This window comes from uncultured Clostridium sp., from assembly GCF_910588715.1.
Taxonomy (GTDB): Bacteria; Bacillota; Clostridia; order Clostridiales; family Clostridiaceae; genus Clostridium.
In genome coordinates, this window is record NZ_CAJURG010000001.1 from 173,015 (window position 1) to 216,162 (window position 43,148).

54 protein-coding genes (1 of these 54 cut by a window edge) are annotated in these 43,148 nt (G+C 25.5%); 53 read left to right on the forward strand and 1 reads right to left on the reverse strand.

Features of this window, described 5'->3' with window-relative positions:
• From spoVE to QZ321_RS00885, 13 genes are all read left to right on the forward strand, one after another.
• Nucleotides 1-242, forward strand: the 3' portion of a protein-coding gene (gene spoVE / locus QZ321_RS00825; RefSeq protein ID WP_291744212.1) for a stage V sporulation protein E. 883 nt of this gene lie to the left of the window's left edge; 242 of the gene's 1,125 nt are visible here — the last part of the coding sequence; its start codon lies beyond the left edge, outside the window; it ends in the stop codon at nt 240-242.
• Between the two features lie 148 nt (nt 243-390).
• A complete protein-coding gene (locus QZ321_RS00830) occupies nt 391-1,203 on the forward strand; it encodes an FtsQ-type POTRA domain-containing protein (protein ID WP_294195962.1) in 813 nt (270 codons plus the stop codon).
• 10 nt (nt 1,204-1,213) lie between these two features.
• Nucleotides 1,214-1,933, forward strand: a complete 720-nt coding sequence (locus QZ321_RS00835; RefSeq protein ID WP_291741157.1) for a DUF881 domain-containing protein — start codon at nt 1,214-1,216, stop codon at nt 1,931-1,933.
• A gap of 11 nt (nt 1,934-1,944) precedes the next feature.
• Entirely contained in the window at nt 1,945-2,295 is a 351-nt protein-coding gene (locus QZ321_RS00840) for a small basic family protein (RefSeq protein WP_291741159.1), read from the forward strand.
• A complete protein-coding gene (locus QZ321_RS00845) occupies nt 2,296-3,042 on the forward strand; it encodes a DUF881 domain-containing protein (protein WP_291748897.1) in 747 nt (248 codons plus the stop codon).
• Between the two features lie 127 nt (nt 3,043-3,169).
• The gene (locus QZ321_RS00850) at nt 3,170-3,826 is read left to right on the forward strand and encodes a YggS family pyridoxal phosphate-dependent enzyme (RefSeq protein WP_291749002.1); all 657 of its coding nucleotides are present in this window, start codon (nt 3,170-3,172) and stop codon (nt 3,824-3,826) included.
• A 14-nt stretch (nt 3,827-3,840) separates the two neighbouring features.
• Nucleotides 3,841-4,287, forward strand: a complete 447-nt coding sequence (gene sepF / locus QZ321_RS00855; RefSeq protein WP_291741162.1) for a cell division protein SepF — start codon at nt 3,841-3,843, stop codon at nt 4,285-4,287.
• 3 nt (nt 4,288-4,290) lie between these two features.
• Nucleotides 4,291-4,551, forward strand: a complete 261-nt coding sequence (locus tag QZ321_RS00860; RefSeq protein ID WP_291741164.1) for a YggT family protein — start codon at nt 4,291-4,293, stop codon at nt 4,549-4,551.
• A gap of 2 nt (nt 4,552-4,553) precedes the next feature.
• Nucleotides 4,554-5,321: a YlmH/Sll1252 family protein gene (locus tag QZ321_RS00865; protein ID WP_291748901.1), complete on the forward strand. Its 768-nt coding sequence runs from the start codon at nt 4,554-4,556 to the stop codon at nt 5,319-5,321.
• Nucleotides 5,322-5,335: 14 nt separating this feature from the next.
• A complete protein-coding gene (locus tag QZ321_RS00870) occupies nt 5,336-5,938 on the forward strand; it encodes a DivIVA domain-containing protein (protein WP_291748903.1) in 603 nt (200 codons plus the stop codon).
• Nucleotides 5,939-6,078: 140 nt separating this feature from the next.
• Entirely contained in the window at nt 6,079-6,993 is a 915-nt protein-coding gene (locus tag QZ321_RS00875; protein ID WP_291748906.1) for an RluA family pseudouridine synthase, read from the forward strand.
• Between the two features lie 13 nt (nt 6,994-7,006).
• Nucleotides 7,007-7,543, forward strand: a complete 537-nt coding sequence (gene pyrR / locus QZ321_RS00880; protein ID WP_291748908.1) for a bifunctional pyr operon transcriptional regulator/uracil phosphoribosyltransferase PyrR — start codon at nt 7,007-7,009, stop codon at nt 7,541-7,543.
• Between the two features lie 16 nt (nt 7,544-7,559).
• Nucleotides 7,560-8,717 carry a class I SAM-dependent RNA methyltransferase gene (locus QZ321_RS00885; protein WP_291748910.1) on the forward strand — a complete coding sequence of 386 codons (1,158 nt, stop codon included), beginning with the start codon at nt 7,560-7,562 and terminating at the stop codon, nt 8,715-8,717.
• A 67-nt stretch (nt 8,718-8,784) separates the two neighbouring features.
• Here QZ321_RS00885 and QZ321_RS00890 read toward each other — a convergent pair whose 3' ends face one another.
• Nucleotides 8,785-10,524, reverse strand: a complete 1,740-nt coding sequence (locus QZ321_RS00890) for an NFACT RNA binding domain-containing protein (RefSeq protein ID WP_291748913.1) — start codon at nt 10,522-10,524, stop codon at nt 8,785-8,787.
• A gap of 89 nt (nt 10,525-10,613) precedes the next feature.
• Between QZ321_RS00890 and dapF the strand changes: the two genes are divergently transcribed.
• The 40 genes from dapF to QZ321_RS01090 all read left to right on the forward strand — a co-directional run bounded on the left by dapF (nt 10,614) and on the right by QZ321_RS01090 (nt 42,750).
• Nucleotides 10,614-11,435, forward strand: a complete 822-nt coding sequence (gene dapF, locus QZ321_RS00895; RefSeq protein WP_291748918.1) for a diaminopimelate epimerase — start codon at nt 10,614-10,616, stop codon at nt 11,433-11,435.
• A gap of 15 nt (nt 11,436-11,450) precedes the next feature.
• Nucleotides 11,451-12,446: a hypothetical protein gene (locus tag QZ321_RS00900; protein ID WP_291748922.1), complete on the forward strand. Its 996-nt coding sequence runs from the start codon at nt 11,451-11,453 to the stop codon at nt 12,444-12,446.
• Nucleotides 12,447-12,634: 188 nt separating this feature from the next.
• Nucleotides 12,635-14,023, forward strand: a complete 1,389-nt coding sequence (locus tag QZ321_RS00905; protein WP_291748924.1) for an ATPase, T2SS/T4P/T4SS family — start codon at nt 12,635-12,637, stop codon at nt 14,021-14,023.
• Nucleotides 13,992-15,026, forward strand: a complete 1,035-nt coding sequence (locus tag QZ321_RS00910; protein ID WP_291748927.1) for a type II secretion system F family protein — start codon at nt 13,992-13,994, stop codon at nt 15,024-15,026. The genes QZ321_RS00905 and QZ321_RS00910 overlap by 32 nt, the downstream gene beginning before the upstream one ends.
• A gap of 10 nt (nt 15,027-15,036) precedes the next feature.
• On the forward strand, nt 15,037-15,477 hold the full coding sequence (locus QZ321_RS00915) for a prepilin-type N-terminal cleavage/methylation domain-containing protein (RefSeq protein ID WP_291748930.1): 441 nt from the start codon (nt 15,037-15,039) through the stop codon (nt 15,475-15,477).
• Between the two features lie 5 nt (nt 15,478-15,482).
• Entirely contained in the window at nt 15,483-15,911 is a 429-nt protein-coding gene (locus QZ321_RS00920) for a hypothetical protein (protein ID WP_291741181.1), read from the forward strand.
• Nucleotides 15,904-16,395, forward strand: a complete 492-nt coding sequence (locus QZ321_RS00925) for a type II secretion system protein (RefSeq protein ID WP_291748932.1) — start codon at nt 15,904-15,906, stop codon at nt 16,393-16,395. Before QZ321_RS00920 ends, QZ321_RS00925 begins: the two co-directional genes overlap by 8 nt.
• Nucleotides 16,392-16,835 (forward strand): hypothetical protein, encoded by a 444-nt coding sequence (locus QZ321_RS00930; protein WP_291748935.1) that lies wholly within the window; start codon nt 16,392-16,394, stop codon nt 16,833-16,835. The genes QZ321_RS00925 and QZ321_RS00930 overlap by 4 nt, the downstream gene beginning before the upstream one ends.
• 12 nt (nt 16,836-16,847) lie before the next feature.
• Nucleotides 16,848-17,480 (forward strand): hypothetical protein, encoded by a 633-nt coding sequence (locus QZ321_RS00935; RefSeq protein ID WP_291748938.1) that lies wholly within the window; start codon nt 16,848-16,850, stop codon nt 17,478-17,480.
• Nucleotides 17,458-17,850 carry a hypothetical protein gene (locus QZ321_RS00940; protein ID WP_291748941.1) on the forward strand — a complete coding sequence of 131 codons (393 nt, stop codon included), beginning with the start codon at nt 17,458-17,460 and terminating at the stop codon, nt 17,848-17,850. The genes QZ321_RS00935 and QZ321_RS00940 overlap by 23 nt, the downstream gene beginning before the upstream one ends.
• Nucleotides 17,843-18,226, forward strand: a complete 384-nt coding sequence (locus QZ321_RS00945) for a hypothetical protein (protein WP_291748946.1) — start codon at nt 17,843-17,845, stop codon at nt 18,224-18,226. Before QZ321_RS00940 ends, QZ321_RS00945 begins: the two co-directional genes overlap by 8 nt.
• A 165-nt stretch (nt 18,227-18,391) precedes the next feature.
• Entirely contained in the window at nt 18,392-18,949 is a 558-nt protein-coding gene (efp, locus tag QZ321_RS00950) for an elongation factor P (protein WP_291748949.1), read from the forward strand.
• A 103-nt stretch (nt 18,950-19,052) separates the two neighbouring features.
• Nucleotides 19,053-19,418, forward strand: a complete 366-nt coding sequence (locus QZ321_RS00955; RefSeq protein WP_291748952.1) for a CD1247 N-terminal domain-containing protein — start codon at nt 19,053-19,055, stop codon at nt 19,416-19,418.
• A gap of 249 nt (nt 19,419-19,667) precedes the next feature.
• Nucleotides 19,668-20,591 (forward strand): stage III sporulation protein AA, encoded by a 924-nt coding sequence (spoIIIAA, locus tag QZ321_RS00960; RefSeq protein ID WP_291748955.1) that lies wholly within the window; start codon nt 19,668-19,670, stop codon nt 20,589-20,591.
• The gene (gene spoIIIAB / locus QZ321_RS00965; RefSeq protein WP_291748956.1) at nt 20,576-21,094 is read left to right on the forward strand and encodes a stage III sporulation protein SpoIIIAB; all 519 of its coding nucleotides are present in this window, start codon (nt 20,576-20,578) and stop codon (nt 21,092-21,094) included. The genes spoIIIAA and spoIIIAB overlap by 16 nt, the downstream gene beginning before the upstream one ends.
• Before the next feature lie 16 nt (nt 21,095-21,110).
• Entirely contained in the window at nt 21,111-21,308 is a 198-nt protein-coding gene (gene spoIIIAC, locus QZ321_RS00970; RefSeq protein WP_291748959.1) for a stage III sporulation protein AC, read from the forward strand.
• 9 nt (nt 21,309-21,317) lie between these two features.
• Nucleotides 21,318-21,701, forward strand: a complete 384-nt coding sequence (gene spoIIIAD / locus QZ321_RS00975; RefSeq protein ID WP_291748962.1) for a stage III sporulation protein AD — start codon at nt 21,318-21,320, stop codon at nt 21,699-21,701.
• A gap of 8 nt (nt 21,702-21,709) precedes the next feature.
• Nucleotides 21,710-22,903, forward strand: a complete 1,194-nt coding sequence (spoIIIAE, locus tag QZ321_RS00980; RefSeq protein ID WP_291748965.1) for a stage III sporulation protein AE — start codon at nt 21,710-21,712, stop codon at nt 22,901-22,903.
• A gap of 7 nt (nt 22,904-22,910) precedes the next feature.
• Nucleotides 22,911-23,495 (forward strand): stage III sporulation protein AF, encoded by a 585-nt coding sequence (gene spoIIIAF / locus QZ321_RS00985; RefSeq protein ID WP_291748968.1) that lies wholly within the window; start codon nt 22,911-22,913, stop codon nt 23,493-23,495.
• A 26-nt stretch (nt 23,496-23,521) separates the two neighbouring features.
• A complete protein-coding gene (spoIIIAG, locus tag QZ321_RS00990) occupies nt 23,522-24,145 on the forward strand; it encodes a stage III sporulation protein AG (RefSeq protein WP_291748972.1) in 624 nt (207 codons plus the stop codon).
• A 39-nt stretch (nt 24,146-24,184) separates the two neighbouring features.
• Complete coding sequence (locus QZ321_RS00995) at nt 24,185-24,715, forward strand: SpoIIIAH-like family protein (protein ID WP_291744205.1); 531 nt, start codon at nt 24,185-24,187, stop codon at nt 24,713-24,715.
• A gap of 83 nt (nt 24,716-24,798) precedes the next feature.
• Nucleotides 24,799-25,188, forward strand: coding sequence for an Asp23/Gls24 family envelope stress response protein (locus QZ321_RS01000; RefSeq protein WP_291744203.1), 390 nt, complete (start codon nt 24,799-24,801; stop codon nt 25,186-25,188).
• Between the two features lie 239 nt (nt 25,189-25,427).
• Nucleotides 25,428-25,832, forward strand: coding sequence for a transcription antitermination factor NusB (nusB, locus tag QZ321_RS01005; protein WP_291744201.1), 405 nt, complete (start codon nt 25,428-25,430; stop codon nt 25,830-25,832).
• A 48-nt stretch (nt 25,833-25,880) separates the two neighbouring features.
• Nucleotides 25,881-26,729 (forward strand): tetrahydrofolate dehydrogenase/cyclohydrolase catalytic domain-containing protein, encoded by an 849-nt coding sequence (locus tag QZ321_RS01010; RefSeq protein ID WP_291748976.1) that lies wholly within the window; start codon nt 25,881-25,883, stop codon nt 26,727-26,729.
• Nucleotides 26,719-27,954, forward strand: a complete 1,236-nt coding sequence (gene xseA, locus QZ321_RS01015) for an exodeoxyribonuclease VII large subunit (RefSeq protein ID WP_291748979.1) — start codon at nt 26,719-26,721, stop codon at nt 27,952-27,954. Before QZ321_RS01010 ends, xseA begins: the two co-directional genes overlap by 11 nt.
• Complete coding sequence (xseB, locus tag QZ321_RS01020) at nt 27,932-28,147, forward strand: exodeoxyribonuclease VII small subunit (protein ID WP_291748983.1); 216 nt, start codon at nt 27,932-27,934, stop codon at nt 28,145-28,147. The genes xseA and xseB overlap by 23 nt, the downstream gene beginning before the upstream one ends.
• Nucleotides 28,137-29,006 (forward strand): polyprenyl synthetase family protein, encoded by an 870-nt coding sequence (locus QZ321_RS01025; RefSeq protein ID WP_291748986.1) that lies wholly within the window; start codon nt 28,137-28,139, stop codon nt 29,004-29,006. Before xseB ends, QZ321_RS01025 begins: the two co-directional genes overlap by 11 nt.
• 17 nt (nt 29,007-29,023) lie before the next feature.
• A complete protein-coding gene (gene dxs / locus QZ321_RS01030; protein WP_291748991.1) occupies nt 29,024-30,883 on the forward strand; it encodes a 1-deoxy-D-xylulose-5-phosphate synthase in 1,860 nt (619 codons plus the stop codon).
• 11 nt (nt 30,884-30,894) lie between these two features.
• Nucleotides 30,895-31,704 (forward strand): TlyA family RNA methyltransferase, encoded by an 810-nt coding sequence (locus QZ321_RS01035; protein ID WP_291748993.1) that lies wholly within the window; start codon nt 30,895-30,897, stop codon nt 31,702-31,704.
• A 42-nt stretch (nt 31,705-31,746) separates the two neighbouring features.
• Complete coding sequence (locus QZ321_RS01040) at nt 31,747-32,577, forward strand: NAD(+)/NADH kinase (RefSeq protein WP_291748996.1); 831 nt, start codon at nt 31,747-31,749, stop codon at nt 32,575-32,577.
• Nucleotides 32,578-32,660: 83 nt separating this feature from the next.
• Nucleotides 32,661-33,110 carry an arginine repressor gene (locus QZ321_RS01045; RefSeq protein WP_291741906.1) on the forward strand — a complete coding sequence of 150 codons (450 nt, stop codon included), beginning with the start codon at nt 32,661-32,663 and terminating at the stop codon, nt 33,108-33,110.
• 22 nt (nt 33,111-33,132) lie between these two features.
• Nucleotides 33,133-34,830: a DNA repair protein RecN gene (gene recN / locus QZ321_RS01050; RefSeq protein ID WP_291748997.1), complete on the forward strand. Its 1,698-nt coding sequence runs from the start codon at nt 33,133-33,135 to the stop codon at nt 34,828-34,830.
• 178 nt (nt 34,831-35,008) lie between these two features.
• On the forward strand, nt 35,009-36,199 hold the full coding sequence (gene spoIVB, locus QZ321_RS01055; protein WP_291749000.1) for a SpoIVB peptidase: 1,191 nt from the start codon (nt 35,009-35,011) through the stop codon (nt 36,197-36,199).
• Nucleotides 36,200-36,512: 313 nt separating this feature from the next.
• Complete coding sequence (spo0A, locus tag QZ321_RS01060) at nt 36,513-37,328, forward strand: sporulation transcription factor Spo0A (protein ID WP_291741896.1); 816 nt, start codon at nt 36,513-36,515, stop codon at nt 37,326-37,328.
• A gap of 211 nt (nt 37,329-37,539) precedes the next feature.
• Nucleotides 37,540-38,238, forward strand: a complete 699-nt coding sequence (locus QZ321_RS01065) for a hypothetical protein (RefSeq protein WP_294195983.1) — start codon at nt 37,540-37,542, stop codon at nt 38,236-38,238.
• A 48-nt stretch (nt 38,239-38,286) separates the two neighbouring features.
• Nucleotides 38,287-38,763: a hypothetical protein gene (locus QZ321_RS01070; RefSeq protein ID WP_294195985.1), complete on the forward strand. Its 477-nt coding sequence runs from the start codon at nt 38,287-38,289 to the stop codon at nt 38,761-38,763.
• A 104-nt stretch (nt 38,764-38,867) separates the two neighbouring features.
• Complete coding sequence (locus QZ321_RS01075; protein WP_291743739.1) at nt 38,868-39,464, forward strand: hypothetical protein; 597 nt, start codon at nt 38,868-38,870, stop codon at nt 39,462-39,464.
• A 457-nt stretch (nt 39,465-39,921) separates the two neighbouring features.
• Entirely contained in the window at nt 39,922-40,140 is a 219-nt protein-coding gene (locus tag QZ321_RS01080; protein ID WP_291750395.1) for a hypothetical protein, read from the forward strand.
• A gap of 278 nt (nt 40,141-40,418) precedes the next feature.
• The gene (locus tag QZ321_RS01085) at nt 40,419-40,856 is read left to right on the forward strand and encodes a hypothetical protein (RefSeq protein WP_291750392.1); all 438 of its coding nucleotides are present in this window, start codon (nt 40,419-40,421) and stop codon (nt 40,854-40,856) included.
• A 340-nt stretch (nt 40,857-41,196) separates the two neighbouring features.
• Nucleotides 41,197-42,750 carry a transposase gene (locus QZ321_RS01090; protein WP_291750390.1) on the forward strand — a complete coding sequence of 518 codons (1,554 nt, stop codon included), beginning with the start codon at nt 41,197-41,199 and terminating at the stop codon, nt 42,748-42,750.
• The last annotated feature ends 398 nt before the right edge of the window (nt 42,751-43,148 follow it).

Here is a 43,148-nt window from a genome sequence, read left to right on the forward strand (position 1 = left end):
GGAGAGGTGTTAGAGTTGCAATGAATGCTAAAGATACCTACGGTAAGCTTTTAGCTATGGGAATTACATCTATAATAGCAGTTCAAGCTATTATTAATATAGCTGTTGTAACTGGTTCTATGCCAGTAACTGGAGTGCCTATGCCGTTTATAAGTTATGGTGGTACCTCTCTTGTAATAAATCTAACAGCCATGGGAATATTATTAAATATATCAAGACAAGTTGAAAAGAAAGTAATTTAAAATTAATTAAGAGTTTCTTGTTATAAAGAAGCTCTTAATTTTTTTATGTAAAATAGAAAAAGAATAATATAAAATAATTATAAAAAATTATAGATTTTATGGTAAAATTAGAATAAATAATTGAAACTAAAAAGGGATAAGGTAACTGATGAAAGAGGTAAAAAATTTTATAAAGGCTAAAAAAAGAAAAAAAATAATAAAAAAGGTTATGTTAATTGCCAGTGTTGTTTCTGTTGCGGGGTTTATTTTTATAACAAAGGCTCCAATATTTAATATTAAATCAATTGTTTTAAGGGGGAATGTTACAATTGCAAATGAAACTATTTTAAGTGGAATTAGAGATAAAATAGGACTAAACATATTTACAATAAATCAAAAGGATATAAAAGAGAAGGTTTTAGAAAATAGATATGTAAGTACTGTAGAAATTAAAAGGAAAGGGATAAATACATTAGAGGTAAATATTACAGAAGAAGCACCAGTATATTATATTGATAATGGAGTTGAATTATTAATTATAAATAATGACTTGGAAGTTCTAGAAGAAGCGGAGAGTATAGAAGGAAGAAATTTAGTTGAAGTTAGAGGAATTGATTTTTCAGCTAAGGATGATGAAAATAGAGCTGATGAATTTAATTCTTACAAAAGTATTTTATCTAAATTTTATCCTTTTATTTCAAAGAATAGAGAAGCAGTGTATTTATCAAGTTTAGATTTAAGTAATATAATAAATATAATTGGCTATATTGGAGATGTAGAAATATTTTTTGGTGATGATAATGATTTACATAATAAAATGGAAAATGTATACAGAATAATGTTAGCTGATAATATAGACATAAAAAAGGGATATATAAATGTTAGTTTTAAGGGGGCCCCTGTGGTGAAAATTGAAGAAGTAAAAGAAGATACGAGCGAAAATAATCCTAAGCTAAATGATAATATAGAACCAATGGAATAGGAGGGCAACTATGAAAAAATTAGTATCTCAATTACTTGTAGCTTTAGTATGTTTGCTTCTAGGATTTTTATTAACACATCAATTCAAGAAGTTGAGTATGGTCAATGGTAGCAATATAGATTATGATAATGCTAATATATTATCAGAAATAGAAAATTTAAAAAAAGAAAAGGAAGATCTTCAAAAAAATAATGAAATATTATCTGAAGAGATTAAAAAGCTTGAAGATGCAGCAGCAAAGGAAGGAGAAATTGAAGGAGAAATAAAAAAGCAACTTGATAATACAAGAATGCAAATTGGACTTTTAGATGTTAAAGGTCCTGGAATTTCAATAACTTTAACACTTAAAAATTCTGTTTTTGGTACAAATGGAACTCAGTTAATAAACACTATAAGTGAGGAGGAAATTGTAAATTTAATAAATTCTTTATGGTATGCTGGTGCAGAAGCAATTTCAATAAATGAAATGCGAATTACTCCTCAAACAGGAATAAAAATGGCAGGAAGCTCCATTTCAATTGGATCAGCAGGAAGAATAGATCCTAATAGTACAATTGTTATAAAAGCGATAGGGGATAAAAATAAATTAAATATTGCAGTTAATTTCCCAGGGGTACTAGATTATGGTGCTTTAAAAAGCTATATTAGTGATGTTAAACAAATGGATGATATAACAATAGCAAAAACAACACAATCATTAAGATATGAGTATATAAAACCAGTTCAATAAAGGAGGAAATTATGATAGCATTTATTGGTTTATTATTAGGAGTTTTTTTAGGATTAGTATTTGATATAAATATACCGGAAAAATTTTCTCCATATATGTCTGTAGCAATATTAGCATGTTTAGATTCTGTATTTGGTGCATTTAGAGCAACGCTTAATAAAAATTTTAAGGCAGATATATTTATATCAGGTTTTTTTGGAAATTCACTTCTTGCAGCTGGGCTTGCTTATTTAGGAGATAAATTAGGAATTCCTATATATATTGCAGCGGTAATTGTATTTGGAGGAAGAATATTTGATAACTTCGGTTCTATAAGAAGAATATTATTAAAAAAATATAGAGATATTCAAAGGGGTGATTAAGTGAAAAGCTATAGAAATAGGTTTTTTATTTTAATTGCTACCATATTACTTGGATTTTTAATTGTAATTAATATAAGTAAAAATGACGTTAAAGGTTTTTTTAATTTAAGTTCTATGGAATATAAAGATGCTATAGATGAAAGAAATAGGCTTTATGATGAAATATCAATATTAAATGATGATAACTATGAATTATTAAAAAGAATTGAAAGTTTAGATATTAATGATAAAAATACTAAGGAAAATAATGAAAAAGTTATTGAAAATATGAGAAATCAGTTATCTACTTATTTAGATATTGCTGGGAAAAAGGAAGTGAAGGGGCCGGGAATAGTTTTAACTATTTATGATGGTGAGTACGATATAAACAAAGATGATCAATTAGAAGTAGATAGAAGAACCTTACATTCAATAGATGCAGCTATGGTTTTAAATGATTTAAGAGTTGCAGGTGCCGAAGGAATAGCTATTAATAATTATAGAATTTTAAATACCACAGGACTTGTATGTGCATGGGCATTTATAAGATTTGAGGAGAATGGTAATGAAATGGAAGGTAGTCCTTTTAAATTTTACGCAATAGGAGATCCTGAACAATTAGAAACTTCGTTATTTACAGAAGGAAGCTATATAAATAAACTAATAATTAGAAAATTAAATATAACTATAGAAAAATTTGATGAATTAATATTGCCAAAATCAAAAAAATTAATAGAATCAAAATTTATGAATAGAAAAGATAATTAAATTAAAAAAAGTATTAAAAATTTTCAAGAAAAATGTTATAATTAAAAGGAAGTTTAGAAGGGAATTTTATACTTTTGAAGAATAATAATGTTTATAGATAAGTAACTCTTTCAAAGGAGGGATTAATATTAGTATTTCAGAAAAAACAATAGAAATTTTAAATGAAATACCTAATGATATTACTTTAGTAGCGGTATCTAAGACAAAGCCAGTAGAAATGATAATTGAATCATACAATGTTGGACAAAAAGACTTTGGAGAGAACAAGGTTCAAGAACTAATCTTTAAAAGAGAAATGTTACCAAAAGATATAAGATGGCATTTTATAGGTAAGCTTCAAACTAATAAAGTTAAATATTTGGTAAATAATGTGTATTTAATACATTCGTTATCTAGTGTAAAATTATTAGAGAAAATAGAAAGTGAATTTGGCAAAAATAATTCTTCTGCTAATGTACTTATTCAAATAAATATAGGCAGGGAAGAAAGTAAAAGTGGCATTTATGAAGAAGAGTTAAATGATATAATTTTTGCTATAGAAAAATGTAATCATGTAAAGGCTAAAGGAATTATGGTTATAATACCTAAAGGTAATGAAGAAGAAAATAGATATTATTTTAGAAAAACAAAAAAAATTTTTGATAGTTTAAAAGAAAAAGATTTTAAGAATATATCTATGGAAATTTTATCTATGGGGATGACAAATGATTATAAGATTGCAATTCAAGAAGGAGCTAATTTAGTTAGAATCGGTTCTGGAATATTTGGAATAAGGGAAAAATAGGAGGATATAGTAAAATGAGTAATATGTTTGGAAGATTTAAAGAAATCATAGGACTTGGAGAATATGATGAGGAATTTGAAGAGTTAGAAGAAGTTGAAGAAGAGGAAGAAGTTGAAGAAGTGGAACCTATAATTTCAAAGCAAAGAGGAAATAAGGTAGTTAATATTCATAATTCAGCCTGTGCAAAAATTATGGTTGTTAAACCAGCTTCCTATGATGAAGCAAGAGAAATTGCAGATGCTATAAAAAATAGAAAGATAGTTTTAGTTAATACAACTTCAATGGAAACAAAAATAGCTCAAAGATTAGTAGATTTTATTAGTGGTGCATGTTGTGTATTAGGAGCACAGCTTCAAGAAGTTGAGCAAAGAGTATATTTACTTTCACCATCTAATGTAGAAGTTAGTAATGAATTAAGAAGTGAAATAAGTTCAAAAGCACTATTTAATTGGAATAAATAGGAGGTGATTCCTATAGGAGTCATAAACAGTTTTTTATATTTATTATTTACTTTATTAGACATAAGTATTTTAGCTGAAGTAATACTTTCTTATATACCAAGCGTTAGAGAAAGTAATTTTTATAAAATTTTAGTATCTTTTAATAATCCAATTTTATCACCATTTAGAACTTTGCAAGAAAAATTGTTTGGAAGCATGATGATAGATTTTGCACCACTATTAGCTATTGTAGTATTAAATTTTATTAGTGGTATTTTGATATAAAAATGTTATCAAAAGAAGATGTTTTAAAAAATTTTTTAAGAGAAGATACTGAAGATGTTATAAAAGTTTATCAAGCTATGAGTTTAGCTTATAATAAAGGTATACCAAGTTTTACTAAGTTTTTCTGTAAGCCTAATATTTGGATGTATTTTATCAAAAACTTTAGTAATAATAATTTTTTAGTTGAAGCAAAAGGTGCTTTTGAAGAATGTGATAGAAGAATATTATCATTTAATAATATTTATTCAATTCCTTTTCCATATAAAATTATTAGAATTAATAATAAATCTAAATTTAATAATCTTTCACATAAAGATTATTTAGGAGCTATTATGGCTTTAGGGATAGAAAGGGAAAAGCTTGGAGATTTAAGGGTGATTGATAATTCTGCAATAGTTCCCGTATATGATGAAGTAGCTAACTATATTTTATATGAATTAAAAAATGTAGGTAAAGCACCTGTATCGATAGAAGAAATTACAGAGGATAATTTACCAATTAGTAATTTTTTAGAGGGAGTAATAATAGTACCTTCTCTTAGACTTGATAATATAGTTTCTAAATTAGCTAATATTTCAAGGGGAAAGGCTGTAGATATTATTGATAGTGGTAAGGTATTAATAGATTATTCTAAATCTATAGATAAAAGTAAAGAAGTAAAAGATGGCCAAAGAGTAACGATTTCTGGAGTAGGAAAATTTATAATAAGGGAAATTGTTGGGAATACAAAAAGTGGAAGATATAAAGTTAAGATGAACAAATTTATATAGAAGAGGTGGATGGAATGAAATTAAGTCCTACAGATATAAACAATAAGGAATTTAAAAAGGGAATAAGAGGATATTCAATTGATGAAGTAGATGAATTCCTAGATAAAATTGTTGAAAGTTACGAAGAAATTTTTAAGGAAAATGAAATATTAAAAGAAAATTTAAGCAGAGTAAATGAAAAACTTGATCACTATGAAAAATTAGAGGCAACTATACAAAATACTTTATTATTAGCACAAAATGCTGCCGATCAAGCTAAACAGAGTTCAGAAAAGCAAGCAGAATTAATTATTGGAAATGCTAATGAAACAGCTCAAAGAATATTAGATAAGGCTCATGGTGATGTTATAGCTATAAATGATGAATATGAAAGAGTGAGAGAAGAATTTATAAAATTTAGAGCTAAGTTTAGAGGGTTTATGAATACTCAACTTCAAACATTTGATGAATTAGAAAAAGATTTAACAAAAAATTATAATGTATCACAAACAGTTGATCAGTATGAATTACATGAAAAAGAAGCAGAAATCTATAATGAGTCTGAAAAGGACGAGTTTAAAATTGAGGATTTAAACGACGATATAGATGCTATAAAAAAATTCTATTCAAATAACTAATACATATAGGAGGCCGAGAATTTGGTCTCCTTTAGTTAGTTTATTTACATTTATAATTAATACTGCTATTGAGAATGATTTATTTATATATTATAATGTCAAAAGAAAGTTATTCTTTATAAATAAACGGAGTAAAATATATGGAAATTTTAAATTTTAATATTAATAGTGATGATGAAGGTCAAAGAATAGATAAATATTTATCAAATATTATTGAAGGTAAATCAAGATCATTTATTCAAGGATTAATAGATGAAAAAAAAGTTAAAGCTAATAATAAAGTAATTAAGAGTAATTATAAAGTTAAAAAAGATGATTTTATTGAAGTTTGTCTTCCAGAACCTGTTGAACTTAATGTTTCTGCGGAAGAAATGAATTTAGATATTGTTTATGAAGATGAGGATTTATTAGTTATTAATAAGGAAAAGGGGATAGTGGTTCATCCAGCTCCTGGCAACTATACTGGAACTTTAGTAAATGGTATATTACATCATTGTAGTGATTTATCTGGAATTAATGGTGTTATAAGACCAGGAATTGTACATAGAATAGACAAAGATACCTCTGGAATACTTGTAATTGCAAAAAATGATGAAGCACATAATGATTTAGCAGCACAATTTAAGAAGCATTCAATAAAAAGAGAATATTATGCCTTAGTAGAAGGTAAATTTAGCAATACAAATGGTAGTGTTGATAAGCCTATTGGTAGAGATAAAAAAGAAAGAATAAAAATGGCAGTTAACCCTGATGGTAAAAGAGCAGTAACTCACTATGAAGTTTTAGAGCAATATGATAAGGGTGTATCCCTTGTTAAATGTACTTTAGAAACTGGAAGAACGCATCAAATTAGAGTTCATATGGCATCTATTGGTCATCCATTAGTTGGAGATTTAGTTTATGGATATAAAAGACAAAAATTTAATTTAGAAGGTCAAGCACTTCATGCTAAAACTTTAGGTTTTATTCATCCTAGAACTAAGGAGTATATGGAGTTTAAGTCTGAACTACCTGATTATTTTAAAAAATTACTAGATAAATTAAGAGGAATGTAAGGAGTTTATTTTTATGAAATTAAAAGCTAATTTATTAGATGATAATGCAATTAGAAGAAGTTTAGTTAGAATTTCTCATGAAATTATTGAAAAAAATAAAGGTGTAGAAGAGATCGTATTAATAGGAATAAAAAGAAGAGGATATCCATTAGCAAAAAGAATTGCTGAAAATATTGAAAAAATAGAAGGTGTTTCTGTTGAAGTTGGATATGTTGATATAAGCCTTTATAGAGATGATATTACTGAAATTGAGGAAAGTGTTAAATTAAATTCAGTTGATTTAGGTGTTGAAGTAAAGGGTAAAAAGGTTATATTAGTAGATGATGTATTATTTACTTGTAGAACAGTTAGAGCAGCTATTGAGGCTATTATAGATAGAGGAAGACCATTATCAATTCAACTTGCAGTTCTTATAGATAGAGGTCATAAAGAACTACCAATTAGAGCTGATTATGTAGGTAAAAATATACCAACATCAAAAACTGAGATAGTGGCAGTAGAAATAAATGAAATAGACGGAAATGATTCAGTTAAAATATATGAATCATAAAAGGAGAAAATAAAAAATGGATTATAATTTAGTGGCTACAACTACTTTTGGATTAGAAGGAATTACAGCAAAAGAACTTAAAGCATTAGGATATGAAGAGTTAAAAGTTGAAAATGGTAAGGTGCATTTTTCAGGGGATGAAATGGATATTGCTATTGCTAATGTGCATTTAAGAACAGCAGATAGAGTCTTTATAAAGATGGCAGAATTTGAAGCAAGGAGCTTTGAAGAACTTTTTCAAGGCACTAAAAAAGTTAAGTGGAGTGAAATTATTCCTAAAGATGGAGTTATGCATGTGGTAGGTAAATCTGTTAAGTCAACTCTTTTTAGTGTGCCAGATTGTCAATCCATTGTAAAAAAAGCAATAGTTACAAGTATGAGCGAAGATTATGGAGTAAATCACTTTAGTGAAGATGGACCAGTTTATAAAATAGAAGTATCAATACTAAAAGATGTAGTAACATTATCTATTGATACAAGTGGAGTAGGATTACATAAAAGAGGATATAGAGAAGAGGCTGGTATAGCACCATTAAAAGAAACCTTAGCAGCAGCTTTAGTTTTAATTTCTAGATGGAAAGAAGATTATACTTTAGTTGATCCTTTTTGTGGGTCAGGTACTATATTAATAGAAGCAGCTATGATAATGCAAAATATAGCTCCAGGGCTTTTTAGAAAGTTTGTATCAGAATCATGGCCAACTATAGGTTCTGATATATATGAGCAGGTTAAAGAAGGAGCAGAAAGATCTATAAAAAATAAAAATATAAAACTTATAGGTTATGATATAGATGGAAGAATGCTTAAAATTGCAAGAAGTAACTCTCAAAAAGCTGGAGTTTCTAAATATATTGAATTTCAAAAGAGAGATTTTAAACAATTTTCAAGTAGTGAAAAAAATGCTTTTATTATAACTAATCCTCCGTATGGAGAAAGATTAGGGGAAAAAAGAGAAGTTGAAGAGCTTTATAAGTATTTAGGTATGAATAAAAGAAAATTAGATACATGGGATTTTAATATTTTAACTTCATATGAAGGGTTTGAAACACCGTTTGGAAGAAAAGCTACTAAAAATAGAAAGTTATACAATGGAAAATTAAAATGTTATTATTATCAATACTTTGATAATGAAAAAATAAAAAATCATGGAGATATGGTTGTTAATCATATTTAATAATTAAAATAAAGATGATAAAATTTATATTTAATTTTATCATCTTTATTAATTTTATAAAATAAAATTATATTTTTTCAATTTTTAGGTTATTAAATTCTGACGGTTCTACATACATTGTGTAATTAGTATGATAAATAACCATTCCAGGGTTTGCTCCATTTGGTTTTTTTAAGTTTTTAACTAAAGTATAATCAACTGGAACTTTTGAGGAATCTTTAGCTTTGCTATAATGTGCAGCTATGGTTGCTGCTTCTACTAATGTATTATCTGGAATATTATTTGAACAAATAATAACATGAGAACCAGGAATATTTTTTGTGTGAAGCCACATAAAGTTTTTATTTGCAAATTTTAAAGAAAGATAATCATTTTGAATATTATTTTTACCAACAAAAATATCTATTCCATCTGATGAAATATAGTGTATTGGTTTAGATGATTTAGCTTTTTTAGAAGACTTTCCATTAGCTTTTCTTTTTCTTACATAGCCTGTAGAAATTAATTCTTCTTTTATATCATCAATTTCAGAATAGCTTTCACAATTTTCTATATTTGTTAATACAGAATATAAATATTGCAATTCTTCATTATTTTTTTCAAGTTGCTCTATAGCAGATTCTTCAGATTTTTTTAGCTTATTATATTTTTTATAATAACTTTGAATATTTTCAGATGGAGTTTTATTTTCATCTAAAGGAATAGTTATTTCTTCACCTTTTTCACTAAAGAAGTTAAATGTAGTAAAATCTCTATCTCCTTTTTTTATACTATATATATATGATGTTAATAAATCACCTTTAATTTTAAAGTTATCTTTATCTTCACATTTTTTTAAAACATCATTTAATTTGTTTTCTTTTTTTATACATCTATCTATATTTGTTATAACAAGTTTCTGTAGATTTACAGAACGTCCTTTAATACGTTCTTGCTTATCTTTTTCTAAATAATATTTATCCATTAACTCATGAATATTTTCTAACACTTCAAAAGAAAAGTTATTTTCTAATTGATTTAATTGTGTAACATAAAAGTCAATATAATTCCCATTTTCATCTTTATAAATTTTAAAACTTTCATTATCTAAAAGAGTATTTAAGAAGTCATTAATAAAGTTATAAATATTTTGTGGTGAAAAATCCGTATATTTTTTATTATATTCAATGAATAAATGTTCAGATAATGGTTTGCTTATTCCTGTAAAGCAAGAAACAAAGAAATTTTTGTTAAAAATTATGGAATTTTTATTCACAAAGTCCTGTAAAGTGGTATCATTAAAAGAGAACGGATTAATTTTAGTTGATTTTGGGGGATATTTATAGTCTATACCAGGATATAAAACTCTATAACTATTCATAGAAGGAGATATATGTTTTATACATTCCATTATTTTATTATCTCTTTCTCTAACAAGAGTAATATTACTATGTCTTCCCATAATTTCAACAATTAAACTATAAATGCTATTAAAGCCTAATTCATCAGAAGATTCAATTAAGAATTTAACTATTCTATCACCTTCTTGTTGAATAATATCTATAATTCTACCACCAATTAAATATTTTCTAAGAACCATAGTAAACATTGGTGCTTGAAGTGGATTTGATTTACTAACTGTAGTTAAGTTAAATCTAGGATATTTTGGTGATGCAGATATTAAAAGTTTTAAGTTTTTTCGTTCTTTTCTTAATGTTATTATTATTTCATCCTTTTCGGGTTGATTTATTTTATCAATTTTGGAATTTAATATTGATTTTTTTAAATCTTGCACTAAACTATATAAGTAGATACCGTCTATTGCCATAAATGTCATCCTTTCTTTAGTATTAATTAAAGTAAGTATATCATTAATTTATGTATTAGTAAAACGGTTATAAAATGGAGGAGAAAATTATGGAATTTGTAAAAATGCATGGTACAGGAAACGATTTTATTTTTTTATTAGATTTAGATAATAAATATGTTGGACAAGAAAGTAAATTGGCTAGAAAGCTTTGTCATAGAAGATTTGGAATTGGAGCAGATGGTATAGTTTTAGTTAGAAAGTCTCATATAGCAGATGTAAAAATGGTAATAGTAAATAGTGATGGTTCATCGGCAAATATGTGCGGAAATGCAATTAGATGCTTTGGAAAATATGTTTTCGAAAATAATATTATAAATAAAAAAATAATTACTGTTGAAACTGGTGATGGTGTAAAAGAATTAGAATTAAGTATAAATAATGATAAGAGAGTTGAGACAGTAAAGGTATATATGGGGGAAATATCTTTTGATGGTTCATTAATACCATTAAAAAATAAGGATAAGTTAATAGATGAAGATATAGTTATTAACGGAAAAAATTATAGAGTTTCTTCTATATTAGTAGGGGTTCCTCATACAGTTGTTTTCATAGATGATGAAAATTATGATGTTGCAGAAGGAAAGTATATAGAAAAATATGAACTTTTTGAAGAAGGTACAAATGTTAATTTTGTTAAAGTAATTGATGATGAGAATATTTTGGTTAAAACATGGGAAAGAGGGGCTGGTGCAACTTATTCATGTGGAACTGGATGTTCAGCATCTGTTGTTATATGTAATAAATTAAATTTAACTAAGGAAAAAGTTAATGTTAAAGTACCAGGTGGAATGTTAAGAATAGAATTAGAGGGAAGTTCTATTTATATGATTGGAGATGCAGAATTTATTTGTCGTGGTGAAGCATATTAAAAGAGGAAAAGATAAATGATAAACAAAAAGTTAAAAAGATTAATTATTATAATTCAAATTATGATTACTAGTATATTTTTTTTAGGATGTAAAAGTGAAGAAATAAAAGAGTTAAATAATATAAAATTAAATAAGGGTGCTTTTGTAAATGAAAGCACCAGTTTTGAAACTTTTAATTTAAATTCTAAAAATATATATGAAAAAATAGAAACAAAAGATAAATTAATAAATAATTTTAATGAAAATTCTAATACATATACCTTTTATAAGGACAATAGCTTTTATGTAAATTATAATTCTAAAGATATAAAGATAAATCATAATAAAATAACAAACTTGAAGATTTCTGAAGATGGAAATTATATATTTTATTTTATAAATGAGGAATATTTAGAACCAGCAATCATGGATTTAAAAAATGAAAAAGAAATACTTTTAAAAAATAAAGCTGTAATTTCAGGGAAATTTATTGATTGGATAACAGATAGCAAGTTAGCTTATTATGGTGCTGATACAGAAAATAAAACAGCAGGAATTTTTATTTATGATATAAAAACTAATGAAGAAAAAAATATATATAAAATTAGCAATGGTTATGTGAAATTTTTAAAGCATATAGATAATGGGTTGGTTTTAGTAGAAGAACATTATGAAAAAGATACTGTTTTAAAAATTATTAACGAAAATGGAGAAGTAAATGAAATATCAAGAGAGGTTATAGATATTAATGACATAGAATTTGTTAATAATAAATTGTATTTATTAGGAAGAGTAAAAAATAATAATTATTCTATTTATGAGCTTGATAATGGTACAATAAGAAGATTGATTTTTGATTTTCCAAATGTAGTTTATGCAGAAAAGGGTTTATCAGTTAATGAAAATGGAGAAATATTATTTGTGGGAAGCACATCAAGTGGACAATCAGAACATTTATATAAATATTCAAATGGAACTGTAATTTTAGTTAATGATAATATTAAAAATTGTAACTTTATAGATATTAATTAAAAGAATTTAGGATTTTTCCTAAATTCTTTTTTGTTTTAACTATATTATAGGAAATAGGAATTAGTTTAATGTTTTAATTACTTAAAATTAGGATATAAATTTATAATATTTTACAAAAATAAAAATAATTAGAAAAATGCGAATAAAATAAAAAGTTAATGGAAAGTTTTATTAATGGTGGTGAGTAAATGGTAAAAAGTGAATTAATTAAAAATATAGACATTTCAGTAGTAAGAAAGATAAGTGAACAAAAGGCAAAAAAGATAAGGTCTTTTCCTTTTAAGGAAAATAAAACAGATATTTATATTTATGCAACTAGTAATAAGAAAATAGTATTAGATGAATTTGAATTTATATTTAGAAAAAATGTTGAAGTAGTATTAATAAGTGAGGAGGAGTTTGATTATTTATTTAAAATTGTTTATCTAGGAAATAGAAAAGATGCTGATTATGAGGTTATTAAAGAAGCTATAAATTTAAAAGCTTCTGATATACATTTTGAGCCACATAAGGATTCTGTATTAGTTAGGTTTAGAATTGATGGATTATTAAGAAGTATGTATGTATTTGATAATAAGGAATATATACCTATTTTATCAAAAATTAAAATAAATTCAAATTTAGATATAACTGAAAAAAGAAAACCACAAGATGGAAAAATAATTTTTAACTACGGTGAAAGAGATTATGATTTACGTATATCTGTAATACCAATTGTATATGGAGAAAAACTAGTTATAAGAATTTTATATGGAAATGTATTTAATTATTCTATAGATAAACTAAATTTAACTGATAATCAAAAAAGAAAACTAAAGTATATAATGAATGTTAATACTGGATTAACAATTATAAATGGTCCAACAGGCTCAGGAAAGTCTACAACTCTTTATTGTATTCTAAATGACTTAAACAAAGATGAGGTAAATATATCTAGTTTAGAAGATCCAATTGAAGCAGTTATTCCAGGAGTAAATCAGATGAGTTTAAATAATACACTCAATATTGATTTTGCAGAAGGTCTTAGAAGCTTATTAAGGCAAGATCCTGATATAGTAATGTTAGGTGAAATTAGAGATGAAGAAAGTGCAGAGATAGCAGTAAGGGCATCATTAACTGGACACAAGGTTTATTCTACTATTCATACACGTGATCCAAGAGAAGTTTATTTTAGATTAGAAGATATGGGAGTAGAAAATTATTTAATAAGAGATTCTTTGGTTGGAATAATATCTCAAAGGCTTATTAGATTATTGTGTAATAAGTGTAAAAGTAAAGTAGGAGAAAAAGTTGTAGATAAAGAAAATATAGATATTTTTAAAAAGTGTGGATGTACGGAATGTAATTATACAGGATATTCTGGAAGAGCATTAATAGCTGCTATACATGTAATTGACAAGGATATGAAAAATAAAATTAAAAATATTTATAATGATACACAAATGTTATCTAATACAGAAATGATAGAAAATTTAAACGATTTATTAAAAAAAGGATATATATCTATAGAAGATTATGAAAATTTTATTGAAATGGAGGGAATTGATGATATCTATAAAAAAGAAAGCAAGTTATAAAGATTTATCTATTATTGCAGGGAATATAGGAAAATTATATGATGAAGGAATTTCACTATTAAACATATTAAACTTAATTGATGAGTTACCCTTAAAAAGGGAATATAAAGTATTATTAAAGCAAATGGAAAAAGTTATTAAAGAGGGTGGTAGTTTAAGTGATGGATTTAAAAGTGGAGGAGAACTTATTCCAAGCTTTTTTAGTTCTATGGTAAATATAGGAGAAATAACTGGAAAAATAGTTTATGTATTAAAGGGTTTAGAAACATTTTATGATAAATTGTATAATGTTAAAAAATCTATTATAAATGCAATAACATATCCTTTATTTTTACTAGCAGCATTATTTCTTTTAGGTATCTTTGTTATATTTTTCTTTATACCAAGTATAAGCGAAATTTATTTAGCAATGGGGAAGGATATACCTCTAATATATGTAAATATAATAACGCTTAAAGAAAGTTTTTTTAATAATCCTATAATAGTAACAATACAACTAAGTATTGTGTTTATAATACTTCCGTATTTCATTATTAAAAACTTTTTTAAAAAGCATATAGATAAATTAGTAGAAAAAATACCAATGTATAATCTAATTAATGAATATATATCTATAGTTTTAATGTCTGTGGTAATTAATAGTGGAATTAATATTGCTATAGGACTTGAGTATTGTTGTGAAGGTGAATTTGGAAAAGGAATAAATAAAAGTATTAAAAAAATAAATAGTGATATTACAAATGGAATGATGTTATCCAAAGCAATGAGTGAAGTTAGAATGTTTTCTAAATATACATTAGCACATGTGAAGCTTGGAGAGGAAAGTGGTTCATTAGATAAAAGATTTCAACTGTTAGAAGAAGAGATTTTTAAAATTTTAACTATAAAGATAAATAGTTTAACTAAAACTATACAACCATTTTTAATATTATTTATAGGAATTATAATAGTAGTTTTTATTATTAAGTTTATATTACCACTTTTAAATATCATATTAATTTGAGGTATTAAAAATGAAAAAAGGATATACATTAATAGAACTTATAATAGTATTAGCTATAATTTTAATATTAATATTACCAAGCATTAATATATCAAAGTCGTACAGTGAATCAATAATGAGAATTAAAGGAAAGAGTATTGCAAATGAAATAGGAAACTTAATTAGCTATGGTAAATATTATTGTAGATATTATGATATTTTAGGATTAATTGAAATTAATAAAGAAGAAGGAAAGATAGTATTTAAGGATATATCAGGAAGAACTAAAATAATAAAAACTATATTTTTAGAAGATGGATTTAAATTTGTGACTAATGATACTTTTTCAATAAGCAAACTAGGAAGTATACAAAAATCAGATACTATAAGAGTTATAGATAAAAACGGGAAGTTATATAAAGTAACTATTTCTACAGGAATAGGCTCAGTTAATATTTATGAAGGAGATTAAAAGGAGTGAAGAAAAGAGGGAGTATTTTAATAGAAACTATAGTTGGGGTTAGTATTATTTTATCAATGTTTTTAGTTGTTTCATTATTGATAAGTGAAAATATAAAAAGTGAATTTATGCGTGAGAAAACAGAAGAAGCACATAGAATAATTTATTGTATAATGCAAGAAGTAAAATATAACTCTACATTAGAAAAAATATTGAATTTAACTAATAAAGAAAATTTAAAACTAAAAAATTATGATAATTTTTTAGTTGATTTATCAAATACAGATTTAGATAAAATGCCTAAAGGAGAAGATATAATAATTAAATCAAAACCTTCAGAAGATGAAGAAAAATTAGAAATTAATATTAAATTTAAATTAACACATAATGGTGAAATATTAGAGAGAAGTTTTTTCAAATATAGGTGGATGGATTATTATGAATAAAGCTAAAAAGGGTTATACATTAATAGAAGTTATTATAGTTTTATCAATAGTGCTTTTGCTTGGAGGAATAACAGTAACGCTTTCTTATAAAACAATAGAAAATTACTTTATTAGTCTTGAAAGTTGTTATAGAGACGATAAGTTTGATAATGCGTTATTATATATAGATACATTATGCAACAGTAACGGAATTATTTCTATAGAAGAAAATAAAATATTTACAGAAAAATTAACTAAGGATATTAAATCTAATAATATAGTTGTTACTACAAAGGAAATAAACGAAGATAGATCAGTAAAGATAATTTATTTAAAGGACAACAATTTAAAGGTAAGGACTTTAAATTATAAAGGAAAGAATGTAACAGTAGGAGATAATATATTATTAGATAAGGTTAATGAATTTAATGTTAAGAGAAAGAAAAATTTAGTTTATTATTATATAAAAAATAATGAATATAAACTAAGAGGAAGGTGCATATGAAGAAAAAACAGGGGATAGTAATGTTAGAAGTATTAATGCTATTAAATATTTTAATCTTTTTAATAGTTTATAACGCTAAGACTATAGTATCTAATTTAAGCAAAATAGGTCTTTATGAAATAAAAGAAGATATTTATTATTTAAATGACAGCGAATATGAATTATTAAATGAGGTAGAAAATTTAATTAAGAAGGATGAAAAATTATTAGAGCTTATTAATTCATATAAAGATAACTTAAAAATAAATTATGAATATACGTTTAGTAAGAATAAAAAAATGAAATTTATTATTTCTGAAGGTAAATTATATTTGAAGGAGCTATTACAAGGTAAAACAGAAAGCTTAAGAGAAATAGATATTTTAGTTATTGATACTAATAAAGAAAATTTAAAAGTTATTTTAAAGCCTAAATTATATAAAATACTTTATATGGTATAAAGGAGTAGATTTATGAAAGAAATTATAGTTTCTACTAAAGATGATTTTATATTTAAAAATAACTTATATGATGAAATTACAATAAAAAATATTATTAAAAAAGAGATTGATTTATTTATATTTGAAGAAAATATATTAATTAAAGAGTTTGAAAATATAAAAAGTGCTAAGGAGTCTATTATAGAAAAGATAGTAAAAGAAGAATATGGAGATAAAAACGATATTTTAATTCATTATGAGCATGATAAAAGAAGAAAAAAATTATATTTATATTCAATGGGAAATGGTAAACGAGTAAAGAGCATAATTAACGAAGCTAAAGTAGTTAGAGTAAAACCAATTCAATTTTATATAAAAAGGATTGTAGAAAATAAAATAAAAAAATTAAAAGATTACATTATAATTTTAGAGTTAAGAGAAGTTATATATTTAATATATATAAAAGAAAAATTTATAGTAAAAAGCTTTGTTAAAAGTAAAGAAAATTTAATTATAACAAATGAATTGGATATGTTAAAAGAAAATGATGTTGTTATAGCAAGCAAAGAGGATGAAAAGATAATTCCAGAGGAAATAAAAGATAAACTTAATATTATAAATCTTGAAATAGGAGAAATAATAAATGAAAAAATATTTAAAGTATAAAGAATTTATTCCAAAAGAATTTGTAGAAAAAAAGCAACTTCAAGAAAAAGAAGAAAGTAAAAGAATATATAAAGTATTAATATTAATAAATTTAATATTGTTACTATTTAATATGGATAGTATATCTAAAGAAGAAAAGAATGAAAAAACTACTACAGAAATTACAGAAAATTTTATTGAAAAAGAAGAGATATTTAAATGGATAAATTTGTACAATGAAGATAGCATCGATTTTAAAGTTACAGATAATTTTGCTGAAATAACTTATGAAAAAAATAAAAATATTAATAATTTAGAAAAATTAGGTGTTAAAATAAATAAGGTTACTAGTTATGATGATAAAAAAGTTGTGAAGGTGATGTATGAATAATTTTAAGATAAGTATTAAATATTTTAAAGAAACAATATTAATAGCTTTAACTATTATTCAGATTATAGTTATGATTTACTATTCTAAAGTAGAAAATAGTAAAGAAGTTTATAATGAAATAAATTATCTTAATAAAGAAAAATTGACATTTAATAATATAAGTAATGAGATAAATATAAATGAAAATATAGAAATAATGGAAGTTGAGGATTTAGGAGAAGAGTGGTATATTAAATTAATGATAAGTGGTAATAATAAAAAAATAAAAGAAGCAATTAATAAGTTAGATGAAAGTTTAGATAATTTTCAAATATATAATTATGATATTAGTGGAAAAGATAATATTTTAACTGTAATATTGGAGTTATATAGGTAAATTTATTAAAAGTTTTAATGATATTAATGAAATAATTGCATTTCTTTAGTAATTTTGATAGAATGTTTTTGTTATGTCATTAAACGACAAAGAGTATTATGATTATTTGTTAAATATAAAGGTCATAATAACTATGAATTCAAGTTGTTTGGAGGGAATTTTTTTATGATATCAGCAGGTGATTTAAGAAAAGGTACAACTTTTGAGTACGACGGACAAGTGTATACAGTTATAGACTTCTTACACGTTAAACCTGGTAAGGGAGCTGCTTTCGTTAGAACTAAACTTAGAAATGTTATTTCAGGTGGGGTTACAGATACAACATTTAACCCAACTGCTAAATTACAAGAAGCAGTAATTGAAAGAAAAGAAATGCAATATTTATATTCTGATGGAGAATTATACTACTTCATGGATCAAGAAACTTATGAGCAAATTCCATTAAACTATGAAAAAGTTGAAGATGCTATAAAGTTTATTAAAGAAAATATGTTTGCAGTAATTAAGTTCTATAAAGGTGATGCATTCTCAGTTGAAGCACCAAACTTTGTTGAATTATTAATAACTCAAGCTGACCCAGGAGTAAAAGGTAACACAGCTACAAATGCTATGAAACCAGCTACATTAGAAACAGGAGCAGTTGTTAACGTACCTATGTTTGTTAATGAAGGTGATACTATAAGAGTTGATACTAGAACTGGAGAATACATGGAAAGAGTTTAATCTTAAAGTAAATGCTAGGTTTTTAACTTAGCATTTGTTTTTTTAAATTTTAAAAATAAGGTTATAATCATATATATAGTAATTCTTCAAAGGAAGTGAGAATATGAAAGATTTATATACTAAGATAGATAAGCTAAAAAGTGAAATAGATGAGATAAAAGATGAAAAATATTTAAAAATATTTAATTCTTTAAGTGAAATACTAATAGATTTATCTTTAAAAGTTGAAGATTTAAACTTAAGACAAGAATATTTAGAGGAAAATATAGAGTATATAGATAATGATTTAACAGATATACAAGATGAATTATTTGAAGAAGTAACATTTGATGATTTAAACGGTTTTGAAGATGAATACGTTGAAATAAATTGTGAAAAGTGTAATAAACCTTTATTTGTAGAGCAACAAACATTAAATAATAATAATCCAATTCCTTGTCCGTTTTGTGGAGGAATGGCTAGAGAGTAGTAATACATAATATAATATTTATTAAAATTTACTTTTAAATTAAAAAAATAAGCTATTGCAATTAATTGTAATAGCTTATTTTTTTAATATAAATTATGGAATTTATATATAAGAAAATAAATATATTATATAAATATTTATTTCTTATATATTTTTAAAATAAATATTTTACATATTTTTTATATTATGAATAATTCTTTATTATGTGAAATAAAAATTAAAGAGAAAGGTAATTAAGGAAGTGATGATATGAAATATGATGAGATTTATAAGATACTTCCAGAGGATATAGGAGATAAGATTAAAGAGTTTTTAATGAATGATATAGTACAAGAAATAAGGATAAAAATAGGAAAGCCTGTAATACTTAATTTATCATTTGAAGAAAAGCTTTTAGATTATATTCCTACAAAGGAAGATTTAAGGTATATGATAGCTAAAATTTCTAATTATTCATTATATGCTTTTGAAGAGGAAATTAAACAAGGATATATAACCTTAAAGGGAGGACACAGAGTTGGACTAGCTGGAGAATGTGTAATATCAAAGGGAGAAGTTAGAACTATAAAAAATATTTCATCATTAAATATAAGAATATGCAAAGAGGTTATAGGAGCTTCTAATAAAATTATGAAACTAATTACAGAAAATAATAGAGTATACAATACTCTAATAGTATCTCCTCCTAAATGTGGTAAAACAACTATACTAAGAGATATAGCTAAAAATTTATCAAATGGAATGTATCAAATAAATTTAAAAGGAAAAAAAGTAACAATAGTTGATGAAAGAAGTGAAATTGCAGCTTGCTATAATGGAGTGCCACAAATGAATGTAGGAATTAGAACTGATATTTTAGACAACTGTCTAAAAAAATCAGGAATGATTATGGCAATAAGAAGTCTTTCACCAGAAGTATTAATATGTGATGAAATAGGAACAGAAGGAGACTTAGAAGCATTAAACATGGCTTTTAATTCTGGAGTTAATATTATAGTTACAGTACATGGGTACGATATAAATGATATTTATAATAGAAAGGTTTTTAAAGAATTAATAGACAATTGTGTAATAGAAAGAGTTTTATTATTAAGTAATCGAAAGGGGGCTGGTACTATAGAAAAGGTTTATAAGGTAAATAGGGAGAAGGGATTACAATGTTTAGAGTTTTGATGATTTTTTTCATGTTTTTAATCTGCACATTTATAGGTTTCTTTTTAGGAGAAAACTATAAAAGAAGAAGTATTCAACTAAAAGAATTTCAAAAGGGACTTTTATTATTAAGCAATGAAATTATATATGCTAATACTCCTCTTCCAGATGCATTATTGGAGATTAGTAAAAAGGTTTCTAGTCCAATTTCAGAAGTATTTAATGAGATGTCCTTTTCATTAGAAAATGGATATTCAGGTACAATATATGAAAGTTTTGAAAATGCTTATAGAAACTCAAAAGAAAATATGAATTTATTAGATGATGATTACAAAATTATTAATGATTTTTTTAAAACACTTGGCTCATCAGGGGTAACGGGACAAGATAAGATATTTAAAGTTGCATTAGATAATATAGATATAAATTATAAAGAAGCAAGAAAGTTTGAAAAAGAAAATATTAAGTTATATAGAACTTTAGGGGTATCTATTGGTGCTATGTTAGCAATATTTTTTATCTAAGGGGGATTAAATTATTATGTTTGATATAAGTTTACTATTTAAAATTGGAGCAATGGGAGTTTTACTTATGGTTATCGAGAAGGTATTAGAAGGAAATGGGAAAAAAGAATTTGCAGTATTAGCTAATTTAGCAGGAATGGTTATTATATTAATTACTATTATTGGAATGATATCAAATCTTTTTGATACAGTAAGAACTATGTTTACTTTTTAGGTGAATTTTATGGAAATAATTAAAATTGCATTAGTTGCATTTACTGCGTTATTCATATTCCTTCTATTAAAAGATAAGAAATCAGAAATAGGATTGCTTGTAATACTTGCAGCGGGAATAGGAATATTCCTTTATATGATAGGACAACTTGGTGATGTAATAGAGTTTATTAAAGATATTGCTAATAAAGCTAATATAGATACTGTATATATTGGAATTGTACTAAAAATTCTTGCAATTGCATATATAACATCATTTTGTAGTGAAATATGTAAAGATTCAGGTGCTGGAAGTATAGGAAGTAAAGTTGAATTTGCAGGAAAGATAATGATACTAGGATTGGCAATTCCAATTTTAATGGCTGTATTAAATTCAATTCTTCAGATATTGTAGGTGAGAAAATGAGAAACTATATTTTAAAGATAATTTGCTCTTTAACAATTATAAGTATTTTGGGATTTTGTGAATTTTCAATAATACCTAATAAGGTTGTTTATGCAGAAGAAATTACAAATATAACAAATGATGAAGAAGTAGAATCAAAGTTAAATAACTTATACGACTATATAAATACAATGAAAAGTGATGTAGAGCTTATAAATGAATTAGATCCAATTAGTTATATACAAAGTTATATAGAAACAGGAGAAGGTAATTTATCATTTTCAACAATTTTAAGTGCTATAATAAGTCTATTTTTTAAAGAAGTAAAAACTATATTAGCATTAGCATTTTCAATTGTTGCAGTTGGAATAATATGCTCATTATTTAAAAATATACAATCTTCATTTTCAAGTGATGGAGTATCACAAGTAGCTTTTTATGCTTGCTATGCTATTTTAATAATATTGTTATCTAAAACATTTATTATATCTATATCATTAGCTAAGGATGTAATTATTCAAATTACAAACTTTATGGATAAGGTTTTACCAGTTTTAGTGCTTATGTTAGCAGCATCAGGAGGATTAACACAAGCAGCTACTATGGATCCTATAATACTTGGAGCTACTATATTAATACCTAAAATATATATAAATGTAATAATTCCATTAATTTTAATAACATTTGTATTACAGTTTACAAATAATATATCTACAGAATCAAAATTATCTAATTTGTGTGGGATGGTAAAAAAATCTACTGTATGGCTTCAAGGGATTATTCTTACTATATTTGTAGCTTTATTAACAATTAGAGGAATAACCTCTTCTACTATAGATGCAGTTACTTTAAAGACAGCTAAATTTACAATTGATAATTTCATCCCAATAGTAGGAAAATCATTTTCAGATGCTATATCATCGGTAGCAGGCTATTCATTAATTATAAAAAATGCAATTGGATCAATTGGGCTTATAGTTATAATTTTAATAATGTTATATCCTATTATTAAAATAGTATTATCATCATTTATTTTTAAACTTTCAGCATCTTTATTAGAACCAATAACAGATAAAAGAATAACAAGTTCTATAGCTGCGGCAGGAGAATCTTTAGTACTAATTATGTCATGTGTTTTAAGTGTTAGTATAATGTTCTTTATCCTTATAGCGATTATGATATCAGCAGGAAAGTTTGTTATAGGAGGATAAAAATAATATGGAATATATAAATAATTTTGTTATAACTTTAGTAGCAACAATGATATTTATGACAGCAATAGATATAATTTCTCCAGATAATTCTATGAAAAAATATATAAAGTTTGTTTTAGGACTAATACTTATATCTGTTATGATAAATCCAATAGTAAAGTTTTTTACAGGTGGGGAGCAGGAGCTAGTAAGTGCTATAAAAAGTTATGAAAATATGTTTTATGAAAGTACATCTATTGAAAATAAAACTAATATAAGTGAAAGCAAAATAGAATCATTTAAAAATAATTTAAATAATAATTGTGATAAGTTACTTAAAGAAGAGTTTTCAGGCAGAGAATTTAAATCAAACGTTAAATGTGAAATAGATTTAGAGAATATGGAATATAAAGTTGATGGGGTAGAAGTTGGAGTAAAGAATTCAGAAATAAAATTAATTGATAATATTAAAATTAATATAAATGAAGAAAGTGAAGAAGCAGTATCAAATGAAGAAGTAATAGAAAATGGAGAAGAAATTAAAAATTATTTATCAGAAGTTTTTAAAATATCAACAGAAAAAATAAAGCTATATAGCATGGGAAGGTAATTAAAAAGTAGTAGGGGGATTATAGTATGGATAAAGATAAGTTAAATGAAGAAATTAATAAACTTATGAAAAATAAAAAGTTTGTTAATTGTTTATTAGTATTACTTGTAATTATATTTTTATGGCTTGCAGTTAGTAATTTTATAGGAGATGATTCAAGTTTAGTAAAGGGAAATAGTGAAAATAAGCCAATTGGAGCTAAGGAAGTTTTAGGACAAGAGGAAGAAGGTGTTACAACATCTAAAGAGCTTTTAGATTACGAAACAGAACAAAAAGAAAAGTTAGAAAATATACTTTCTAAAATTGATGGAGTAGGAGAGGTCGTTGTTGATATTTATTTTGAAAGTAGTGAAGTAAAAGTTCCAGCCACAAACTCAAATACTCAAAATTCAGAAACAAAAGAAGAAGATAATAATGGAGGAACAAGATTAACAAGGCAAGAAACAGGTGGAGAAACGGTAGTAATGAAAAGCAATTCAAGTACAAGTGAGCCTTTTATAACTAAAACATATAAACCACAAATTACGGGTGTGTTAATTGTTGCAGAAGGTGCTAAAAGTAGCAAAATCACATATGATATACAAAAAGCTGTTTCAAGTTTATATAATTTAAGTTTAGATAAGGTTAATGTATATCCTATGGTAAGCTAGCATATATATTTTATATAAAAAGAATGGGAGGAATTTAAAATGACAAAAAAACAATTTGGGATTATTTTTACACTAATGGCTTTAATAGTATGTGTTGGAGTATTATCTATGAAGCTAAATGAAAATGGATTTAATGATCCAACTAGTTTAGAGGCAGTTTTAAAACAAAATACTGATAATACTAAAGCGACTGAAACAAATACAGAAGAAACCTTAAGTACAACAGAATATTTTTATAGCATGAGATTAACTAAAGAGCAACAAAATGAAAAATATATAAATGATATGAAGGCTATTACAGAAGATGCAAATGCATCACAAGAATCAAAGGATATTGCAAATAATGCATTAGTTGAAAAAGCTAAAATGAATGACCAAGAAAGTAGAGTAGAATCAGAAATTAGAAATAAGGGTTATGAAGATTCTATTTGTATGATAAATGACAATAAAACTGTAAAAGTTTATGTTAAAGTATCAGATGTTTTATCAGAAGAAAATTCAGCTGTAATAAAGAAAGTAGTTGAAGATATTACTACTTTAACAGATGTAGATATTACATCAATGAAATAATTCATTGTAATATAAAGGCTTTTTTGCTATAATAAACATAAGGAGAAGTAGGTTTATATAATAAACCTTAAGGAGGTTAGGTCATGGAAAATGTAAACAATGAATCTACTATAGGAATTGTTAAGATTTCTGATGAAGTAGTGAGTGTTATAGCAGAAATAGCAGCAGATGAAATTCAAGGAATAGTTGAAGTTCCACATGGAGTTTCAAGTAACATATCACAAATATTAAAAGGTAAGAAAGCTTCTAGTGGAAAGAGTGTAAAAGTTACATTAGAAGAAGATAAAGCTATAATTGATTTAAATGTAGCTGTAGAGTATGGTATTAAAATTCCAGAGGTAGTAGGTGCAGTTCAAGAAAATGTAAAAAGAACTGTTGAAGCTATGACTGGATTAAAGGTTGACAAAGTTAATGTTAATGTTCAAAACATATATGTTCCAAAACAGGAACAACAGGAAGCACTAGAAGTATAGTAAAAAACCCTCTGTCAATCAGAGGGTTTCTCGTTTTTATAAAAAATATAATGTTTACATAAAAATTTAGATAGTAAATTTAAAAAATTTTATTTATAATATTAGAAGTTGATTCGTAAAAGTAGTTTTATGGATATAAACAAGATAATATTATAATATGCATATGTTTAATTAATGTAATATAAGTTTATAATACAAGTAAAGAGATTATGTATATTATACATACTTAGGAGGAAGTTATGAAAAGACAAAAATCAAGAGAAAAAGCAATGGAGTTGCTTTTTAGCATGGAACTTAGCAAAAATAGTTATGAGGAAACATTAGAAAATTTCATCGAAGATTATGAAATGGATTTAAATACTATAGACATAGACTATATAAAAAATATTATAAAAGTAGTTACAGATAATTTAGAAGTTATTGATGAAAAAATAGTTGGATCTTTAGTTAATTGGAAGTTAGATAGAATATCTAAAGTTAATCTTACAATATTAAGATTAGCAGTAGCTGAAATGATGTTTGTAGAAGATGTTCCAGGAAGTGTAGCTATAAATGAGGCCGTTGAATTAACTAAAAAATATTCAGATGAAAAAAGTTCGTCATTTGTTAATGGAGTATTAGATAAGGTTTTAAAAAGTTTATAATTTTTATTACATAATAAGGAGTATTTTAGAGTTAGAGGGGGCATAAAAATGGGTAATAAAATAGATGGTAAAGCTATAGCATTAGAAGTTAAAAATAATATAAAAGATTTTGTTAAAAACAGAAAACTTAATAATAAAAGTATACCTAAAGTTGCATCTATATTAGTTGGTAATGATGGCGGATCATTGTTTTATTTAAATAATCAAGAAAAGGTAGCAACTTCGTTAGGATTAGAATTTGAAAAAATTCATTTAGACGATAATATAACGGAAAATGAATTAATTGAAAAGATAAAAAAGTTAAATAATGATGACAGAATAAATGGAATAATACTTCAATTACCATTACCTAAAAATATAGATGAAAAGAAAATAATATCATCAATATCTCCAGAAAAAGATATTGATTGTTTAACTTTTATTAATCAAGGAAAATTATATATGGGAGAAGAAAACTTCTTGCCATGTACGCCTAAATCTGTATTAACAATATTAAAAAGTTTAAATATAAATTTAGAAGGAATGGAAGTAGTTGTGGTTGGAAGAAGCAATATAGTGGGGAAACCAGCTGCTGCATTAATGCTTAAAGAAAATTGTACCGTTACATTATGCCATTCTAAAACTAAAAATTTAAAGGAAGTATGTAAAAGGGCAGATATTTTAATTGTTGCTATAGGAAGGGCTAAATTTATAGATGGCAGTTATATAAAAGAAAATGCAATAGTTATTGATGTTGGAACTAATTCTGTAGAAGGAAAGATTACAGGAGATGTTGACTTTGACAAAGTTATAAATAAGGCATCTTTTGTTACACCAGTTCCAGGAGGGGTTGGAGCTATTACAACAACACTTTTAATGAAGAATGTATGTGAGGCTTTAGAAAAGAATGAAAATTAAAACCTTGACAGTATCAGAAGTCAATAATTATATAAAAAAAATATTAGATAATGATTTTATATTAAATAACCTTTCTGTAAGAGGTGAAATTTCAAATTTAAAATATCATTCAAGTGGTCATGTTTATTTTTCATTAAAAGATGATAATAGTAAGATTAATTGTATTATGTTTAAAAACAAAAGCTTGGAATTAGATATTATATTAAAAGAGGGAATGTCTGTAATTGTATCTGGAAGAGCATCTGTTTATTCAGTTAATGGAACTTTTCAGATATATTGTGATAATATATCACAAGAAGGACTTGGAGAGCTTCATATAAAATTTGAAAAATTAAAAGAAAAATTAAGTAGGGAGGGGTATTTTAACGAAGAGTTTAAAAAGCCCCTTCCTAAAAATCCTTATGGGGTAGGTGTAGTTACATCAGAAACTGGTGCTGCAATACAAGATATAATTAATGTTATAAGAAGAAGAAACACAAAAGTAGATATTATTCTTTATCCTGCCATAGTTCAAGGTGATGGAGCATACAAAACAATAATTAAGGGAATAGAGTATTTTAATAAAAAGAAAAGTGTAGATGTTATTATAATAGGTAGAGGTGGAGGTTCTATGGAGGAATTATGGAACTTCAATGAAGAATTATTAGCATATTCTATTTTTAAATCAGAAATACCTATTATATCAGCTGTAGGACATGAAATAGACTTTACTATATCTGATTTTGTTTCAGATTGTAGGGCTGCTACACCATCTCAAGCTGCTGAGATAGCAGTTCCATTAGAAGAAAGTCAGTATAATGAAGTTAGTTATTATGAAAAAAGGTTAAATATTATAGTAAGTGATAGATTTAAAGAAGAAAAACAAAGAGTTAAAAATTTAGAAAAAATATTAAACTTAAATTCTCCAAATAATAAAATTATAAATTCTTATTTAGAAATTGATAATATAAAAGAAAAGATTGAAAAAATAATAGAATATAAAATAAAAAATAATAAAGAAAAGATATTTTCATTAAACAATATATTAAATGCACATAATCCATTAAATATTTTAGGAAAGGGTTATGCTATAATAGAAAATAATGAAGGTAAGATTATAAAAAGTAAAGAAGAATTTAAAGAGATTACTGAAATAAAAATTTCTATGGAAGATGGGTACGTAAAAGGAAGTTTTACTCAAGTAGAAAGAGGGGGATTTTGTTATGGCAAAGAAAGAAAGCTATAATGATATGTTAAATAATTTAGAGAGTATATTATCTAAGTTAGAAAATGAAGAATTAAATTTAGAAGATGCTATGAAAGAATATGAAAAGGGAAGTAAAATTGTTAATAAATTATATAAAACCTTAGATGCCTTAGAGGGAAAGTTTTTAACAATTAAGGAAAGTACTGAAGTGGTGAAAGAAAATGAAGTTTAATGAAATTAAGATGGAAATAAATGAATTTTTAAAAAATTACTTTAGTAATAAAGGAACTTATAATAAGGTTATTTATGATTCAGTAAGCTATAGTGTTAACATCGGGGGAAAGAGAATAAGACCAATATTAATGCTTTTAACATATAGTATGTATGAAGAAAATTGGAGATCGGTATTAGAGTTTGCATCGGCTATTGAAATGATTCATACTTACTCTTTAATACATGATGATTTACCTTGTATGGATGATGATGATTTAAGAAGAGGAAAGCCGACTAATCATAAGGTGTATGGAGAGAATATAGCTGTACTTGCAGGAGATACACTTTTAAATGAAGCAATGAATTTAATGATGAAATTTTCTTTAAAAAATGGTAAAAGAGCATTAATAGCTTCAGAAAAGGTTGCATTAGCATCAGGCCCTGAAGGAATGATAGGTGGTCAGGTAGTAGATATTATAAATGAAGGTAAAAAAATAACTGAAGATGAACTTAGATATATGCATATAAAAAAGACGGGGGAACTAATTAAAGTTTCAATATTAGCAGGAGCTATACTTGGAAATGCACCAGAAGATGATATTAAAGCGTTAGAAAAGTTTGGTGAAAATTTAGGTTTGGCATTCCAAATAAAAGATGATATTTTAGATGTAATAGGAAGTACAGAAAAATTAGGCAAAAATGTATTAAGTGATGAAGAAAGCAATAAAACTAACTTTATTACAATGCATGGTTTAGAATATTGCATTAAAGAGTGTGAAAACCTAACAAAAGATAGCATTGATATATTAGACAGTTTATCTGTAGATACTAGAGATTTGAAAATTTTAACAAAAGAGCTTTTAGACAGAGAAAACTAAACAAAGGAATGATAAATATGTCAAAATTATTAGAGGATATAAATTATCCACGAGATATAAAAACTTTGACTAATAAGGAACTTTATAAGCTTAGTGATGAAATAAGAGAATTTTTAATAGAACAATTATCAAAAACTGGAGGGCATCTATCTTCAAATTTAGGTGTAGTTGAGCTGACACTTAGTTTATATAAAACATTTAATTTTGAAAAAGATAAGATAGTATGGGATGTTGGACATCAAAGTTATGTTCATAAAATACTAACAGGACGAAAAGATAAATTTGATACATTAAGAAAATATGATGGTTTATGTGGATTTCCTAAGATAACTGAAAGTAAATATGATGCTTTTGGTACGGGTCATAGTAGTACATCAATATCAGCAGCTTTAGGTATAGCTAGAGCTAGAGATATTAAGCATGAAAATTATAATGTGGTTGCAGTAATAGGCGATGGAGCCCTAACTGGAGGAATGGCATTAGAAGCATTAAATGATGTTGGATTTAATAAAACTAATATGATTATAGTTTTAAATGATAATCAAATGTCAATTTCAAAAAATGTTGGAGGATTATCAAATCATTTAAATAAATTAAGATTAGATCATAGTTATAATAAATTAAAAGAGGATATAAATTCTACTTTAAACAATAGCCATACTGGTAAAACAGTAGTTCAATACTTACACAGAGTAAAAGATAGTTTAAAACATTTAGTAGTTCCATCTATGTTATTTGAAAATATGGGTATTAAATATATTGGACCTATTGATGGACATGATATTGAATTAATGAATGAGGTATTTAGTAAGGCTAAAGAAATTAATGGACCAGTAATAGTCCATACAGTAACTCAAAAGGGAAAGGGCTGTGATTTTGCAGAAAAAAATCCAAATAAGTTTCATGGAGTATCACCATTTGATTTAGAAAGTGGGGAAAGTTATATACCTGCAAAGAAAACATATTCTAAGGTGTTTGGAGATACTATGCTACAATTAGCAAAGGAAAACAATAATATAGTTGCAATTACTGCAGCTATGCCAGATGGAACAGGTTTAAAGGATTTTGCACAAAAATATAGTAATAGATTTTTTGATGTAGGAATAGCAGAAGAACATGCAACAACACTTGCAGCAGGAATGGCAAGTGCTGGTTTAAGGCCAGTTTTTGCTGTTTATTCAACTTTCTTGCAAAGAGCTTTTGATCAAATTATTCATGATGTATGTATTCAAAATTTACCTGTGGTTTTTGCAATAGATAGAGCAGGAATTGTTGGAGATGATGGAGAAACTCATCAAGGGGTTTTTGATTTATCTTATTTATCTGCAATACCTAATATGGTAGTTTTAGCTCCAAAGCATTTAGAAGAGCTATCATTAATGTTAAAATGGGCTATAAAATATAATGGTCCAGTTGCAATAAGATATCCAAGAGGTTCCGATTGTTGTAATGATATATATCCTCTTAGAGATATAAAATATGGAAAATGGGAAAAGATAAGTAATGGAGAAAAGATTGCTATAATAGCAGTAGGGAAAATGGTACAACATGCAATTATGGCAAAGAAATTATTAATCAAAAGTAGAATTAATCCAATGATTGTAGGAGCAACATTTGTAAAGCCTATAGATAGTGAAATGTTAAAAGAATTAGTTAATGATGAGTATAATATTATAACTATTGAAGATAATGTTTTAAATGGTGGATTTGGAAGTTATGTTTTAATGGAATTAAATAAACTTAAGTTTAAGGGAAAATTTAAGGCTTTAGGATTTGATAATATGTTTGTTCCACATGGAGATGTTAATTTATTATATAAAGATGCAGGGCTTGATGCAGAATCTATAGAAAAATGTGTCATAAACATTTTAAAATAAAGGAGAATAATATGGCATCGAAGAAAGAAAGATTAGATATATTATTAGTTGAAAAAGGAATATGTGAATCAAGAGAAAAAGCAAAAACTAATATTATGGCCGGACTAATATTTGTTGATGGCCAAAGAATAGATAAAGCTGGGGAAAAAGTGAAAGTTGATTCTGAAATAATATTTAAGGGAGAAAAGCTTAAATATGTAAGTCGTGGAGGCTTAAAATTAGAAAAAGCAATGAATACTTTTGGAATTGATCTTACAAATAAAGTATGCATGGATATAGGTGCATCAACTGGAGGATTTACAGATTGTATGCTTCAAAATAATGCATCTAAAGTATTTGCGGTAGATGTAGGATATGGACAGTTTGCTTGGAAGCTTAGAACTGATGAGAGAGTTGTTTGCATGGAAAAAACAAACATTAGATACGTAACTCCTGAGGATATTGGAGTAGCTTTAGATTTTGCTTCTATAGATGTATCATTTATTTCTTTAAGAACAATAATGCCAGCTGTAAAAGCATTATTAGGGGAAAAGGGAGAAGTTGTAGCATTAATAAAGCCGCAGTTTGAAGCTGGAAGAGATAAAGTTGGTAAAAAAGGTGTTGTAAGAGATAAGGAAGTACATTTAGAAGTTATAAATACTATAATAAACTTCTTAATGGAAAATGAATTAAATGTCTTAGGACTAAGCTATTCACCAATTAAAGGACCAGAAGGAAATAGAGAATATCTTGTTTACTTTACTAAAGATAAAGAAAAAGAAGGTAATTTTGAGTTAAGTCAAATTGAAGATATCGTAAATGAATCTCATAGCCAGCTTTAAAAGCTGGCTATAGATATATTAAGTACAGTAAATGGAGTTAATATGAAAAATATTGTAATAGCATTAAATCCCTCAAAAGATACTGAAGGAAAAATATTATCTTTAGTTATTGAAAAAATTACAAATATATTTAAAAATCCTGAAATAATAATACTTAATAGCTATGAAATGAGTAAGTATAACTTTTATTATCCTATCGATTTACTTATAGTTTTAGGGGGAGATGGAACTTTACTTGGTATAGCTAGAGATATTAATGGAAAATATGATGTTCCTATTTTAGGAGTAAATATAGGAAACTTGGGTTTTTTATCTAGTATAGAAATACAAGATTTAGGTGAAGCTTTAAATAAAATAAAAAATGGACAGTACATTATACAAAATAGAATACTTTTAGAGTGTAAAAGTAATGATGAAAATGAAAATTTAAATAGTAAGGCTTTAAATGATGTTGTAATAGCAAGAGGAACATTATCTAGAATGGCTAAATTTGAAGTATATATAGATAAAAAACTATATTATACATTTAAAGGCGATGGTGTGATAGTTTCAACACCTACAGGCTCTACAGCATATTCATTTTCAGCAGGAGGGCCATTTGTATATCCTGATGTAGGGGTAATAACATTAACACCTATTTGTCCTCATACTAGGGGAATGCAACCAATTGTATTAAAAAGTAGTAGTGAAATCTTAATTAAGGCTGAAAATTATAATGGAGAAATTTATTTAACGTTTGATGGTCAAGAAGCTAGAAAAATTAAAGATAATACATCAATAATAGTAAGAAAAGCTAAAGATGTTGCAAAGATTTTATTATTTGATAATTATGATTACTTTGATGTGTTAAGAAAAAAGATATTAGATAATTAAAAAGGTTTTTATAAGTAAATATAAAAAGAGCAAATTTTATTTTTATAATAAGCTTTATCAGCAAATAGAGAAGGTGAGTAAAGATGAAATCAAAAAGACATAATAAAATACTAGAGATTATTAATAACAATGATATAGAAACACAAGAAGAATTGGCAGAATCTCTTAAGTATTCAGGATATGATGTAACTCAAGCAACAGTATCAAGAGATATTAAATTATTAAAATTAGTAAAGGTTCAAAATGAATCTGGAAAATATAAGTACATATCTCCTGTAAAAGAAGAACGCGATATAAACGATAAGCTTTATAGCATATTAAAAAATGCTGCAATAGATGTAGAAAAAGTTGATAAATTTGTTGTTATAAAAACATTAACAGGTGCTGCATCAGCTGCTGCAGAAGCAATAGACACTTTATATTCAAATGATGTTGCAGGAACAATAGCAGGAGATAATACTATTTTTGTGTTAGTTAGAACTGATGAAAAAGCTTTAGAATTAATTTCTAAAGTTAGAAAGATGATTTTTTAAATGGGTATAAAGGTGGGGTATAATGCTAATTGAATTGAATATTAAAAATTTTGCTTTGATTCAAGAGTTATCAGTTGAATTTGGAGCAGGATTTAATATATTATCAGGAGAAACTGGTGCAGGTAAATCGATACTTATAGATACAATAGATTATGTATTAGGTGGAAAGTTTTCTAAAGATCAAATAAGATACGGTGAAGATAAGACAATGGTAGAGGCTATATTTTCTATTGAAAATAATGAAATTTATGATGTTTTAGAAGAGCTTGGTATAGAAAAAGATGAAATGTTAATAATACGTAGAGAAACTACATTAAACGGTAAAAGTTTAATAAAGGTGAATAATAGAAGTGTTATATTATCACAATTAAAGAAAATAAGAGAAAAGCTATTAGATATTCATGGTCAGCATCAAAATCAAAATTTATTAAATAAAGGTACTCATATTTTATATATAGATGAATTTTATTATGATAAAATAAAGGAATTACTTAAAAATTATGAAATTTTAAGAAATGATTATATAGAAAATATTAATAAGATAAATGCTTTAACGGAAAAAGAAAATGGAGAAAAATTAGCTGATTATATTAAATTTCAAATTGAAGATATAGAAAAGGCAAATTTAAAAGTTAATGAAGAGGAAGATTTAAAAGATGAGTTTAATATGTTATCAAATGCAGAAAAAATATCAACTAGTTTAGTAAAATCTTATGGATATTTAAATTCATCAAGTGAAGGTATTTCTGTATTAGATGGCTTGTCAAAGGTTATTTATGAATTATCATTAATTGAAAATCACTCTGAATTAATAAAAGAGAAAAAAGTTCAAATAGAAGAAGCTTTTTATAACTTAGAAGAAGTAACAAGAGAAATACGTGATATAGGTAGCGAAATTCAATATGATGAAGATAGATTAGCACAAATAAATGAAAGAATTTATACTATAAGTTTATATAAGAAAAAGTATGGAAATTCAATACAAGAAATATTAGATAATTTAAAGAATTTAAAAAGTAAATATAATGAACTAGTAAATGCAGAAAAAATAATAGATGAGTTAAAAGAAAATATTATTATCATTGAACAAAAAATGAAGAATATAGGGAAAAAGCTTCATGATTTAAGAGTAGAAGCATCTAAAATACTAGAAGTAAATATTAAAAAGGAATTATCCTATGTTGGACTTGAAAAAGCTATAATAAAAATTGAAGTTAATTTAACTGATGAAATGAATTTAAGAGGATATGATGAAGTACAATTTTTAGTATCAGCAAATCCCGGTGAACCTTTAAAGCCGCTAGAAAAAGTATTATCAGGTGGTGAGCTATCAAGAATAATGCTTGCTTTAAAATGTGTATTTGTAGATAAAGATAAAATACCAACTCTTATTTTTGATGAAATAGATACTGGAATTAGTGGAGCTATTGGAAAAAGAGTTGGAGAAAAAATGTATGAGGTTTCTTTAAAACACCAAGTATTATGTATAACTCATTTGCCACAAATTGCAGCTCTTTCAGATAATCATTATTTCGTTTCTAAGAATGTTTTAGAAGGAAAGACATTTACAAGTATAAAAATGTTAGAAAGAAAAGATAAAATTAGAGAAATTGCTAAAATGATTGGCGGAGATGAAATAAGTGAAGTAGCTATAGAAAATGCTTCTGAAATGGTTAAGTTTGCTGAATTAAAAAAGCAAGAAATTAAAAATATTTTATAAAAATATACATAAGGTCTATTAATAGGGTAAAAATAAAATCATGGTAAATTAGCATGGTTTTATTTTTTTTATACAAAATTTATTAACTTATAAATTTTTAACTAACTTAGCAATCTTAATCAAGCATATAAAAGCTTATATGGGGAAAATTAATGTCATAAAGCAAGGAGGAGATAAAATGTTAAAAAAAATATTAAAGTATTTTAGTATAATTACTGCTCCAATAGCTATTTTGGCATTAATAGCATATTTCAGTGTTTTAAGAATGCCAGAAAAAATATATGTTAATGATAGTACAGAAGTAGCAGATATGTCTATGTATAGTCAAGGTGTATTTAATACTGCAAAACTATCAAAAGATAAAATTAACATTGATTTTTTAGGATTAATACCTATTAAATCAGTGGCAGTACAAAAGTTAGAAGATATAAAATTATATCCAGGAGGAACAAGTGTTGGAATAAAGCTATCTACAGACGGTGTATTAGTAGTTGGCTTTTCAGATGTGGAAACTAGAGGAGGGACTGAAGGTAGTCCAGCAAAATCAGCCGGATTACAATTAGGAGACGTATTAATAAAAGTAAATGGTAAAGAAATCGAAGGTGCAAAAGATTTAGGATATTTAATAAAAGAAAATACAACAGATGTAGTAAATATAGAATTTATACGTCAAGGATGTAAGTTTAACAAAGATGTGGAACTTATAAAAGAAGGAGAAAGTTATAAACTAGGTTTATGGGTAAGAGATTCAACAGCAGGTATAGGAACTTTAACTTTTTATCATGAGGGGACTAATACTTTTGGTGCTTTAGGTCATCCTATTACAGATGGAGATACAAACACTACATTTACAATTAAAAATGGAGATTTATTGTCAGCATCAATATTAAGTGTCCGTAAAGGTGAAAAGGGAATTCCAGGAGAACTTAGAGGGTTATTTGTAAATGAAAAAAGTTCTATTGGAACAATCAAGAGTAATTCATCATCTGGAATATTTGGAAGTACTAATAAAGAATTAGTTAATCCAAGATTTAACGAACCTATGTCAGTTGGTTTTAGAAATGAAGTTGTGGAAGGTCCAGCTACTATAATTAGTACAGTTGGAGAAGAGGGGCCAAAGGAATATAGTATAGAAATTGTTAAATTACTCCAACAAGATAAATGTGGTCCTAAAAGTATGGTAATTAGAGTTACAGATGAAGAACTCTTAAATAAGACAGGTGGAATTGTTCAAGGAATGAGTGGAAGTCCAATTATTCAAAATAACAAAATTGTGGGAGCCGTAACTCATGTTTTGATTAATAAGCCGGATATTGGATATGGAATATATATTGAATGGATGCTTGAAGAAGCAGGCATAATAGATTAAAATTAATTTAGAAAATTATCAACAGGATATAGTTAAATAATAAAAATAAAATGCTATATCTTGTTGCTTTTAAATTTATATATTACTAAATATAAAATTTTTGAACTTTTTTCTAAAAAAATTTCAAAATAATGTAAAATAAACTATTATTATTTTAAATTTTATGTTATAATATACTTGATGGAGTTAAAAAAGAACTAAATATAACTTAATTTAAATATAATATTTAATAAAGTTAAATAGGTTATGTTATAAATAAAACTTTGAAATTTCCAAATAGTATATTTATATGGGTAAGAAAGGGAGAGAAAACATGGACGGAAAAAAAATTTCAGTAATTATTGCAGACGATAACAAAGAATTTTGCAGTATTTTAAATGATTATCTTTTAAATCAAAGAGATATTGTAGTAACAGGAATTGCAAAAGATGGTAGAGAGGCTTTAACATTAATTGAGGAAAGACAACCAGATTTAGTTGTTTTAGATATAATTATGCCTCATTTAGATGGATTAGGAGTTTTAGAAAGATTAAATTCAATGAATTTAGAAAAATTCCCAAGAATAGTTGTTTTATCAGCAGTTGGACAAGATAAAATAACACAAAGAGCTATAACTTTAGGAGCTGATTATTACGTAGTAAAACCATTTGATATGGATATTTTCACTAAACGTATAAGAGATATGTTTAATGATACAATCTCACTTGAAAATGAACCTGTTAAAAAGCAAGTTGCAATGACAAGTGAAATAATAAGCACTAATAATAGAGGTCCTATCGACTTAGAAACTGAAATTACAAACATAATTCATGAGATTGGTGTGCCTGCACACATTAAAGGGTATATGTATTTAAGAGAGGCTATTACAATGGTTGTTAATGATATGGAATTATTATCAGCTGTAACTAAGGAATTATATCCTTCAATTGCTAAGAAATATAATACAACTGCTTCAAGAGTTGAAAGAGCAATTAGACATGCTATTGAAGTTGCATGGGGAAGAGGACAAATTGAGGCAATAAACAAATTATTTGGTTATACTGTTCATAATGATAAAGGTAAGCCAACAAATAGTGAATTTATTGCAATCATTGCAGATAAGCTAAGACTTAAAAATAAAGTGAGCTAAATAGCTATACAAAGTCAATAAAATAGCTGTTAAACAAATAATTTGAAAAAAGTCAAATTTATGTTGGTTTATAGCAACAAAGTATATTTGATGCTAATAAATAAATATTAAATAAAGTAGAGAGACACTTTCTATCGGTTGGGTAATTTCCAAACTGCTAGGAGTGTTTTTTTATTTCTGTATAGAATTTCAAACAAAGAATGATAACACAATGATTGTTAGGATGTTTGAATATGGCTTTAAAAAGGGAAAAGAACAATTAAAAAATTCAAAGAAGTTTAAAGAAGAAATAAAAACAATATATTTTCCAAAGCAAAAAGTAATATTCTTTGAAGAAAATAAAAACATTGAAAATCAATTAAAATTAAAAATAGTCTTTCCAGATGAGCAAAAAATAATCTATACTATAGATGTGATTAAATACTGGGAATACACAAATGAGGAACTCAAAGAGAAAAAGATGTTTCCTTTGATGCCACTTCAATTATTTAATTTAAGAAAAGAATTGGAAAAAGCTCACAATAAAAATGACTTAAAGAAGATAAAAGAATTATCAAAAAAAGCTAAAAATCTTGCAGAAAAATTAGCAAAAGAATCAGCAAAGTTATTTGAAGAAGATGAAATATTAGGTGAAGATTTTCATAAAATGCTATTAGCAATACAAAACCTAATAGAATACTTAAATAGAAATTATATGAAAGATGAAAATATAGAAAATGAGGTGAATAAAATGACAAAAACATTATATGATCCTGAAGTTGAAAAAAGAGGAATAGAAAAGGGAATTGAGAAGGGCATAAAAAGTGCTATAGAAAAACTATTATTAAGCGGTATGGATGCTGAAAAGATTGCCAGTATTTTAGATGTGGATATATGCTTAGTTAAAGAAATTTCAGAAAAACTAAATTAAGATATTGAAATTGTGATAATGTTATTAGTTAATGGAGAGTGTAAAAAAATGTTATTTGATTCAAAGAGAAGATATAAAAGAAGAATAGAAAAAAGAGCTATAAAGGAACTTGGAGTTATTAAAACTAGGGAAGACCATTATTATATTCCAGCTAATAAAGCTGAAGCAAATGGAATTAATATTAGTTTCAAGAAAAATGAAATGTATAAAGATTCTGAGTTAATAGATTCTATAAAAAAGATGCAAATAAGAAATAATGAGAATATATACCTATTTTTTAAAGATATGTTAGACGATGGAACAAAAGTGATTCAAGCAAGTGTTTTAGAGCAAGATAGTTATGAAAACACAGTTAATGACTGTGAAATTTGCAAATTTTACATCAATAGCGAATTACTAGAACCTGATAGAAATGACTTGGTTAATATGATTGCTTATTTTCACAGAGATAAAAACGTAACAATTACATTCATAGTTTTGTATGACTTTAAAATGCTAGATGAATACTTCGCACAGAAGTGCTAATAATTAAGTTTTAAAAAAGAAAAAGATTAGTTTTTCTAGTCTTTTTTCTTTTTTTTTGAAATTTTCATAGATAGATGATATTATAAAAATCAGAGGTGAACATAATGAAGGATATAATTACAAAAAAAGAACTAGAAGAGATAATAAATAAACTTGAAAATGGAATTGACAAATTTATTATAGCAGGTTTTTACTATGGCTTGAATGGTAGCTCCAACTACAAGGAGCAATTATTAAATCTTAAAGCTGATTGTGTAGATTTTGAAAAAGAAACTATAAATCTTCCAGACGGAAGAGTAATAAAAATGGATGAGTTATTAAAAAGAGTAACAAAAGAAGCTATTGAACAAAAAATTTATATTAAAATGGGCAATCAAGGAAGGACAAACGAAGATTATATTTTAAACTCTAGCAGCCCCTATATAATAAAATCAAAACCTACTAAATTAAACAACAACGGTCTTATACCATTAAAAGAAATAGGATTAAGACAAAGAATATTAGCTATTTCTAACTATACTGGGAAAAAAATGACACAAAGTTCTTTAAAGGTTTCAGGTGTTTATGAACTGTTAAAAAATGAAAATAAACATTGGTCAATTCCTAAAGCAACAGAATTTTTAAAAGAACATGGTATGAGTATAAGAAAAGATAATTTGCTATTAATTCTAAGAGAATTAAATGCTAATTTAGAGAAGTAATTAAACTTTTTGTTTAAAAAATATAAAAGGTGCACATTATATTTAATGTGGTGCATAAAAATAAAAAGTATAAAAAATAAAAAATATGTTGATAATTATACATTTTGGTATTAAAATAAAGACAAAGAAAAAAATTACATATAGCAAAAGAACTTCAAAGGTTCGTTTTGAATCACCACACTCAGACAACCATTTGAAGTTCACCCAAAAAAAAAATAAATTAAAAAAGGATTTTAAAAAATTCTTAATCAATTTAATTGACCAAAGAACTTTTTTTAAAATAAAATTATAATTTGATTATACATATATTTAATTTATAAGTCAATAATTTTTTTATAAATTTTCTCCTTTTAATTTACATTTTTTTGTTTTGCTTATGTAGATTAGGAGGAGTTTTATTATGCAAAAAAAGTAGAGTTTTCTAGTATTTTGAAAAAATATTAAAGGAAATATAATTATGTTTAAGAGAAAAGATGAAGAATTAAAAATAAAAAATGACGATAATTTAAATCTGCAAATGGAGATAGATTACCTAAGAAATTTAATAAAGGAGCAGGAAAAGGAAATTAAAAGTAATAAAGAAACTATTATACATCTTTCTAATGAAAGAAATGGGCTTTTAAAAGAGATAGAAGAATTAAAAATAAAGAATTATCAGCTTAGAGTTATTAAATAAAAGTGTGAATTTATTTTTATATTAAAAACTTATAGCCATTATTTTGTAAGTATTATTTTAGACACTAGGAAAAATTTTTTCTAGTGTCTTTCCTATATATAAGAAAAGGTTCGTAATATTAGTACTCTTATAGGAGTTTTAAAATATTACTTCTTAATAGGTGGGTATAGTATATTCAAAACCTGTGGTAGTTTTATGGCTATAGTATGGATAATCTTAATAATAAATGATATTATGTAATTATAAAACAAAATATAAAATATATGGGGGATTTACATATGAGAAACATTATAAAATTATTAAAAGAAAGAAACTTTAAAAAGAAATTGGAGAAGTTAGAAATAATAGAAATAGATGACGATTTTTATTGCTATCCAGAGTTTGTTTTTTTTAGCAACTCTAACGAATTGCTTAATGTAAAGTTTAGTAAAGAGTGGGAGGATAGTATAAATGAACAAATAAACTCTTTAGTTACAAATGATGAGCAAATGATTGCTATAAGACTAAAAAAAGAAAAAGAGAATGGAAAAGAAGTTTTTGAGATTTTTAATCCAGATACAGAAGGTGTTATTACAATATCAGTAGATATGAATAATTCCAAGGAAAATAGAGAATTGTTTATAAAGTGCATAGCAAAATCTATAAATAAAAATAACGTAGAAGTTACTTTTTATAAAGAGATAAATAAAGAGGAAGTCATGGAAAAAATAAGTTAATATTTTATATAAACTAATGGGGGTAAATAATTTTTATCCCTATTTTTTAAGATAATAGATAAAAATTTACTATTACAAATAGTAATAGTAAAGTTGATGAAGAAGAAAAGACAACTCTAACTATTAGTTATAATGGTAATATGACTACAAATCAACTTTCATTGCTAATGAAGAATATTTAATCAGAAACAAGATTGATAATAGAAAGGATTTAGGATAAGAAATTTCAGCAACAACTATTAATAATTATCTTAGAAATATAAAAAATTTTTTAGCTATATTGATGTAAATAATAGCCATATATGATATTATTAATAATATTATTTGAAAGAGGGATATTATGGATAGCAAAATTAATAATATATTAACAAGAAAGTTAAAAATAGTTGTTATAGAAGAAGATTCGGCTAGGAGGAATGAAATATATAGATTTATTAGAAATGAGCAATATCAACAATATAGAGCATTAAATTTAGGGATGTCTTTATTATATACACATAATCAACTTGAAGGGGTTGGCTCTGGTGCTGAGCATAAGCTTGTTAATCAGTTGACTAAAGTAGATAATAATATAAAAAAAGCGAATGATGAGCTACAAAAGTCTAAAAGTGCTAGGAATATAAATAAAAATAAAATTGAAAAAATAAATAATAAGATTGAAGAATACAAAAATGATAAAGCAAAATTAAAAGAAGAGTTTTACAACAAAAGGAATTCAAGAATATTAGAAGATAAAGAATTTAAAAAGAAGTATATAGATGAATTATATACTGTGCTTCAAGCACAAGTTAATTTTAGTAATAAGGATAATATGTCATTAGTAACTAAAAGGGTTAAGGCTGATTTTAAAACAATATTGGAAAATGGATTAGCAAGAGGTGATAGAAGCCTTACTAATTACAAGAGGGATTTTCCTTTAATGGTTAGGGGAAGAGACTTAACCTTTTATAAGGACAATGATGAGTTTTTTATTAAGTGGATAAAAGGGATAAAATTTAAAGTGGTATTAGGTAGAAATGATAAAGATAGAGATGAACTTATATATACTTTAAATAATGTAGTTAATTTTCAATCAATACCTAATGAGATAAAAGATGATGTTAATGAAAATGGCAAAGAAAAAATTAAAGATAATCCACTAAAGGATTATAAAATTTGTGATAGCTCAATATCTTTAAAAGATAATAAATTAATTTTAATCTTAGTATTAGCTGTAAAAACTGAAAAAGAGACAGGATTAGTAAAAGGCAGAGTAGTTGGTGTGGATTTAGGAATAAAGATACCTGCATATGTTTCGTTAAATGATAAACATTATGTAAAAAAAGCAATTGGTTCATTTGAAAGTTTTATGAAAGTAAACGCTCAAATGAAAGCAACAAGAACAAGAATTAATAAGCAAATAAGCAAAGCTAAATCAGGTAAAGGGCGTGATAAAAAATTAAAGTCACTTGAAACCTTAAAAAATAAGCAAAGTAATTATAATACTACATATAATCATTATTTATCTAAAGAGATAGTTAAATTTGCTATTAATAATGGGGCATCACAAATTAACCTTGAATTTTTAACTGAAGAAAATTTTAAGAAAAATAAGCTTTTAGCTGATTGGAGCTATTATCAGTTACAGGAAATGATTGAATATAAGGCTAGAAAAGTGGGAATAGAAGTTAAAAAAGTTGATCCATATCATACATCTCAAACTTGTAGTGTTTGTAAACATTATGAGGAAGGACAAAGAGAAAAGCAAGAAGAGTTTATATGTAAAGCATGTAAAAGAAATCTAAATGCTGACTATAATGCTAGTAGGAATATAGCTATGAGTGATAAATATGTAAATAATATCGAAGATACACAATATTATAAGTTGAAAAATCAAAAGGAAATTGACAGCTAGAGAAATTTAAATTAGAATTAATATAAAATTAAATATATTTTACAACTGATATATTTAATTTAGTCGATTTAGCGACTATAACGTGAGGTTGAAATAGTACACTCGCGAAGGGTTAACTCAAGGCATTATTAAAAACCGTCTTGACACTTCAAAAGCTCTACGGAGCTTAGTTGTAATATATTAAAGGTACAAAATATAGTGTTATTGTCGACCTATCTTAGTGTTAAATTATAAGGAGGTCGACAATGGCACTATAAGGAATTTAAATACGTTTATACTAAATTTTAAAATTAAATATAGTTCTAATTTTATAGATAGACAGAAAGTATTAATGGAGTATAGTGATAGTAAAACTTATTATATAACGGGTTATAGCTTTGATATATTGAAGTGTAAAG

Excerpts from the sequence above, each read along its gene's own strand:
- QZ321_RS00875 (WP_291748906.1), top strand. The coding sequence starts at position 6,079 with ATGGAAATTTTAAATTTTAATATTAATAGTGATGATGAAGGTCAAAGA.
- sepF (WP_291741162.1), top strand. The coding sequence starts at position 3,841 with ATGAGTAATATGTTTGGAAGATTTAAAGAAATCATAGGACTTGGAGAA.
- QZ321_RS00885 (WP_291748910.1), top strand. The coding sequence starts at position 7,560 with ATGGATTATAATTTAGTGGCTACAACTACTTTTGGATTAGAAGGAATT.
- QZ321_RS01080 (WP_291750395.1), top strand. The coding sequence starts at position 39,922 with ATGTTTAAGAGAAAAGATGAAGAATTAAAAATAAAAAATGACGATAAT.
- QZ321_RS01090 (WP_291750390.1), top strand. The coding sequence starts at position 41,197 with ATGGATAGCAAAATTAATAATATATTAACAAGAAAGTTAAAAATAGTT.
- QZ321_RS00955 (WP_291748952.1), top strand. The coding sequence starts at position 19,053 with ATGAAAGATTTATATACTAAGATAGATAAGCTAAAAAGTGAAATAGAT.
- spoIIIAC (WP_291748959.1), top strand. The coding sequence starts at position 21,111 with ATGTTTGATATAAGTTTACTATTTAAAATTGGAGCAATGGGAGTTTTA.
- QZ321_RS00905 (WP_291748924.1), top strand. The coding sequence starts at position 12,635 with ATGGTAAAAAGTGAATTAATTAAAAATATAGACATTTCAGTAGTAAGA.
- spoIIIAG (WP_291748972.1), top strand. The coding sequence starts at position 23,522 with ATGGATAAAGATAAGTTAAATGAAGAAATTAATAAACTTATGAAAAAT.
- spoIIIAF (WP_291748968.1), top strand. The coding sequence starts at position 22,911 with ATGGAATATATAAATAATTTTGTTATAACTTTAGTAGCAACAATGATA.
- QZ321_RS00910 (WP_291748927.1), top strand. The coding sequence starts at position 13,992 with ATGATATCTATAAAAAAGAAAGCAAGTTATAAAGATTTATCTATTATT.
- QZ321_RS01025 (WP_291748986.1), top strand. The coding sequence starts at position 28,137 with ATGAAGTTTAATGAAATTAAGATGGAAATAAATGAATTTTTAAAAAAT.
- QZ321_RS01000 (WP_291744203.1), top strand. The coding sequence starts at position 24,799 with ATGGAAAATGTAAACAATGAATCTACTATAGGAATTGTTAAGATTTCT.
- QZ321_RS00900 (WP_291748922.1), top strand. The coding sequence starts at position 11,451 with ATGATAAACAAAAAGTTAAAAAGATTAATTATTATAATTCAAATTATG.
- dxs (WP_291748991.1), top strand. The coding sequence starts at position 29,024 with ATGTCAAAATTATTAGAGGATATAAATTATCCACGAGATATAAAAACT.
- QZ321_RS00925 (WP_291748932.1), top strand. The coding sequence starts at position 15,904 with ATGAATAAAGCTAAAAAGGGTTATACATTAATAGAAGTTATTATAGTT.
- QZ321_RS00870 (WP_291748903.1), top strand. The coding sequence starts at position 5,336 with ATGAAATTAAGTCCTACAGATATAAACAATAAGGAATTTAAAAAGGGA.
- spoIIIAE (WP_291748965.1), top strand. The coding sequence starts at position 21,710 with ATGAGAAACTATATTTTAAAGATAATTTGCTCTTTAACAATTATAAGT.
- QZ321_RS01070 (WP_294195985.1), top strand. The coding sequence starts at position 38,287 with ATGTTATTTGATTCAAAGAGAAGATATAAAAGAAGAATAGAAAAAAGA.
- QZ321_RS00930 (WP_291748935.1), top strand. The coding sequence starts at position 16,392 with ATGAAGAAAAAACAGGGGATAGTAATGTTAGAAGTATTAATGCTATTA.
- QZ321_RS00935 (WP_291748938.1), top strand. The coding sequence starts at position 16,848 with ATGAAAGAAATTATAGTTTCTACTAAAGATGATTTTATATTTAAAAAT.
- recN (WP_291748997.1), top strand. The coding sequence starts at position 33,133 with ATGCTAATTGAATTGAATATTAAAAATTTTGCTTTGATTCAAGAGTTA.
- QZ321_RS01010 (WP_291748976.1), top strand. The coding sequence starts at position 25,881 with ATGGGTAATAAAATAGATGGTAAAGCTATAGCATTAGAAGTTAAAAAT.
- xseB (WP_291748983.1), top strand. The coding sequence starts at position 27,932 with ATGGCAAAGAAAGAAAGCTATAATGATATGTTAAATAATTTAGAGAGT.
- spo0A (WP_291741896.1), top strand. The coding sequence starts at position 36,513 with ATGGACGGAAAAAAAATTTCAGTAATTATTGCAGACGATAACAAAGAA.
- QZ321_RS01040 (WP_291748996.1), top strand. The coding sequence starts at position 31,747 with ATGAAAAATATTGTAATAGCATTAAATCCCTCAAAAGATACTGAAGGA.
- QZ321_RS00835 (WP_291741157.1), top strand. The coding sequence starts at position 1,214 with ATGAAAAAATTAGTATCTCAATTACTTGTAGCTTTAGTATGTTTGCTT.
- QZ321_RS01035 (WP_291748993.1), top strand. The coding sequence starts at position 30,895 with ATGGCATCGAAGAAAGAAAGATTAGATATATTATTAGTTGAAAAAGGA.
- spoIVB (WP_291749000.1), top strand. The coding sequence starts at position 35,009 with ATGTTAAAAAAAATATTAAAGTATTTTAGTATAATTACTGCTCCAATA.
- QZ321_RS00945 (WP_291748946.1), top strand. The coding sequence starts at position 17,843 with ATGAATAATTTTAAGATAAGTATTAAATATTTTAAAGAAACAATATTA.
- nusB (WP_291744201.1), top strand. The coding sequence starts at position 25,428 with ATGAAAAGACAAAAATCAAGAGAAAAAGCAATGGAGTTGCTTTTTAGC.
- QZ321_RS00940 (WP_291748941.1), top strand. The coding sequence starts at position 17,458 with ATGAAAAAATATTTAAAGTATAAAGAATTTATTCCAAAAGAATTTGTA.
- QZ321_RS01085 (WP_291750392.1), top strand. The coding sequence starts at position 40,419 with ATGAGAAACATTATAAAATTATTAAAAGAAAGAAACTTTAAAAAGAAA.
- QZ321_RS00915 (WP_291748930.1), top strand. The coding sequence starts at position 15,037 with ATGAAAAAAGGATATACATTAATAGAACTTATAATAGTATTAGCTATA.
- QZ321_RS00890 (WP_291748913.1), bottom strand. The coding sequence starts at position 10,524 with ATGGCAATAGACGGTATCTACTTATATAGTTTAGTGCAAGATTTAAAA.
- dapF (WP_291748918.1), top strand. The coding sequence starts at position 10,614 with ATGGAATTTGTAAAAATGCATGGTACAGGAAACGATTTTATTTTTTTA.
- QZ321_RS00865 (WP_291748901.1), top strand. The coding sequence starts at position 4,554 with ATGTTATCAAAAGAAGATGTTTTAAAAAATTTTTTAAGAGAAGATACT.
- QZ321_RS01065 (WP_294195983.1), top strand. The coding sequence starts at position 37,540 with ATGATTGTTAGGATGTTTGAATATGGCTTTAAAAAGGGAAAAGAACAA.
- QZ321_RS00840 (WP_291741159.1), top strand. The coding sequence starts at position 1,945 with ATGATAGCATTTATTGGTTTATTATTAGGAGTTTTTTTAGGATTAGTA.
- xseA (WP_291748979.1), top strand. The coding sequence starts at position 26,719 with ATGAAAATTAAAACCTTGACAGTATCAGAAGTCAATAATTATATAAAA.
- spoIIIAB (WP_291748956.1), top strand. The coding sequence starts at position 20,576 with ATGTTTAGAGTTTTGATGATTTTTTTCATGTTTTTAATCTGCACATTT.
- QZ321_RS00995 (WP_291744205.1), top strand. The coding sequence starts at position 24,185 with ATGACAAAAAAACAATTTGGGATTATTTTTACACTAATGGCTTTAATA.
- QZ321_RS00830 (WP_294195962.1), top strand. The coding sequence starts at position 391 with ATGAAAGAGGTAAAAAATTTTATAAAGGCTAAAAAAAGAAAAAAAATA.
- spoIIIAA (WP_291748955.1), top strand. The coding sequence starts at position 19,668 with ATGAAATATGATGAGATTTATAAGATACTTCCAGAGGATATAGGAGAT.
- efp (WP_291748949.1), top strand. The coding sequence starts at position 18,392 with ATGATATCAGCAGGTGATTTAAGAAAAGGTACAACTTTTGAGTACGAC.
- QZ321_RS01045 (WP_291741906.1), top strand. The coding sequence starts at position 32,661 with ATGAAATCAAAAAGACATAATAAAATACTAGAGATTATTAATAACAAT.
- spoIIIAD (WP_291748962.1), top strand. The coding sequence starts at position 21,318 with ATGGAAATAATTAAAATTGCATTAGTTGCATTTACTGCGTTATTCATA.
- pyrR (WP_291748908.1), top strand. The coding sequence starts at position 7,007 with ATGAAATTAAAAGCTAATTTATTAGATGATAATGCAATTAGAAGAAGT.
- QZ321_RS01075 (WP_291743739.1), top strand. The coding sequence starts at position 38,868 with ATGAAGGATATAATTACAAAAAAAGAACTAGAAGAGATAATAAATAAA.